The 51,871-nt window shown below is 61.9% G+C and carries 44 protein-coding genes; 23 read left to right on the top strand and 21 right to left on the bottom strand.

Translation table 11 applies throughout. The features are described 5' to 3' along the window. Positions 1-15: 15 nt before the first annotated feature. The 5 genes from T370_RS0122120 to T370_RS0122145 all read left to right on the top strand — a co-directional run bounded on the left by T370_RS0122120 (position 16) and on the right by T370_RS0122145 (position 5,481). Complete coding sequence (locus tag T370_RS0122120; protein WP_029437043.1) at positions 16-1,392, top strand: efflux transporter outer membrane subunit; 1,377 nt, start codon at positions 16-18, stop codon at positions 1,390-1,392. A gap of 571 nt (positions 1,393-1,963) precedes the next feature. Beyond that, a complete protein-coding gene (locus tag T370_RS0122130; RefSeq protein WP_005025168.1) occupies positions 1,964-2,275 on the top strand; it encodes an FmdB family zinc ribbon protein in 312 nt (103 codons plus the stop codon). Positions 2,276-2,335: 60 nt separating this feature from the next. Beyond that, on the top strand, positions 2,336-3,646 hold the full coding sequence (gene purB / locus T370_RS0122135; RefSeq protein ID WP_005025170.1) for an adenylosuccinate lyase: 1,311 nt from the start codon (positions 2,336-2,338) through the stop codon (positions 3,644-3,646). A 285-nt stretch (positions 3,647-3,931) separates the two neighbouring features. Then, complete coding sequence (gene pyrE / locus T370_RS0122140; RefSeq protein WP_005025172.1) at positions 3,932-4,495, top strand: orotate phosphoribosyltransferase; 564 nt, start codon at positions 3,932-3,934, stop codon at positions 4,493-4,495. 149 nt (positions 4,496-4,644) lie between these two features. Further along, complete coding sequence (locus T370_RS0122145; protein ID WP_029437044.1) at positions 4,645-5,481, top strand: L,D-transpeptidase family protein; 837 nt, start codon at positions 4,645-4,647, stop codon at positions 5,479-5,481. A gap of 56 nt (positions 5,482-5,537) precedes the next feature. Here the strand turns inward: T370_RS0122145 and T370_RS0122150 are convergent, their stop codons facing one another. Beyond that, entirely contained in the window at positions 5,538-6,983 is a 1,446-nt protein-coding gene (locus T370_RS0122150; protein ID WP_029437045.1) for a sigma-54-dependent transcriptional regulator, read from the bottom strand. Positions 6,984-6,985: 2 nt separating this feature from the next. Beyond that, positions 6,986-9,295 (bottom strand): ATP-binding protein, encoded by a 2,310-nt coding sequence (locus tag T370_RS0122155; RefSeq protein WP_029437046.1) that lies wholly within the window; start codon positions 9,293-9,295, stop codon positions 6,986-6,988. Positions 9,296-9,726: 431 nt separating this feature from the next. Here T370_RS0122155 and T370_RS0122160 point away from each other — a divergent pair, with 431 nt between their 5' ends. Both T370_RS0122160 and T370_RS0122165 read left to right on the top strand, forming a co-directional pair. Beyond that, positions 9,727-10,203, top strand: coding sequence for a cytochrome c3 family protein (locus T370_RS0122160; RefSeq protein WP_005025182.1), 477 nt, complete (start codon positions 9,727-9,729; stop codon positions 10,201-10,203). Next, entirely contained in the window at positions 10,196-11,755 is a 1,560-nt protein-coding gene (locus T370_RS0122165; protein WP_005025185.1) for an ammonia-forming cytochrome c nitrite reductase subunit c552, read from the top strand. The genes T370_RS0122160 and T370_RS0122165 overlap by 8 nt, the downstream gene beginning before the upstream one ends. A 355-nt stretch (positions 11,756-12,110) precedes the next feature. Here the strand turns inward: T370_RS0122165 and T370_RS0122170 are convergent, their stop codons facing one another. Continuing rightward, positions 12,111-12,971 (bottom strand): hypothetical protein, encoded by an 861-nt coding sequence (locus T370_RS0122170; protein WP_005025187.1) that lies wholly within the window; start codon positions 12,969-12,971, stop codon positions 12,111-12,113. Between the two features lie 235 nt (positions 12,972-13,206). Here T370_RS0122170 and T370_RS0122175 point away from each other — a divergent pair, with 235 nt between their 5' ends. Next, complete coding sequence (locus T370_RS0122175; RefSeq protein ID WP_005025189.1) at positions 13,207-14,379, top strand: homocysteine biosynthesis protein; 1,173 nt, start codon at positions 13,207-13,209, stop codon at positions 14,377-14,379. Between the two features lie 300 nt (positions 14,380-14,679). After that, the gene (locus tag T370_RS0122180) at positions 14,680-15,597 is read left to right on the top strand and encodes a DUF2333 family protein (protein WP_005025191.1); all 918 of its coding nucleotides are present in this window, start codon (positions 14,680-14,682) and stop codon (positions 15,595-15,597) included. Positions 15,598-15,674: 77 nt separating this feature from the next. Here T370_RS0122180 and T370_RS0122185 read toward each other — a convergent pair whose 3' ends face one another. The 6 genes from T370_RS0122185 to T370_RS0122210 form a co-directional block, all read right to left on the bottom strand. Then, on the bottom strand, positions 15,675-16,682 hold the full coding sequence (locus T370_RS0122185; protein ID WP_029437047.1) for an NAD-dependent epimerase: 1,008 nt from the start codon (positions 16,680-16,682) through the stop codon (positions 15,675-15,677). A 175-nt stretch (positions 16,683-16,857) separates the two neighbouring features. Next, positions 16,858-17,601 carry a hypothetical protein gene (locus tag T370_RS0122190; RefSeq protein ID WP_029437048.1) on the bottom strand — a complete coding sequence of 248 codons (744 nt, stop codon included), beginning with the start codon at positions 17,599-17,601 and terminating at the stop codon, positions 16,858-16,860. Continuing rightward, positions 17,583-18,803 (bottom strand): bifunctional phosphopantothenoylcysteine decarboxylase/phosphopantothenate--cysteine ligase CoaBC, encoded by a 1,221-nt coding sequence (gene coaBC / locus T370_RS0122195; RefSeq protein WP_029437049.1) that lies wholly within the window; start codon positions 18,801-18,803, stop codon positions 17,583-17,585. The genes T370_RS0122190 and coaBC overlap by 19 nt, the downstream gene beginning before the upstream one ends. Next, positions 18,803-19,375, bottom strand: a complete 573-nt coding sequence (locus tag T370_RS0122200; protein ID WP_029437050.1) for a hypothetical protein — start codon at positions 19,373-19,375, stop codon at positions 18,803-18,805. Before T370_RS0122200 ends, coaBC begins: the two co-directional genes overlap by 1 nt. A 278-nt stretch (positions 19,376-19,653) precedes the next feature. Next, positions 19,654-19,980, bottom strand: a complete 327-nt coding sequence (locus tag T370_RS0122205) for an AzlD domain-containing protein (RefSeq protein WP_005025204.1) — start codon at positions 19,978-19,980, stop codon at positions 19,654-19,656. Then, positions 19,977-20,735, bottom strand: a complete 759-nt coding sequence (locus T370_RS0122210) for an AzlC family ABC transporter permease (protein ID WP_029437051.1) — start codon at positions 20,733-20,735, stop codon at positions 19,977-19,979. Before T370_RS0122210 ends, T370_RS0122205 begins: the two co-directional genes overlap by 4 nt. A 251-nt stretch (positions 20,736-20,986) precedes the next feature. Here T370_RS0122210 and T370_RS0122215 point away from each other — a divergent pair, with 251 nt between their 5' ends. Both T370_RS0122215 and T370_RS26160 read left to right on the top strand, forming a co-directional pair. Beyond that, positions 20,987-22,264 (top strand): metallophosphoesterase family protein, encoded by a 1,278-nt coding sequence (locus tag T370_RS0122215; RefSeq protein WP_029437052.1) that lies wholly within the window; start codon positions 20,987-20,989, stop codon positions 22,262-22,264. Continuing rightward, on the top strand, positions 22,264-26,241 hold the full coding sequence (locus tag T370_RS26160) for an AAA family ATPase (protein WP_029437053.1): 3,978 nt from the start codon (positions 22,264-22,266) through the stop codon (positions 26,239-26,241). The genes T370_RS0122215 and T370_RS26160 overlap by 1 nt, the downstream gene beginning before the upstream one ends. A gap of 335 nt (positions 26,242-26,576) precedes the next feature. On the opposite strand, the gene T370_RS0122225 is transcribed toward T370_RS26160, so the two are convergent. The 3 genes from T370_RS0122225 to T370_RS25585 all read right to left on the bottom strand — a co-directional run bounded on the left by T370_RS0122225 (position 26,577) and on the right by T370_RS25585 (position 28,037). Beyond that, complete coding sequence (locus T370_RS0122225; RefSeq protein ID WP_005025212.1) at positions 26,577-26,972, bottom strand: (deoxy)nucleoside triphosphate pyrophosphohydrolase; 396 nt, start codon at positions 26,970-26,972, stop codon at positions 26,577-26,579. Positions 26,973-27,242: 270 nt separating this feature from the next. Further along, positions 27,243-27,836, bottom strand: a complete 594-nt coding sequence (locus T370_RS0122230; RefSeq protein ID WP_005025214.1) for an IMP cyclohydrolase — start codon at positions 27,834-27,836, stop codon at positions 27,243-27,245. A gap of 60 nt (positions 27,837-27,896) precedes the next feature. Then, complete coding sequence (locus T370_RS25585; RefSeq protein ID WP_005025216.1) at positions 27,897-28,037, bottom strand: hypothetical protein; 141 nt, start codon at positions 28,035-28,037, stop codon at positions 27,897-27,899. Positions 28,038-28,162: 125 nt separating this feature from the next. Here T370_RS25585 and rlmD point away from each other — a divergent pair, with 125 nt between their 5' ends. The 3 genes from rlmD to T370_RS0122255 all read left to right on the top strand — a co-directional run bounded on the left by rlmD (position 28,163) and on the right by T370_RS0122255 (position 30,985). Further along, positions 28,163-29,512: a 23S rRNA (uracil(1939)-C(5))-methyltransferase RlmD gene (gene rlmD / locus T370_RS0122240; RefSeq protein WP_029437054.1), complete on the top strand. Its 1,350-nt coding sequence runs from the start codon at positions 28,163-28,165 to the stop codon at positions 29,510-29,512. 21 nt (positions 29,513-29,533) lie between these two features. Beyond that, positions 29,534-30,100: a flavodoxin family protein gene (locus T370_RS0122245; RefSeq protein WP_029437055.1), complete on the top strand. Its 567-nt coding sequence runs from the start codon at positions 29,534-29,536 to the stop codon at positions 30,098-30,100. Between the two features lie 264 nt (positions 30,101-30,364). Further along, complete coding sequence (locus T370_RS0122255; RefSeq protein WP_029437056.1) at positions 30,365-30,985, top strand: LysE/ArgO family amino acid transporter; 621 nt, start codon at positions 30,365-30,367, stop codon at positions 30,983-30,985. A 217-nt stretch (positions 30,986-31,202) separates the two neighbouring features. On the opposite strand, the gene T370_RS0122260 is transcribed toward T370_RS0122255, so the two are convergent. Next, the gene (locus T370_RS0122260) at positions 31,203-33,029 is read right to left on the bottom strand and encodes a triose-phosphate isomerase (protein WP_029437057.1); all 1,827 of its coding nucleotides are present in this window, start codon (positions 33,027-33,029) and stop codon (positions 31,203-31,205) included. A gap of 173 nt (positions 33,030-33,202) precedes the next feature. On the opposite strand from T370_RS0122260, the gene T370_RS0122265 reads away from it, so the two are divergent. Then, positions 33,203-33,718: a DnaJ family domain-containing protein gene (locus tag T370_RS0122265; RefSeq protein ID WP_412124807.1), complete on the top strand. Its 516-nt coding sequence runs from the start codon at positions 33,203-33,205 to the stop codon at positions 33,716-33,718. Between the two features lie 272 nt (positions 33,719-33,990). Here T370_RS0122265 and T370_RS0122270 read toward each other — a convergent pair whose 3' ends face one another. Further along, on the bottom strand, positions 33,991-34,680 hold the full coding sequence (locus tag T370_RS0122270; protein WP_029437059.1) for a TetR/AcrR family transcriptional regulator: 690 nt from the start codon (positions 34,678-34,680) through the stop codon (positions 33,991-33,993). A gap of 168 nt (positions 34,681-34,848) precedes the next feature. Here T370_RS0122270 and T370_RS0122275 point away from each other — a divergent pair, with 168 nt between their 5' ends. From T370_RS0122275 to T370_RS0122285, 3 genes are read left to right on the top strand one after another with little or no spacing between them, the layout of a single operon-like run. Beyond that, positions 34,849-36,045 (top strand): efflux RND transporter periplasmic adaptor subunit, encoded by a 1,197-nt coding sequence (locus tag T370_RS0122275; protein WP_029437060.1) that lies wholly within the window; start codon positions 34,849-34,851, stop codon positions 36,043-36,045. 11 nt (positions 36,046-36,056) lie between these two features. Then, positions 36,057-39,230: an efflux RND transporter permease subunit gene (locus tag T370_RS0122280; RefSeq protein WP_005025233.1), complete on the top strand. Its 3,174-nt coding sequence runs from the start codon at positions 36,057-36,059 to the stop codon at positions 39,228-39,230. Then, positions 39,227-40,645, top strand: coding sequence for an efflux transporter outer membrane subunit (locus T370_RS0122285; protein WP_005025236.1), 1,419 nt, complete (start codon positions 39,227-39,229; stop codon positions 40,643-40,645). Before T370_RS0122280 ends, T370_RS0122285 begins: the two co-directional genes overlap by 4 nt. Before the next feature lie 431 nt (positions 40,646-41,076). Here the strand turns inward: T370_RS0122285 and T370_RS0122290 are convergent, their stop codons facing one another. After that, complete coding sequence (locus T370_RS0122290; RefSeq protein ID WP_005025237.1) at positions 41,077-41,679, bottom strand: PqiC family protein; 603 nt, start codon at positions 41,677-41,679, stop codon at positions 41,077-41,079. A 17-nt stretch (positions 41,680-41,696) separates the two neighbouring features. Then, positions 41,697-42,251 carry a helix-turn-helix domain-containing protein gene (locus T370_RS0122295; protein WP_005025239.1) on the bottom strand — a complete coding sequence of 185 codons (555 nt, stop codon included), beginning with the start codon at positions 42,249-42,251 and terminating at the stop codon, positions 41,697-41,699. 79 nt (positions 42,252-42,330) lie between these two features. Between T370_RS0122295 and T370_RS0122300 the strand changes: the two genes are divergently transcribed. Beyond that, positions 42,331-42,915 carry a LysE family transporter gene (locus T370_RS0122300; protein ID WP_009733498.1) on the top strand — a complete coding sequence of 195 codons (585 nt, stop codon included), beginning with the start codon at positions 42,331-42,333 and terminating at the stop codon, positions 42,913-42,915. 222 nt (positions 42,916-43,137) lie between these two features. Here the strand turns inward: T370_RS0122300 and T370_RS0122305 are convergent, their stop codons facing one another. From T370_RS0122305 to T370_RS0122325, 5 genes are all read right to left on the bottom strand, one after another. Beyond that, on the bottom strand, positions 43,138-44,112 hold the full coding sequence (locus T370_RS0122305; protein WP_029437061.1) for an MlaD family protein: 975 nt from the start codon (positions 44,110-44,112) through the stop codon (positions 43,138-43,140). Then, complete coding sequence (locus T370_RS0122310; RefSeq protein ID WP_029437062.1) at positions 44,109-44,900, bottom strand: ABC transporter ATP-binding protein; 792 nt, start codon at positions 44,898-44,900, stop codon at positions 44,109-44,111. The genes T370_RS0122305 and T370_RS0122310 overlap by 4 nt, the downstream gene beginning before the upstream one ends. Beyond that, a complete protein-coding gene (locus T370_RS0122315) occupies positions 44,897-46,063 on the bottom strand; it encodes an MlaE family ABC transporter permease (protein ID WP_248604306.1) in 1,167 nt (388 codons plus the stop codon). Before T370_RS0122315 ends, T370_RS0122310 begins: the two co-directional genes overlap by 4 nt. Before the next feature lie 17 nt (positions 46,064-46,080). Continuing rightward, positions 46,081-46,647, bottom strand: coding sequence for a nucleotide exchange factor GrpE (gene grpE, locus T370_RS0122320; RefSeq protein ID WP_005025249.1), 567 nt, complete (start codon positions 46,645-46,647; stop codon positions 46,081-46,083). A 93-nt stretch (positions 46,648-46,740) separates the two neighbouring features. Continuing rightward, positions 46,741-47,760 (bottom strand): ABC transporter ATP-binding protein, encoded by a 1,020-nt coding sequence (locus T370_RS0122325; protein ID WP_029437064.1) that lies wholly within the window; start codon positions 47,758-47,760, stop codon positions 46,741-46,743. 165 nt (positions 47,761-47,925) lie between these two features. Here T370_RS0122325 and T370_RS0122330 point away from each other — a divergent pair, with 165 nt between their 5' ends. The 4 genes from T370_RS0122330 to T370_RS0122345 all read left to right on the top strand — a co-directional run bounded on the left by T370_RS0122330 (position 47,926) and on the right by T370_RS0122345 (position 51,697). Then, positions 47,926-48,132, top strand: coding sequence for a hypothetical protein (locus T370_RS0122330; protein ID WP_029437065.1), 207 nt, complete (start codon positions 47,926-47,928; stop codon positions 48,130-48,132). 116 nt (positions 48,133-48,248) lie between these two features. Next, complete coding sequence (locus T370_RS25825) at positions 48,249-48,503, top strand: FeoA family protein (RefSeq protein ID WP_029437066.1); 255 nt, start codon at positions 48,249-48,251, stop codon at positions 48,501-48,503. Between the two features lie 6 nt (positions 48,504-48,509). Then, positions 48,510-50,714, top strand: coding sequence for a ferrous iron transport protein B (gene feoB / locus T370_RS0122340; protein ID WP_029437067.1), 2,205 nt, complete (start codon positions 48,510-48,512; stop codon positions 50,712-50,714). 581 nt (positions 50,715-51,295) lie between these two features. Beyond that, complete coding sequence (locus T370_RS0122345) at positions 51,296-51,697, top strand: type IV pilin protein (protein ID WP_029437068.1); 402 nt, start codon at positions 51,296-51,298, stop codon at positions 51,695-51,697. Positions 51,698-51,871: the final 174 nt, after the last annotated feature.

Below are 51,871 nucleotides of genomic sequence, written 5' to 3' on the forward strand. Positions count from 1 at the left end.
CCGAGGAGAGAACACATGCGTATTTTTGTCGTAGGACTGATGATGCTTGGCTTGGCTGGGTGCTCGTTCGCGCCGGACTACCAGCGTCCCCAAATGGAATTGCCGCAGGCGTGGAAAGATCCCGGAAAGGGCGAACAGCTTGACGAACAGTGGTGGAAGCGCTTCGACGATTCCATGCTGAACGCGCTGGTTCAGGAGGCGCTGATCGCCAACCGCGACATCGCGGCCGCCGTGGCGCGGGTCGACTACGCGCGGGCGCAGCTTGGCGTGGCGCGTGCGGAACTGCTCCCGCTTTTGAGCGGGCAGGCGCAGGGGACGCAGACCTGGGTGGACAACACCAAGATCACGAACGGCTCGCAGTCGCCGTTCTCGGCGGGCTTCGGGGCGACATGGGAACTTGACCTCTGGGGCAAGCTCCGCAACGCCAAGGAAGCCGCCATGTATCAGGTGCTCGGAACCGAAGCGGCGCAGCGCGGCATGAGGCTCTCCATCGCGGCGCAGACCAGCAACGCCTACTTCCTGCTGCGGAGCCTTGATCTCCAGCTCTCGACCGCCGAGCGGACGGTCAAGACGCGTACGGATGCGCTCAGGATTTATACGGCCCGTTATGAACAGGGCCTCATCAGCGAACTGGACTTGAGCCGCGCCAAGACGGAAGTGGAAACCGCCAAGACGGCCCTTTACCAGACGCGCATTTCCCGCGATGCGGCGGAAAGCGCCCTGGAAGCCCTGCTCGGACGCTCGCCCAAGGACATCATGGATGGCACCGTGCAGCGCGGCATGACGCTGGAATCCATCCCAACGCCTCCGGTCATCCCGGCGGGCGTGCCTTCCGATCTGTTGGAACGCCGCCCGGATATCCAGCAGGCCGAGATGTCCGTCAAGAGCGCCAACGCCAACATCGGCGTCGCCAAGGCCGCATGGTTCCCGGCCATTTCGCTGACCGGCCTCTTCGGCGTGGTCAGCCCCGAACTGCATACCCTGATGAGCAATCCGCTCCAGACGTGGAGCTACGGCGGAGCTGCTTCCGTGCCGCTGCTTGATTTCGGGCGTGTGAAGTACGGCGTCGAAGCCGCCGAGGCGAAGCAGCGCGAATCGCTGGCGACCTATGAAAAGACCGTTCAGGGTGCCTTCAAGGAAATGCGCGACGCCCTGACCCGCCAGCAGGAGATGAGCAATGTCGTCGCCTCGCTGGAACGCATGGTCAAGGAGTTGCGGCTTTCCGTGGAGCTGGCGAATACGCGTTACGACAACGGCTATTCCTCGTATCTGGAAGTGCTGGACGCGGAACGCTCGTTGTTCGACAGCGAAATGCAGCTCGCCGCCGCGCGCAGCGAACGCCTGTCGTCCATCGTGAATGTCTGCCTCGCGCTTGGAGGCGGCTGGAAGTAGCCTGAAGAAACGCTGTCGTGGAAGGGCCTCTCTCCGGAGAGGCCCTTTTCGTTCCTGAGGCGCGGCGCCGAAGACAGTAGGCTGTACGCGGGGGGAGGCCCTTTTTTCCGAAGGCCTTTTTTCTTCAAAGGCGGTTCACTGTACGGCTGAGGGCGCGTTTCTTCATGGCGTCCTTCTCCCTCCCGGAGGCGCGCCGTTTTCCCTTCCGCATGTTTGTACTGGACAAACGGGGGGATTGGCTGTAGTTATCCACAGATTACGTTTTTCACTTTGAGGAGTACTATCATGGCCCATAAGAAAATCGAGCGTAAGAAGGAACTTGATCGTCGTCGCAAGCGTCGCGCCGAGCGCATCAAGGCCCGCATTCACGAAGCTCAGGCTGCTGCCAAGAACAGCAAGTAAGTCTGGCGATCTTTCTTGTGCCGGAGCCCCGGCACGAAGCAGCGGATGCGCCCCGGCGCTTCCGCTGTTTCTCCTTTGTCCGAATTCCGGGAAATCGTCAGGTTTTCCGGTTGTTTTGTCAGTAAAGGCCGCTTGGAGCGGTCCTGAATGCCCTTGGTGGAGCGAGTCGATGCCGATTTACGAATATCGTTGCCGGAAGTGCGGCAACGTGTTTGAAGAATGGGTAAAAACGTTTGATTCTCCGGAGCTTGAGCCCTGCCCCAAGTGCGGCGGCGATGCCGAACGGATCATGTCCAATACGTCTTTTAAGCTTGAAGGCGGCGGCTGGTTCGCGTCCTGCTACGGCGGGAAAGCGTCCGGTTCCGCCAGTGATGCCGCCCCGGCTGCGGACGCGGCCCCGGCAAAGGCTGACGCGGCCCCCGCGAAGGCGGAGGCGGCTGCCTCCGGTTCGGGTGGAGGTTCCAAGGCGGCTACGGCCTGATTTCTTGCGGCGTGGGCGTTTGCCCGCGCCGTTTTCTTACTCTTTTTGTGAGGAGATCCCATGATTGAACGCTATACCCGCCCGGAAATGGGCAAAATCTGGACGCCCGAGAACCGCTATCAGGCTTGGCTGCGTGTTGAGCTGGCCGTGTGCGAGGCGTGGAACCGCGTCGGCGAAATTTCCGATGCCGATATGGAAACGCTCCGCAAGGAAGCCGATTTTACCGTCGATCGCGCCTTCGTCGACCGCGCCAACGAAATTGAGGAAACCACCCGTCACGACGTTATCGCCTTCCTGACCGCCATTGAAGAGAAGGTCGGCCCCGTTTCCCGGTTCATCCATCTGGGCTGTACGTCTTCCGACATCGTGGATACCGCCGGTTCGTTGCTCATGGTGGAAGCCGGCGAACTGATCCTCAAGGCGTTCGACCGCGTCCTCGCCGTGCTCAAGAAGATGACGCTGGAGCATCAGGGGCTGCTTTGCATGGGCCGCACCCACGGCATCCACGCCGAGCCCACCAGCTTCTCGCTCAAGATGGCGGGCTTCTACGCCGAATTCAAGCGCGACCGTGCCCGTTTCGCCGCCGCCCTCGACGACATGCGCGTGGGCAAACTCTCCGGGGCCGTGGGGACGTACACCGTGCTTTCGCCGGAAGTGGAAGCCATCGTGTGCGGCCTGCTCGGCCTCAAGGTGGATGAAGTGTCCACGCAGGTCATCCAGCGCGACCGCCACGCCGCCTATTTCACGGCGCTGGCCGTGACCGCCGGGACCATCGAGCGCCTCTGCGTCGAGCTGCGCCATCTCCAGCGTACCGAAGTCCGCGAAGTGGAAGAAGGTTTCGGCAAGGGACAGAAAGGTTCCTCCGCCATGCCGCACAAGAAGAACCCCATCTCCGCCGAGAACATGACCGGCCTGTCCCGCCTCATCCGCACCAACGCGCTGGCGGCGCTGGAAAACCAGGCGCTCTGGCATGAACGCGACATCAGCCATTCCTCTGTGGAGCGCGTGATCATGCCCGACTCCACGATCCTCACGGATTACGTGCTGCACCGCCTTTGCCGCCTGCTCGAAGGGCTGCGCATCATGCCCGAGAACATGGCCCGCAATATGGAGTGCTCGTTTGGCCTCTATTTCTCGCAGCGTGTGCTCACCGCGCTCATCGAGACGGGCATTCCGCGTCAGGAAGCCTACGTCATGGTGCAGCGCAACGCCATGAAGAGCTGGGAGACCCGTCAGCCGTTCCCGGAACTCATCAAGGCCGATCCCGAAATCAACAGCCGCCTCAGTGAGGAGACCTTCGCCGGGCTGTTTGATCCCCAGTTCTATCTCCGCCACGAAGGCGACATCCTCAAGCGCGTGTTTGAGGAATAGGAGACTTGGAGGGGGAAAACCTTCTGGAGAAGGGCTTCCCTTTCCCCCCTCCAAACCACCCCCCTTTCCCTCCTAAGGCTTTTGTAATGGGGGAGGGGAGTGGCCGCGATTTGACGGAAGGGCTTTTTTTCGTTTTTCTGAACTTCTTCCGCGCCGCCTCCCCACCAGTCGAAAGTCTTGGGAAAATGAGGGGAGGAGGTCCGGGGGAGGGGAGAAGGAAGCCTTTCTCCATAAAGGTTCCTTCTCCCCTCCCCCGGTTCCACACTTACCACCACAGGAGCCACCATGCGCGAACTCAAAAAGCGCCTCGCCAAGATTCTGATCGAACGTTCCTACCGCGAAGGGGATTTCACCCTCGCTTCGGGCCGCAAGAGCGACTACTATTTCGACTGCCGCCAGACCGCGCTGCACCCCGAAGGGTCGTGGCTCATCGGTACGCTGTTCAACGAGCTGCTGGCCGATCTGGACATCAAGGGCATCGGCGGCATGACGCTCGGCGCCGACCCGCTGATCTCCGCCACCACCGTCATTTCGCATGAAAAGGGCCGTCCGCTCGCCGGGCTCATCGTGCGTAAGGAATCCAAGGGCCACGGCACCAACCAGTATGTGGAGGGCCTGTCCAACTTCAAGCCCGGCGATCCCGTGGCGATGGTCGAAGACGTGGTCACGACCGGCGGTTCGCTGCTGAAGGCGTGCGAGCGCGTGAAAGACGCGGGCCTGAACGTGGTTGCCGTATGTACCGTGCTTGACCGTGGCGAAGGCGGCCGTGAAGCCATCGAAGCCGCGGGATACCAGCTCCGCGCGCTGTTTACCCGTCCCGAACTGGTCGAGCTTGCCAAAGAAGACTAGCCTGACGCATTGACGCTTGTGATGAGGCCCCTCGGAGGAATCTCCGGGGGGCTTTTTGTTTGGCGGGCAGGGAAAAGAATAAGGGGGTCGACAAAAAAGTGGGAGGGACGCAGGATAACGGCTTGGGTTTTTGCGAAAAGGAGATTTTCATGCCGTTTGAATGTGTTTCCATGAGGGTGTGGGGCTGTACCGCGCTGTTGCTCGCTGGCTTGATGTGCGAGCCGGAGGCAAGGGCATGGGAGGCCGTGACGGATGGGCTGCCTGATCAGGCGGTGGTGGCCGTGGACAAGTCGCGTCAGCGTTTTTTCCTCATGGAGAAGGGGAAAGCCCGTGATTATCTGTGTACAACCGGGCAGGCGCAGGGCGACAAACAGGTACGCGGCGACTTGAAGACGCCGGAGGGCGTTTATTTTGTTGTGCGGAAGCGGACGGAGCAGCTGGATTTTGAGGAGTACGGCGGGGAAGCTTATATCCTTGACTACCCGAATCCCGTGGATCGGCTGCGCGGCAAGACGGGATCGGGGATTTGGGTGCACAGCCGGGGCAGGGCGATCACGCCGTTCGAAAGCCGGGGATGCGTCGTCCTGAACCTCAAGGATATCGCCGAAGTCGGGCCGGAACTGAAGCGGGGGACCCCCGTGCTTATCGGCGAACGGGTGGAAATCGCGCCCCGGAAGGACGCCGTACGCGAAGTGGAGGAACGCACCCGTGGCTGGCGCGCGGCTTGGCGCCGTGGGGAGGCCGGGGACGGGTTCATTGCGCCGGAACGTGCCGCATCCATAAGGAAGGTAGAGCGCCAAGAAAAGCGTGTACGGGTCACATTCGGGCCTGTCCGGGTTCTGGAAGGGCCGGGGTATGTGGTCTCGTGGTTTGCCCAGCGCACGGCTTCGCCCGACGGAGGCGCGGAGACGGGGGTACGCCGCCTCTATTGGGAGAAACAAGGCGACGGCGAATACCGCATCGTCGGAATGGCATGGGCCGACTAGCGTTTTTGGGCTTTGAAACAGTGGGGTTTCAACTCAATGTTCCTCCGTTCCCGGCGTCAAATGGCCGGGAATTCCGGAATGGAAGACGTCCTGTCCAGCCCGTATTTTTTCAGCAGTTCATAGAAATGCCCGCGTGAAACGCCGGCAATCCCGGCGGCGCGGCGGACGTCTCCCTGACAGGCGGCGAACAGCCCGGCGATGTAATCGCGTTCGGCTTTGGCCTTCATGTCGCGCAGGGTGGGGAAGGTTTCGGGCTTCCGGGGCTGCGTGGAGGGTTCTTGTTCCGGGAGAGGGGCGGTCGGCGCGGATTCCTCTGGCTCGGAGAGGTGCACAAGCCGTTTGCGGGCCAGTTCGATGCGGATTTCCGTGGGCAGGTGCCGGGTAAACAGCTGGGTGCCGTCCCCCGCTGCTGCGCAGGCCCGTTCGATGGTGTGGCGCAGTTCGCGCACGTTGCCGGGCCACGAATAGTCCGCCAGCATCGCGTAACAGTCGGGAGTCAGCTCCTTGTTCGGGAGTTCGTGGCGCTGGCAGTAGCGTGCGGTGAAGTGCTCGGCGAGCAGGGGGATATCTTCGGCGCGGCGGCGGAGCGGCGGCACATGGATGGTCATGCCCCGCAGCCGGAAGCGGAGATCGCTCCGGTAGAGGTCCATGCCCACCATGTCGTCGAGATCCCGGTTGGTTGCGGCGACGAGGCGGAAATCGCTTTCCACTTCGCGCACTTCGCCGACGGGACGGAAGCGGCGCAGCTCCAGCGCCCGCAGGAACGCGCCCTGCACGGGGAGGGGCAGTTCGCCCACTTCGTCAAGGAACAGCGTGCCGTGGTCGGCGGCGGCGAGAAGACCCTCGCGCGCCCTGTCGGCTCCGGTGAACGCGCCCCGGGCGTGTCCGAACAGATGCGCCTCCACCAGCGTTTCTGGCAAGGTGGTACAGTCCACGGTGACGAACGGGCCGGACGCCCGCAGGCTGTTGGCGTGCAGGGCGCTGGCGAACAGTTCCTTGCCGGTCCCGGTTTCCCCGGTGATGAGTACGTTGACGTTGCTCGCGGCGGCTTCCCGCAATGCTTCCAGCGCTTCGGCCAGCGCGGGGCTTTCCCCGATGATGTCGGGATGCCGCAGCAGGCTGCGGGACTGGCTGTCCCGGCTGTTTCGCCATTGCACGGCCTGCGTGAGCGCCTTCGAGAGATCGCGGACGCGGAGCGGTTTGACCAGATACTCCCACGCCCCGGAGCGCAGGGCCGCCTCGGCGGCGTCGGCGTTGCCATGCCCCGTAATGATGATCACATCCGGACGGCCCGGAAGCTGTGAAAAGGTCTCCACATGGGCGAGCCCGTCCCCGTCCGGGAGCAGTACATCCAGCAGTACGATGTCCACGCCGCGCTGCGCGAGGTCTTGCCCTTCTTTGATGGAGGCGGCGGTGAGCACTTCGTGCCCGAGGGACTCCCCCACATCGGCCACGAGTACCCGGATCAGGCTTTCGTCATCGACAACAAGGATACGGGCCATATTTACGCCCCGCAGTATTTACGAAGAGCGGCGGAAGCTCGTTCCAGCGCTTCGATGGTGGTGCGCAGCAGGGCGGCAAAGTCCTGTCCGGCCGGGGACGCGGCGGCCTGCTCCAGATCGGAGCTGGCCTTGCGCAGGCTCTCAAGGTGCAACATGCCCGCGCCGTTTTTGAGGCTGTGCGCCTGACGCCGCAGCTCGGGGCAAAGTTCGGGAAGCGTTTCCGGTGACAGGGCGAAGCGTTGCAGATTGGCCCGGATGTTGGGTTCCTCGCCGAGGAAGATCCCCGCCAGCCGCTTGAGGAGGGCTTCACCGCCCAGAGCATCCAGCGCGGCGGCGGGATCGAAGACGTCGGCGGGCTGTTCAGCGGGTTCGGATGCGGGCATGGGCGTTTCCTCTTGTTCCTTGCGGGTGAATGGGAGCAGGTCGGCCACGACGGAGGCCAGCTTTCCGGCCTGTACGGGCTTGAGCAGCCAGCGGTTGATCCCCATGCGGCGGAACGCCTGTTCGTCGCCGGGGTCCAGCGTGGCGGTCAGCACGAGGATCGGGGTCTCCGGCGCGACGCCGAGTTCCCCGGAACGGATTTGCCCCGCGATGTCGAGCCCGGTCATGTCCGGGAGGCGCATGTCCAGCAGTACGGCGTCGGGTTGCAGTTTGCGGATGAGGTACAAGGCGTCCTCTCCGCTGCTCGCCATGTGCGCGGCATATCCGGCCTGCGTCAGCGCTTCGCTGAGGAACAGGGCCGTAACCGCCGTATCTTCAGCGACCACCAGCCGTCCGCTCGTCCCCGTTTCTGCGGGGCGGTCAGGCTGGGCGAGGGGGGAGGGAGAAGCGGGGCAAGGGGAGGCGGGCGTTTCCGGCAGGCCGTCCGAGTCGGCCGCCAGACGGAACAGGGCTGTGAAGGTGAACACGCTGCCCATGCCGGGCGTGCTGGAGAGCGTCAGGTCGCCGCCGAAGCGCCGCGCGATGTTGCGGGCGATGGCAAGCCCGAGGCCCACGCCGGTTTCGTGCTGATCGCCCGAATCCCGGACGCCGGAGCCCTGTTCGAAGCTCTCGAAGATGCGTTCCTGTTCGTCCGTGGGGATGCCCCTGCCGGTGTCGATGACTTGGAAGGACAGCGCGCATCGGCCCTCGGGGGCCTGCGATTCCGCCCGGGTGACGCGCAGGGTCACGGAACCCTTTTCCGTGAATTTCACCGCGTTGCCGAGCAGGTTGCCGAGCGCCTGACGCAGCCGGAAACCGTCGCCTACGAGCCTGTCGGGGACGGTGTCGTCCGTCACGAGCGAAAGCCGGATGTCCCGGCTGGCGCAGGCCGGGCGCAGCACGGCGATGCAGGCGCCGAGCTCGGCGCGCAGGGAGAACGGCGCGCAGCAGGTGGGCTGCCTGTCGGCCTCAAGCAGTGAATAGCGCATGATGCCGTCGACGACCGTAAGCAGGCTGTCGGTGGCCTTCCGGAGGTTGGCGAGCAGATAGCGGTGATGCGAATCCTGCGTTTCGCGTTCCAGCAGTTCGGTCATGCCGAGGATGCCGGTCAGCGGGGTACGCATATCGTGGGTCATGTTGGCGAGGAAGGCGCTCTTGGTGCGGTTGGCGGCTTCGGCAAGCTCCTTCTTGCGGTTGATCTGGAACGTGGCCCCGCCGATCCCCACCATGCCGATGATCCCGATGATCCCGAATGCGAGCCCGGTGGTGCGCTTGCGTTCGGTCGCCGCTGCAAAAAGGGGCTCGGCGGAGATGGATACGCTGATGCCGCCGAGCACGTCGCCGACCTTCTTGTCCTGATGGCACTGGATGCAGCTTTCCTTGGCGGGCAGGGCGGCCATATAGCGGTAACGCATACCCTCCTTGTCGGAAACGAGATCGAAAAGCTCGTGCCTGTCCTTTTCGAAAGAGAGCAGGGCCCCGGTTTCCCACTGATCGGCCCGGTTTTCCGGACGCTTCGGGGACAGGCTGGAAATGCGGAAGCTCGCCAGCGTGGAGGTGAAGCTTTCCGCGATCTGCCGGGTCATATAGGCGGGGTTGACCTTCACGAGGGTAGCGCCTCCCTCGGCGCGGAGGGTGCGCTCCTCCTCCGGCAGCCACGGGTTGGCGGGGCAGCCGGGGTGTTCGCGGACCCAGACGCCGCCGTTGTTGGCGTTCCAGTCGCGGGTATCCACGATGCTGGAAAAGAGCGTCGCGGTCTGGATGCGGGCCAGTCCCGTGGTATACTCGTCCTCGCGCTGGGCGGTCCAGCGGAACAGCGTGAACAGCAGCAGCCCCCAGAGCAGGGTGATCAGCAAGGGAAGGCGCAACACGCGCCATGAGAACGTGGACATGAAAGGCTCCTCTGTGGAACGGAGGCAGGGGAATCCGTGAGGCCGGTTGCCCGTATCCCGGAACTTCCGGACGGCTTGCCCGGTTCCTGCCGCTCCCGCGCCGTGTCTTCTCTTGATCCGGTGGATCGGCTCCAGGCTTGTGATAAAATAGGAACCATTCTGAACAGGTTGTCTGAATCGGACAAACTGTCAGCTTTTTCTGACTAGCTGTCATAAAAATCATACTGTAGCAAGGGAAAAGGAAGAATGAGAATGCTCCTCATCTTCACCTCTCCCGTATCATTTGTTATTTCAAGAGGATTGCGCTTTGTACGAAAAGGCGCAATCCCGGCACGTTTTTTGATAGAAGGCATAAGAGGATTGCCGTTCGCGGCGCGCCGGGAGACGGCCCGCCAAAGCGGTTTTGGTATCTGTTGCAAGAGGAGGCAAGAATGTCTGAGGTGTCACCCCGCAAGTGCCCGTGGTTGAAGATACTGCTGGGCGGCGTTGCGCTGGGCGTGCTCGTGCTGGCAGGGCTGGCGTGGGGTATGCGGGTGACGGATGCGCGTCCCTTCTGTTCCAGTTGTCATATCATGGAACAGGCCGCACGGACGCACAAGCTGTCCCCCCATGCCAAGCTGGCTTGCAACGAATGTCACGCTCCGACGGCGTTGCTGTCGAAGTTGCCCTTTAAGGCGAAGGAAGGCGCCAGGGATTTCTACATGAATACCCTGGGCGATGTGGACCTTCCCATCGTGGCGGGCATGGCGACGAAGGACGTCGTCAACGCGAACTGCAAGGCCTGTCATTTTGCAACCAACGAGAATGTCGCCAGCATGGACGCCAAGCCCTACTGCGTCGACTGTCACCGTAGTGCGCAGCACATGCGCATGAAGCCCATCAGCACAAGGATGGTGGCCGATGAATAGCCGAGTATTTTACACTCTGATCAGGTTGGCGGTGGTGTGCGCCGCCCTGGGACTTGCCGCGGGCTGCGACGACGTGTCCACAGCCGAATTGAAGACCCCGGTCTACAAGACGGGCTTGAAGGACTCCGACGACAACAAGACCTCGGCGTTTCGCAAGGACTTTCCCCTTCAGGCCGCCAGCTACGACCGCAACAACGAATCCACGTTCATGAGCAAGTATAAGGGCTCCGTCAACTTCATGAAGAACGACGACGTGGATCCCCTGCCCGAAGGCTACAAGCAGGCGGCCCAGCCCTACCTCAAGAACCTGTGGCTCGGCTATCCCTTCATGTACGAATACCGTGAAGCGCGCGGCCACACGTATGCGATCCACGACATCCTCGAAATCGACCGCATCAACCGGTACGGTGAAAAGGGCGGGATGCCCGCCACCTGCTGGAACTGCAAGACCCCCAAGATGGTGCAGTGGATCAAGCAGTACGGCGACGATTTCTGGGCCAAGGACTTCAACCAGTTCCGTACGGAAGTCACGGACGACGATTCCATCGGCTGCGCGACCTGCCACAACGCCGAAACCATGCAGCTCCAGCTCTACAGCGAGCCGCTCAAGGATTATCTGAAGTCCGTGGGCAAGGACCCCGCAAAGCTCCCCCGCAGCGAGATGCGTTCGCTCGTGTGCGCCCAGTGCCATGTGGAATACTACTTCAACGATCCCGGCCACGGCCCCACCAAGCGCCCTGTCTTCCCGTGGAAGAACGGCTTCACGCCCGAAGCCATCTACAGCGTGTATGAAGACAACGGCAATGTGGACATGCCCGGCTTCAAGGGCAAGTTCGCCGACTGGGTGCACCCCGTTTCCCAGACGCCCATGCTGAAGATGCAGCATCCCGACTATGAAACGTGGATCGACGGTCCGCACGGCGCCGCCGGTGTGGCCTGTGCCGACTGCCACATGCCGTACCAGCGCGAGGAAGGCAAGAAGATGTCCAGCCACTGGTGGACCTCGCCCCTGCGTGACCCCGAACTGCGCGCCTGCCGCCAGTGCCATGCCGACAAGACCGCGGCCTACCTGCGCGGACGCATCGAATACACGCAGGACAAGACCTATAAGCAGCTTCTCGTGGCGCAGGAATACTCCGTGCGCGCCCACGAAGCCGTGCGCCTTGCTCTCGAGTACACCGGAGAAAAGCCCGCCGATTATGATCAGCTGATCATCCGGGCCAAGGAAGCCGTCCGCAAGGGCCAGATGTTCTGGGATTTCGTGTCCGCCGAAAACAGCGTCGGGTTCCATAACCCCGCCAAGGCCCTCGACACCCTGACCAGTTCCATCACCCTGAGCCAGGACGCCATCAACGCGGCGCTCAAGGCCACCAACTACGGCATCGCGCCGAAGCTGGAGGGCGACATCAAGCAGATCGTGCCGCCCATCCTCAAGATGAGCCGCAAGCTCCAGCAGGACCCCGAATACCTCAAGACCCATCCGTGGTTCGCGTACCTGAAGCCCCTGCCGAAGGCCGACCAGATGTGGGAAGGCAACAAGAAGATCCAGTAGGCATATGATGAAGGGGGAATCCTCACCCAAAGGCGGAAGCCGGGGATTCCCCCTTTCCTCTCAACGCCATGAACGCATCATGCGGGTGAGAGGATACCCTCAAGACGGGGCGGCTGATCAGCCGTGCCCCCTTTGGCGACAGGCTCCTCCCCCTTTTTCTTCGGGAGAATCCCCTCCCGTTCACGTCATCCTCACTCCATAAACGGCAAGCCCTTCCGATGCATGACCGGAAGGGCTTGCCGTTTTGTTGACACGCCGCGTGCCGCGATGGGTGTTTCGTGGGGCAACAGCCCTACTTTGTTGGGGCGATGCGGCCTGTTCGCGGGGAACATTTTCCGGACGCGGGAGGGAAGCGCTATTTTTTCTCGCTGCCTACATCCACGGTCGTTTGGGAGGAATCCTCCTGACCCTCTTCGGCGGACGGAAGCGCGGCTGAGGCGTCCACATCCACGGCGGGAGGCAGGGCTCCTGGCTGGCCGCCGGGGACCGGGGGCAACATGCGCAGTTCCGTGGTCGGCGCGTGCTTGGTATCGAGGATGACCATGCCGGTACGTTCCAGCACTTCGTGGCGGAACGCGTATTCGGCTTCCATCTGCTTGGTTTTGTAGTGCATCCACGCCCGGACCACATAGCTGACCATCCAGGCCACGGCGAAGCCGCCCACGACCCAGATGGCGACCAGATGGAAATTTTCCCCGAGTTTCAGGAGCAGGCTCATCACCCCGTCGAGATAGTAGATCGCGGCGCACATGAGCACGAAGCCCGCGAACAGGATCACCGTGGGCGCTCCCCGGACCAGCGCGTAAAACGTCTGCATCCGCTGCGGGACGCCTTCGAGGTTCACGTCTTCGCCGCCGCGCGCCCCCCGGGAGAAGCCGAGGCTCACGAGGTTGACCAGCAGCATGGCGAGCACAGGGACCATAACCACGGCGACCAGATAGCCGATCCACGGGAATTGGAAGTGCGGCACGCCGCTGGACGAGGGCTGGGCGTTGGTGATGCTGATGATGATGGCGCCCACCGTTACCGCGAGCTCCATGAGGACGATGCCGATGACGAGGTAGAGGAATAAGGTTTTCTGCTCTTTTTCAGTGAATTGCTTGCCGAACAGCGTGTGGTGCTTCTGTTCCGCGCCGCTGTCCTGCGGGGTTTCGGGGGCATCTTTGGAGGCTTCGGCCTCCTTGCGCTCCGCATGTTCGTATTTGGAAAGGTTCATGTATGCTCCATTGCTTGGTGATGGATCTCATTGGTATGTTTTCGAAATGGGGTAGTATCATAAAGCCGTGCCGTCCGCCAAGGTATGGCCCGCCTCTTCACCGCTGGAGCGGCGGGTTCTTTGGGCCGCGTCGGCACGGTCATGGACTGCCGGAAGGGCTTATGATAACAGTAAGAGGCAGCAGAACCGAACGGCGTCCGCCGAGGGAACCAACCAGCTGTCGAGGAAAAATATTGTGTCTTCTCATAAGGTTATCAAGACAATTGCGGAAATCAACGAGCGCATCAAAAAAGGCCGGGCCGTTGTCCTCAACGCTGAGGAAATGACCGAGGCCGTCCGGCGCATGGGCCCGGAAAAAGCCGCCCGTGAAGTCGACGTGGTGACCACGGGCACGTTCTCGCCCATGTGCTCGTCCGGTTTGCTGTTCAACATCGGCCAGCCCGAACCGCCGAAAATCCGTACCACCCGGGTCTGGATGAACGACGTCCCCGCCTACGCCGGGCTTGCCGCCGTGGACGCCTATCTTGGCGCCACCGAGCTGCCCGAGGACGATCCCCAGAACAAAGTCTATCCGGGCCAGTTCAAATACGGCGGCGCACACGTCATCGAAGATCTCGTAGCCGGGCGCAGCGTCCATCTGCGGGCGACCTCATACGGGACGGACTGCTACCCCCGCCGGTCCCTCGACCGTACCGTCACGCTGGCGGATCTGACCTGCGCACAGCTTTTGAACCCGCGCAATTGCTACCAGAATTACAACGCGGCGGTGAACTGTACCAGCCGCACGATTTATACCTACATGGGGCCGCTCAAGCCGGACATGCGGAATGTGAACTTCGCTACGGCGGGCTGCCTTTCGCCGCTGTTCAATGATCCGTGGTTCCGTACCATCGGCACCGGGACGCGCATTTTCCTCGGCGGCGGGCAAGGCTACGTCATCGGCGCGGGCACACAGCACGATCCCTCACCTCAGCGCACCGAGAAAGGGCTCCCCCTCAGCGGCTCGGGCACGCTCATGGTGCGCGGCGATCTCAAGGGCATGAAACCGCGCTATCTGCGCGGCCTGTCCCTCACCGGGTATGGCGTGTCGCTGTCGGTGGGCGTGGGGATTCCGATCCCGATCCTCAACGAGGAAATGGCGGCCTTTACCGGGGTTTCCAACGAGGACATCCTGATGCCCGTGAAGGATTACGGGTATGACTACCCCAATGGCCTGCCTCGGGTCATTCAGCATGTGCGCTTCTCCGACCTGCTTTCCGGCGAAGTGGAAATCCAGGGCCGCAAAATCCCGACCGTGCCTCTGACCAGCCATGTGATTTCTCTTGAAATCGCCGACACGCTCAAGGCGTGGATCGAAAAGGGCGAGTTCCTTCTGACCGAAGCGGTTGACCGCATTCCGGCGTATTGATGAACGCTTGGGGAGGAGAAATTTCCTGGAGAAGCCCCCTCCTCCCCAAAACTGCCGGATCGGATTGTGCCTATCCCTTTCTTTTCAAAGTTTTTCGCCTTATCCTGAATCTCTGTTCGTGGAAGCGGGAAATGAGCCTGCCCTGCTGGTGGAGAGGGAAAGGCGGCCTTGGGGGCGGGCAGGGTTCTTGTCTTTTGCGGAAACAGTATTACTTTTATAAAGTAATTCTCTTTGGGAGCCGGGCGCTCTGGCTTTCTCTCCTTTTCTTTCCGTACAAACGTAGCGAGACGAGGTGTTTTGGTGAAACTCCCCGAATTTGGTTTTTTGGAAAAATGCAAGATTGTCGGCAAAACGCTGCTGGTGCAGGTTTGTTTGTTCATTACGTTGCTGCTGCTCGCGTGGGGCAGCCAGGCTCTGTATGCGAAGCTCGATCGCACGGAATTCCCCACCCCCGTACAGATCACCGACGCCGACAAGCTTGACGAGAACGCCAAAGGGAAGGCGCTGGTGGACGCCATCACGCACCAGATGCGTTATGAGCTGGACTCCACGTTCGGATGGAGCATCAACGATATTTTGTTTAACCGGTTCGTGTTGGACAACCGGGCGTACCGCCAGTACGGGGTGTACCACGCCACCAAGGTGCTGATGGACCTGTATTCCATGACCATCGCCAAGCTCGGCACCAACGACCGCGAGAGCGAAATGCTCTACAAGGCCCGCCTGAACAGCTTTGCCATCGATCCGCGCAGCTTCATGTTCCCGTCCGCCGAGTCGTCCTACAAGAAGGGGCTCAAGCTCATTGAACAGTATAAGGAGAGCCTCGACAAGGGTACCGGCGTGTACAACTGCCGGACCGACGACCTGTACGCCTCCTTCGACCTTGTGATCGGCGAAAACCTGCTCGGGTATGCGCTCGGCCTGCTTGAAAACTCGCAGGAACTGCCGTTCTACACGCTGGACAACCGTATTTACGAAGTACAGGGCATTGTGCTGGTCGTGCGGGACTTCATCAGCGCGCTGTATGAACTGTACCCCGAAATCAGCAGCAAGGGGAACGCGGGCAATATGGCCGCCGCGATCGAATACATGAACCGGATCTGCACCTATGATCCGCTGTACATCACGTCCAAGGTAAACTCCGGCGAACTGATCATTTCGTATGTGCTGTTCGCCAAGAACCGCCTCGAAGACATCCGCAACAGCATCCGTATCTAAGTTTTTTATCAGGTTCAAAGCAAAAGGGAGAACGGCACGCCGTCCTCCCTTTTTTGTCGTCTTCCGAAAACTGGAGGCTACGCGCCGTAGTACTCCTTATACCACTTCACGAACTGCCCGACGCCGTATTCTACGGAAGTCTGCGGGCGGAATCCGGTGTCCGCGATAAGGTCGGACACGTCGGCCCATGTGGCTTCCACGTCGCCGGGCTGCATGGGCATGAGGTTGCGGATGGCTTTCTTGCCGAGGGCGTCTTCGAGCGTGCTGATGAAAGTCCCGAGTTCGACCGTATTGTTATTGCCGATATTGTAGATACGCCACGGCGCGGTGCTGGTCGAAGGGTTGGGCTTGGCGCTGTCCCAAGCCGGATCGGGCTGGGGGATGCGGGCCATGACGCGCATCACGCCTTCGATGATGTCGTCGATGTAGGTAAAGTCGCGGCGCATTTTGCCTTCGTTGAAGACCTTGATGGGGTCCCCGGCGAGGATGGCCTTGGTGAACAGGTAGAGGGCCATATCCGGGCGGCCCCACGGCCCGTAGACGGTGAAGAAGCGCAGCCCCGTAGCCGGAAGGCGGTACAGGTGGCTGTAGGTGTGGGCCATGAGCTCGTTGGCTTTTTTGGAAGCCGCGTACAGGCTGACCGGGTGATCCACGTTGTCATGTACGGAGAAGGGCATGGAGGTGTTCATGCCGTACACGGAACTGGACGAGGCGAACACCAGATGCTCCACCTTCCCGTGGCGGCAGCATTCGAGCAGGTTGCCGAAGCCCACGAGGTTGGACTGGACGTAGCTTTTGGGATTGATGAGGCTGTAACGCACGCCCGCCTGTGCCGCGAGGTTCACGACATGCGAGAACGCGTTGCGGACGAATACGGCTTCCAGCGCGGCGTCGTCGGCGAGGTCCGTATGTTCGAAGGTGAAGCCGGGCAGGGCCTGCAACTGCGCGAGGCGATCTTTTTTGAGCTGCACCGAGTAGTAATCGTTGAGATTGTCGATGCCGACGACCGTATGCCCCTCGGCGATCAGGCGTTTGGAAAGGTGGAATCCGATGAACCCGGCCGCGCCGGTGACGAGAACGTGCATGTGGACCTCTTTGGATGATTGATACGTGGGAAAAGATGCCGGATGCGCTTTCCGCGCGAAGGGAGCGCCTCCGATACTTTGCCCGCAAAAAGACAGTTCCATTGTGATAATACGCTGAATTTTTCAAAAAAGGAGACAGATTCGGAAATGTTGCCCCGTCTCCCCCGAAACGCTTCTATCTTCCTGCAATGATGGACTTCAAGAAGGTGATAAGCTGGGCATAGCGTTGCGGCTTCCCGATGAGGTCGTCGACGTGCGGCGTGACCACATAACGGTGCCCGTGCACGATGCTCGGCGAAAGCGGGCGCAGCTCGGCAAGCCCAAGCTCGGGCGGGACCTGCCCGCACATGAGGATGACGCTTTCGGGTTTGAGCGCGGCGATGCCGCTCAAAAACATCCGGGCGTCGACCGTCTGTTCCGATTCGCCGTCCCCATAGGGGTAACGGTTCAAAGGCCAGAACGCATGGCTCCCCTTGGGGAGCGCCATATCCCCGAGCAACCGGCGCAGGAAGTCGCGGTGCGCGGCGTCGGCGTCGCCGCCCAGATCCCGGCTGAGGGACGGATAGGACCAGACCAGCGAGGGGCGGGGCGGCGTTTTTTTGAGCAGCGTCTGCCAATAGGCGGGCCAGACATCCGGGGCCAGAATGTCCGTGTCCGCGATCCGTACAGGTTTTTGCGGGGCGCTGGAAACGGGCTGCGGCTGTGGGGGAGGGGTATAGGAAGGCGGCTGAGGCTGGCGGCGTTCCCCGCGCTGTGGCGGCGCGCTGTGCTGCCGGACGGGAGGCGCGGCTTCGGACGGCTCGGGTTCCGGGCGCGCCAGAAGACGCTCCCTGACCTCGTCGTCGAGGAGCAGGTGCGTGATCCCGGCCTGACGCCACGGGCGGAAGGCCGGGGAAATATTCAGCGGGACAGGAGCCACGAGAGCAATCTCCACGCAACGTCTGTTTTGGAAAGGTGCGCCCAGCGTTCTTCGCGCCCGGAAGCGTCGGCGACGAAAACCGTGTTGTCCGGCGTACCGAAACCGTCTTGGAGCAGGTTGCCCACGACCATGTCGGCCTTTTTGGAAACAAGCTTGCCGCGCACGGAGTCTTCGATGTTCTGCGATTCGGCGGCAAAGCCTACGACTTTCTGCTCAGGCCGACGGTCGGCGGCGAGCGTTTTCAGGATGTCCGGATTGGGCGCGAAATGGACATCGAACCCGTCCGGAGCGTCGCTTTTCTTGAATTTCTTGTCGCCGCCCTGCGCAGGAGGCACGGGGGAGAAGTCGGCCACGGCGGCGGTAAACACACCCGCATCGCACTGCGGCCACACCGAAGCGGCGGCCTCAAGCATGTGCCGGGCTGAGCCGACGTTGTGCCGGGCGATTCCGGCGGGGAGCCACGGCGTACCCGGACCGCAGACGGCCTCGACCCGCGCGCCGCGCAGCCATGCGGCCACGGCGACCGCCGCGCCCATCGTCCCGGTAGACGGGTTGGTCCAGAAACGCAGCCCGTCCCAGTGCTCGCGGGTGGGGCCAAGTGTGACCATAACCCGTATGCCTTCCATATCCTGCGGGGCCAGCGCGCGCAATCCGGCGAGATAAATCTCGCGCAGGTCGGCAAGGCGCCCTTGTCCCTCTTCACCGCACGCCGTGCGCCCGCAACCGGGCTCGACCACGGCGCACCCCCGTTCACGGAGGGTGGCGATGTTGGCTTGCGTGGCCGGATGGCTCCACATGGCCGGATTCATGGCGGGGGCGATGACGGCCTTGCCCCGGAAGGCAAGGGCCTGGCAAGCCAGCAGCTCGTCCGCCTGGCCCTGCGCCAGCCGCGCGATGGTAGCGGCGGAGGCGGGGGCGATGACGAGGGCTTGCGCCACCTGCCCCGGTTCGAGATGGGCGAAGGGCGAGGGAGCCTGCGGATCATCGAAGGGGGCCGTGTATACCGGGGCCGCGCCGAGTGCGGCGAACGTCAGCGGCGTGACGAATTTCTGGGCGGAGGGGGTCAGGGTCGCGCTGACGGAAACGCCCGCGTCCTGCCACTGGCGCACGAGATCGAGCGCGCGGTATGCGGCGACGGACCCGCACACTCCGAGATGGAGGCGGGGCCCGCCGACGCCGCGAAAGGCGAGATGGGCGTCCATTACTGGCTCAGGCCCTGCTGGTGCACGCCGCCAGCGGCGCCCGTGCCCGTGGAGGTGTCGGGCGTCAGATAGAAGGACGGGGAAGAGCTGCCGCCCGCGTCCATTCCGGCGGCGGCCCCGCCGTTGCCCATGGTCGGCAGGACGCCGTCGGCGAGCCGTGTCATGACCCAGATTTCCATGGCTGCGGTGGTGGTCTGCTCGTAATAGTAGATCACCGCGTACCGCTCGCCCTTTTCGTACAGGTGCATGGTCTTGGAGCCGATGGCCGCGCCGCGCAGGTTCCAGCCCTGACGGTTCATGTTCAAGATCATGGCGTTGGCGAGGGAAGGCTTGTCCACGCGGCCTTCGACGGTGATGAGGCCGGTTTTGGTCCCGTCCTGGGCCACGGAAATAAGGCTGCGCTTGGCGTCGACGGACATGTCGCGGGGAATCGGGACATCGGGGAACTGATCAAAGTAGACTTCGCTGCCGTCTGAGGATTTCGTCTCGAACGGATTGGAAATATTGAGGTCCGCGCACCCGGAAAGGGGAAGCAGGGAACAGATGAGCAGCAGGCAGTAAAGAGCACGCATGGGAAACTCCTTCGTCATGGCGGTGTCCGGGAACCCCCGGCTTTTTGTTCATAGCCAATCTTCGCGTGATGCGCAAATGGGGAGCGGGGGGAGGGGGCGGCTTTGTATCGGAATATCAGATAAATGAAACCTCAGCGCGAAGCACTGTGCCGGAACAGGCTCCTGCCATGCAGCCTCTCCACCAGTCGAAAATCTTTGAAGAGGATGGGGGAGGCTTGGAAGGGTAAACTTTCTAAAGAAAGTTTACCCTTCCAAGCCTCCAAATGGTTACACGGCTCCTACGTCATCCAATACCGGATCAGCGCCACCGTGCCCATGCCGACGGCAAGCGCGCCGAATAAGCTGCCTTTTTTGTACCAGCAGATGAGCAGGGTGGGGAAGGTGGCGATAAGGAACAGGTTATCCCCGGAGATGTTGAGCTTGCCGTCCGCGAGCAGCAGATCGGGCGCGACCAGCGCGGCGAGCACGGAAACGGGCACGAAGGAGAGCCAGCGCGTCAGGAGCGGCGGCAGTTCGCGCCCCGCCAGCAGCGTGACCGGCATCACGCGGGGGATGAGGGTCACGAGAGCCATGCCGAGGATACAGAGCAGGAGATCGATGTTCATGCTTTCCTCCTGAGTGCGTCGATGTTGCGGTCGCGGTGGGTGACGAGCAGGGCCCCGATGGTGGAGGTGATGACGCTGGCGATGATGACGTTCCAGCGGCCCGTGTCGTACATGGCGAGGATGACCGAAAGCAGCGCCGAGAGGACGGCCGCCAGCGTGTACAGCCGTTCCTTGCACTGGGGGACGAGCAGGGCGAGGAACATGGCGGGCAGGGCGTAGTCAAGGCCGAACAGCTTGGGATCGGGCAGGAAGTCGCCGGCCACCGCGCCTATGAACGTACCGAGCACCCAGCCGCTGTGGGAGGTGAAGTTGGCGGCGTACACCAGCGGAAGCCGCGCCTTCTCACCTGTGGCCATGGCCATGCTGTGCATGGCGAAAACCTCGTCCGTGAGCCCCCAGCCGATGATGAATTGCTGGAAGCGGGTGAACGGCGCGAACCACGGGGCCACGGCGGCGGACATGAGCACATGCCGCAGGTTGATCACGAACGTCGTGAAAACGATGGAAAAGACGGACGCGCCCATCCCCCATAGGCCGACGGCGATGAACTGCCCGGCTCCGGCATAGACGAGCAGGGAAAAGAGCACGGCGTACACGGCGGGGATGTTGTTCTGGACGGCAAGCACGCCGTACGCGAAACCGAGCGGCACGTACCCCAAAAAGATGGGGAACCCGCGCTTCATGCCTGTAAGGATGGCGGAGGAGGAAGAGGCTTTCGGCTCGGCCATGACGGTTGATTCAATGGTGTCGGACATGATGCTGCTGCGAAGGTTAATGGGGGCTGAAGGCTGACAGGAACGACGCAGGCCTCTTGCCGCAAGGACGAAAAGGTCACTGTGGAGGGAGACGGAAGATATATCGAAACGCACAGGGCGTCTAGTTGTAAAAAAATCCTTTGAAAAAGCCGGGCTGCGCTTTATCAGCACAAGGCCGGGATACCTCGTGCGCTTGCCTCGCGCCGGGGAATGCGGCAAGACGGAACATATTCTTTTTTCAGGAACGCCACATGCCTCCCATACGTTTCATCCATGCCGCGGATCTCCATCTGGACGCCGCGTTTTCCGGCCTGTCCCGGGACATCCCCGCCGATTTCGCGGAACGCCTGCGCACAGCCACGTTCACCGCGTTTCGCCGCCTCCTCGATCTGTGCGAGCGCGAGAGCCCGGATTTCCTGCTCCTCGCCGGGGACGTGTACAATCAGGAGGACGCCAGCGTCTCCGCCCAGCTCGCCCTGCGCGACGGGTTCCGGCGTCTGGAATCCTTGAGTATTCCCGTTTTTCTCGTGCACGGCAACCATGATCCTCTTGCCTCCCGGCTGCGTTCCGTACGCTGGCCCGGCAACGTGACCGTGTTCGGGGAGCTGCCGGACGCGGTGCCCGTGTTCCGGAAGGGTGAGGGAACGCCTCTCGCCATCATCCACGGCGCGAGCCACGCCTCAGGCCGGGAAACCCGGAACCTCGCCGCGCTCTTCCGGCGCACGGAGGCGTGCGGCCTTCACGTGGGGCTGCTGCACGCCACGCCCGGCGATGCCGATGGAGTGGCCCGGTACGCGCCGTTCTCGCAAGAGGATTTGAAGGCGTCCGGCATGGATTACTGGGCGCTCGGGCACATCCACGACCGCCGCGAGGTCTGCCGGGAACCGCTGGCGGCCTACCCCGGCTGTACGCAGGGGCTGCACATCAACGAGCCCGGCGAAAAGGGGTGCTTGCTGGTGACGGCGGAAGCCCGGCCCGATGGCGGGTATGCGGTGCGCACGTCCTTCCGTCCCCTCGGCCCTGCGGTCTGGAAGACGCTGGATATGGATCTGGGCGGCGCTGCTTCGCTGGATGAACTGGAAAACCGGCTCCGAACCGGACTGGATCGCGCGGCTGCCGAGGTCTGGTCCGGCTGTGAAATGTTGCTTGTACGGCTGCGGCTGCAAGGACGCACGGAACTGGACGGGCTGCTGCGCAAGGGGACAACCTGCGCGGAACTGGCGGATCGGCTGCGTGAGGGCGGCAACGGCGTACCCCGGATCTGGATCAAGGATATCGACGTCGCCACCCGGCCCTGTGTGGAGCGGGGGGCTTTGCTGGAGCGCGAGGATCTGCTCGGGGAGGTGTTCCGCCTGTCCGAAGCGGCACGCACGGCTTCGGGATTGCAAGCTTTGCGGGAAGGCCCGCTGGCTCCTCTGTTCGCGCACGCCCGGGCGGGGAAGGCGCTGGAGCCGCTCACGGATGAGGAGCTGGCCCGGTTGCTGGACGACGCGGAAAGCCTGTGCCTTGATCTCTTGGAGAACGACTGATGCGTATCCGTTCCTTTCATATCGACGCGTTCGGGACGCTCCGGGATGTGACTGCCGAAGGCCTGCCCGAGGCCGGGGCCGTGTTCCTCGGCCATAATGAGGCGGGCAAATCCACGCTGCTGGATTTTTTCCGTTCCACGCTGGTCGGCTATCCCCGCACCCGTGACGCCCGCGAACGCGGGTATCTTGCGGGGCAGTCCGGGTTGCTCGGCGGCAGCCTGACGTTGTTTTCGGATGCGCGCGGCGGTGACATCCGGCTGATCCGCCGTCCCAATGTCGCCAAGGGCGAGCCTCTGCTCACGGACGCGCAAGGCCGCCCGCTGGATCCGGCGCTGTGGGAGCGTCTGCTCGGCGGCGTCACCCGCGAGGTGTATGCCAGCGTGTACGGGTTCAGCCTGTCGGAATTGCAGTCTTTCGCCTCCTTAACATCGGAAGGCGTGCGCAATGCCTTGTACGGTGCGAGTTTCGGCATGGCGGGGCTGAAGTCGCCGGGCGCGGCGCTCAAGAAGCTGACCGGAAGCATGGAGGACTTGTTCCGGGCGCGGGGCTCCAATCCTCGTTTGTCCGCCGCGCTGAAAGAATGGGAGGACGTGCGCCGGGATATGCGCCGTGCCGAAGAGGACGCCGCCCGTTACGACAGCCTCGCCGCCGAACGGGATGCGGCGCAAGGGCGGCTTGCGGCGTTGCGCGAGGAACGCGCCGAGCGGGAGCGGGAACGCCGGGTGCTGGAACGCCGCCTTGGGGTCTGGGAGCGCTGGGAGGAATGGCGCCTCGCCGGGGTGCGCCTTGAGCGGCTGGAGCCCGTGCCCGCGACCTTCCCGCAGGATGGCCCCGCGCGGCTGGAGCGGGCGTTGGAACGCCGTTCGGATGCGGAGAGGGCGCTGGAGCAGGCCCGGCAGCGGTTGGAACAGGCCCGAGAAGACTTGGGTTCCCGTGTGGCGGATCGGGCTCTGCTGGATTGCGGCGAGCGGCTGCGCGAATTGGCCGGTCGGGCGGCTAGCTGCCGCAACGCGCTGGCGGCGATTCCCGGGCTGTGCGCCGATCGGGAGCGGACGCTTGCCGCCTTGCAGCGCGAACTGGCCGGGCTCGGGCCGGATTGGACGGCTGAGCGCGTCCAGAGGATCGGGCGGCCTTTGTCGTTGCGTGAGGCATTGGAACGTCAGGCCGAGCAGCGGCGCAGCGCCGTTTCGGATATGGAAAACGCGCAGGCCGCCGTACGCCGCATTGCGGAGGATACAAAGGCGCTTGAGTCTGAGCTTGAGGAGCAGATGAGGCAGGCGGCAGACGTCCCCGAGCCACCGATGGCTTTGTCCGAGGCGGAGCGGGAACGTCTGCGTGAGGCCATGGCGCGGGCTGAGGAGGCGCGGCGTCGGTTGCCCGAGGCGCAAACCTCGTCCGCCGAGGCGGAGCGGGAACTGGATCAGGCTTTGAGCCGATTGGCTTTGGAGCCGGGGACGAGCGGCCGGGCGCTCGAAGCGCTGTCCGCAGGGCAGGACGCGATTGCCGCGCTGGCTTCGGAGATTCTCCATAAGGAAGCAGAACGGAAAGACCGCGAGCGCCGGGTTGCGGCGGCTGGTTCCGATGCGGAACGTGCGGGGGAAACGCTGGCGCGTTTGCGTGAGCGTCGGGCGGCATGTCCCGCCCGTTCCGCCGTGGACGCACAGTGGGCGGCATTGCGGCGTTTACGTTCCGCCTTGTCCCGGCTGGCTGTGGAACATGTGCGCTTTACGGATGCCGAATCCCGCTGCGCCGAGCATGGGGCCGCTTCCGGGACGGAATCCAGCCCGGCTCTTGTCGTGCTCGGTTCCGTACTGGCGGTGCTCGGGGTTGCCGGGGCCGTCCTTCGCGGCGTGTTGGAAGTAGCTTTCCTGCGGCTCGGGTCGGTCGCCTTGCCTCTTGAAGGCTGGCTGCTCGGCGCGTTCCTTCTGGTCGGCGGGGCGTTCGTATGGGCCGGTTTTCCACGCCGGAAAGAACGCCGCCCGGAATTTGCCGCCACGGCGGAACGGCTCCAGCAGCGGCGGACTGCCTGTTTGCAGCGGGTGCAGGCCGTGCAGCGGGAGATCGGGGAATTGTGCCGGACGGTCGGCCTTTCCGATGCGGAAGAGGCAACCGTGGACGCTTTCGAGCGCGCGGTGGAGCTGGCGCGGGAACGGTGCGCCGCCGGGGAACGTCTGGCGGAGGAGATACAGCGCCAAGAGGCGTTTTGCGCCGAAGCCGAACGCCATGCGCAAACGGAGCGGGCCGCTTTGGAGCAGGCATCGGCGGACGAGCGGGCGGCAATGGCCCGGTGGCTGGCATGGTTCCAGACGCATGGCGTAGATGCGCCTTTGCCCGGCGAGGCGGCGGTTTTCTGCGCCCGCGTGGACAGCGCCCGGATGCGGCTTGCCTCGGCTCTAGCCAAGCGCCGGGAATTGGCGGCGCTGGAGGCGGATCGCGCCGCCTTGCCGGAGTGCGTGCGCTCTTTGCTTTCCGAGGCCTTTTACTCCGGGGATGATGATATACGGGCCGCCGAGGCGGCGCGGAACGCGCTGGAACTGTGTCGTGAGGCCGATCGGCTGCGCGACGAGCGGCGACGCTTGGAAGAGTCGGTTCAGGCCATGACCCTCCAGCTGACGCGCTTGGAACAGTCCCGTCTGGGAGCGGAAGACGCTCTTGAGGCGGCTCGTGCCCGGCAGGTTGCAGCGGATGCGGCATGGGAAGGTTTTCTGGGTGGGCTTGGTCTGGCAGCCGGATTGTCTCCGGCGACGGCCCGGGAAGCGCTGGAGCGGATGGATCGCGTACAGGCGCTGGAAGCGGAGCGCCTGCGGCTTGACGAGGAGCTGGAACGGCAGGAGCGCGAACGCGATGCCCTCCGTATGCCGCTTCGGGGGATCCTGCGGCAGCTTGGCCGTCTGCCGGATGCCAGCGCGAACAACGCAGCGGAAGAGCCGGATTGGCCCGGATGCCTGGAAGCGCTGTTGCGCGAATGGGAGTCCGCCCGTGCCGAAAACGCCGAGGTTGTGCGTCTCCGCGCCCGATCCGAAGAACAGGCCGTGGAAGTCCGGGAGGCTGAGGCCGTCCATCATGACGCCGTGCGGGAAGTGGAACGTCTCCTCAATATGGCGCAGGTGCCCGATGCCGAGGCGTTTTATCGGAGGCACGGGGCAAAGCTGGAACGGGAAGCGCTCGAGCGCCGCCGCGAAGATCTGGAGGATGCCCTGCGTCTGGCGGCTCGGGATCTGTATGGGGCGGATGCCGATATTCCGGCGTTTTTCGCCTCGTTCGGCGAGGCGGACAAAGAGGTCTTGGAAGCGGAGCTCGCAGGCCTCGCGGGCCGCCTGTCCATGCTTGCGGACGAAGAGGAGCGGCTTGCCGATTCCCTGCGTACGCAGGAAGTCCGTCTGGAGCAGGCCGAGGGCTCGGAAACGCTTTCCCGTCTGCGCCTTCGGGCTGCGTCGCTTTCCGGGACCATACGGGGCTTGGGTTTGGAATGGAGCCGGTACGCGCTGGCCCGGCATCTGCTGCTTGAAGCGCGCGGGCGGTTCGAAAAAGAACGACAGCCCGGCGTCATCCGTGCGGCCTCCGCGTTGTTTTCCGCCATTACGGGCGGCGCGTGGGTCGGCATTGCTGCCTCGCTGGAAGACAGTTCTTTGCGCGTCCTCCCTCCGCACGGCGAACCGGTCAGCCCCGAAGTGTTGAGCCGGGGCACGCAGGAACAGCTCTATCTGGCCCTACGGCTCGCGCATATCCGCAACCACGCGGCGCAGGCCGCCGCATTGCCGGTCATCATGGACGACGTGTTGGTCAACTTTGATCCCGATCGCGCCCTGCGTACGGCTCAAACCTTCGGCGATCTGGCTTCTTCGCAAGAAGGTTCGCCGGGGCATCAGCTTTTGTACTTCACTTGCCACCCGCATATGGCGGACATGCTCCGCAAGGCCGTCCCCGGCGTCGGGCTGTATGTCATGGAGAGGGGAACGATCCGGGAAGAGGAATGACGGGCAATGGGAGATTCGAAGTGGCGGTGGTTTTACGAGATCTGTCGGGCATTTTTTCTTTTTGTGGGCTGTTCCTTGAATCCCTTCGGCTCGTGGAGGAGATTGCCGGCGGGCATTCCGTACCTGGACAATGTCCGGTTGGTAGGCAGAGATTGTGAGGCCCTGTGGTGGAAGCGGGGAACGATGGGTTCGAAGCGCAGCGTATGGTGCGGAGCCGCATTTAAAGAATGGCAAGAGGCACTGTGCTCCATCCGCAGTGATACGATCCTCCGGGAAACGGCCATCAGAAAAAAAGCCCCTGCCGGAACAGGGGCCTTTTCTATCACGGAACAAGGCTACGGACGGCTCAGGTCAAACAACAGCGGCCGGTCGGCCTCAAGAAAGGGCAGTGTTAGGGCCTCTTCGGGCGTCACCCAGCGGAAAGCCTGTCCGTCGTTGGCGACAGGCTCCCCGGAAAATTCGGTGATATGGAAGAAATGGAGCCGCACCGAGCGGAAATCGTAATCGTGCTCAACCGTGCGCCAGAGCCTCGGGTTGCGGACGGATAAGGACAATTCCTCAGCGAGTTCGCGGGCGAGGGCCGCTTCCAGAGATTCTCCGGGTTCGACCTTTCCGCCGGGAAATTCCCAAAAACCGGCCTGCGGATGGCCTTCCGGACGTTGCGCCGCGAGAAACGAGCCGCCGCGCCACAAGATACCGCCCACTACTTCAATCCGTGCCTTCTCTTCCATCTTTCCCCCTCAAAAAACAAAACAGGCGATTCGCCGCCTGCCGTCCTTTTTGCCCATAGGCTTTTCTGCCAAAGCTCGCCGTCGGCTGAAAGCGAGCACGCTTATGCCGATGGACTTTATCTTTTCCCCTGCATCCAACGGGATTTCCGTCGTGCGGCCTTCCCGCCGGTCAAAAATCTCGGGAGGGAGAAGGGGCGCAAACCACGCTGGCAAGTTTGGGGAAGAGAGGGGCCGTTCTCCAGAAACGCTCTCTCCCTTCCCCAATCCATTCTAGTTCTTCGTGAGATATTCGGCGATCATCGCGTCGTAGCGCGAGGTCTTGGCAAACGTACGGGCGGCCATGCGCTGCCGGAAAGGCAGGGAAACGCTCATATCGTTGGCCTTGAGTTCCGCCGTGGCTTCCGCGTAGGTATCGGGATCGGACAGTACGAGGATGCTGTGGAAGTTCTTGGACGCCGCGCGGAGCATACAGGGCCCTCCGATATCGATTTCCTCAATGGCTTCGCGGGGCTTCAACCCCTTGGCCAGAGCGCTCTCGAAATCGTAAAGGTTCACGCAGATGAGATCAAATGCCTTGATTCCCTTTTCTTTCAGAACGGCGAGGTGCTCGGGGTTGTCCTTGTCGGCGAGGATGCCGCCGTGGATGTGGGGATGCAGCGTCTTCACCCGGCCGCCGAGGATTTCGGGGAAGCCGGTCACGTCGCTGACCGCGGTGACGGGCAGGCCCGCGTTTTCAAGGAATTTCAGCGTGCCGCCGGTGGAGACGAGCTCCACGCCGTTGGCGTGCAAAAAGGTTGCGAATTCCGCCAGTCCGTCCTTATGGGTGACGCTGAGCAGAGCCCGCCTGATGGGAAGGAAATCCATTCGATTCGCTCCTGATCCGGGTTAGGCGAGAAAGGGGAGAGGCCGGGAAGGCGTCTCCTCTTAGTGGTGCATGTGATCGCCTTTTTTGATACGATAAAAAGCCGTCGCCACAATGACGCAGAAATACACGAAAATAAGCGATACGCCCACAAATCCCTGCGGCGTGGAGTGCATGGCGTTGCTGACCAGCTCGTTGAACATGGCGGACTCCTTGGCTCTTCCGGCCCCGAACGCCGAAGGGATTTTTCCGGCGGACGTGGTCGAGACGTTAAAGTATTACATTGCCCGGCTTGCGATAAAAGTCAAGCGGGAGCTTCGGAGGAAGCATGGCCAAACCATTTGTAAATCCCTTTGTTTCCGGCCAGTTCCTCGAACTGCGCGTGGATGCGCTGGTGTCCGACGGGCGCGGCCTCGGGCGTCATGACGGCGTGGTCGTACTTGTCGAGGATGCCTTGCCGGGGCAGCTCGTGCGTGCGCGGGTCGCCGCCGTGCGGAAGAGCCTTGCGGAAGCCGCACTTGTTGAAGTGCTCGAGCGTTCTCCGGACGAGCAGGAGCCGCCGTGCCCCCATGCCGGACGGTGCGGTGGATGTTCGTGGCAATCGCTGGCCTATGGCCGCCAGCTCGCATGGAAAGAGCGCATCGTGCACGACGCGCTGGAGCGGGTGGGCAAGGTGGCGTGTCCGCCCATGCTGCCTATCCTGCCCTCCCCCTCCGAGTGGGGATACCGCAACAAGATGGAATTCGCCTTTGGGGTGTCCGGAGACGGCGGCAAGGCGCTCGGGCTGCGGGAACGCGGTTCGCGCAACATCGTCGAGGTGACGGGATGCCTGTTGCAGACGCCGTTGACCATGCGGGTTCTTGAAGCTGTGCGGATGTTGTCCAATGGGGCGTTTCACGATCTGGACGGGCGGTTCCTCGTCGTCAGGGAGCCCAATGCGGGCGGTTGCTTTGTGGAATTGATTGTGGGGGCCGGTGGGAGCCTTGAGGCAGGGGAGCGGTTCGCGGAGGCGCTGCGGGCTGAAATTCCCGAAGTGACGGGTTTCGCGCTGTCGGAACGTCTGGCTCCCAGCGATGTGGCCTACGGCGAGCGGGCTCTGTACGCGGACGGTCGGCTTGAGGAGCGGATCGGAGATGTCCGGTTGCAGATGGGGCACAACGCCTTTTTTCAGGTGAATACGCCCGCCGCCGAGTTGCTGTATGCGGAGGCCGCCCGGTTTGCCGCGCTTGGGGAACTGCCGGATCCTGTCCTGTGGGACGTGTATGGCGGCGTGGGTTCCATCGGGCTGTACATGGGGCGCAATGCGCGGGTCGTAGGCATTGAGGAAATGCCCGGCGCGGTGCGTTATGCCCGCGGCAATGCGAAGGCGTTGGGCAGGAAGGCGTACAAGGTGGAGCAGGGCGACGCCAAGTCCGTGCTCGGGCGTCTGGTGAAGCTCGGCCCCAAGCCGGATGTGGTGGTGGTCGATCCGCCGCGTGCCGGGATTGATGCCAAGGTCGCGCAGCAGCTTGCCGAGGCGGCCCCGCTGCGGCTTATATACGTTTCGTGCAACCCCGCGACGCTGGCCCGCGACGTGGCCCGTCTGGCTCCGGCTTTCCGCCTGAAAGCCGCCAGGCCTGTGGACTTGTTCCCCCAGACGCCGCATGTGGAGACGGTGGCCCTGCTGGAACGCGTATGATTTCAGACTGCGAGGCGAACGATGAAAGTCATCGGCATCAACGGAAGCGCCCGCAAGGATGGGAATACTTCTCTTCTCATCAAGGCGGTTTTTGCGGAGCTGGAGGCGGAAGGCATTGAAACGGATCTCGTGCAGTTGCATGGCAAGGCTCTTGAGCCCTGCAAGGCCTGCTTCGGGTGCGGGGGGAAGCGTCAATGCGTTGTAAAAACAGATTATTTCAATGAATGTTTCGCCAAAATGGTGGAGGCGGACGGCATGGTGCTCGGCTCCCCTGTTTATTCCGCCGATGTTACGGCAGGGATGAAGGCTTTCCTTGAGCGCGCGGGCGTCGTCGTGGCGACGAATCCGGGTATGCTCCGGCACAAGGTTGGGGCCTCCGTAGCGGCGGTGCGGCGCGGGGGCGGCCTGGCCGCCGTGGACACGATGAACCATTTCCTTCTGAATAAAGAGGTCATCGTGGTCGGTTCGACCTATTGGAATATGGCCTACGGGAGGGATGCCGGAGATGTCCTGAACGATGCGGAAGGGATGGCCAATATGCGCAATCTTGGGCAGAACATGGCGTTTGTGCTGAAAAAAATCAGATAGGCGCGGTGACGGGGAAGGAGCCGAGGGAGGGTGTCCTCCTCCGTGTTTTTCCTCCGTTTCCATCCTCTTTTCAGCATGGCGGGCGCAATCGCGGTTTCAGCTCTCGGCATTTTCTGCGTAATCATTGCCGCGGCATGGGAATGGCGTACGGGGAGCGTTCGGAAGGGAAAAACGGGTTGACGCACGATGTCCGATTCCCTATAGACTCATTCCTTTCCGTCACGGCATTGTGCCGGGCGCGGGAGCGAAAGGAGAAAGGGAACCATGCTTGCGTATCTTCAGGGCCTGTCGCTTGGGCTGGCATATGTCGCGCCCATCGGCGTGCAGAATCTTTTCGTCATCAATGCCGGCCTGTCCCAGCCGCGGGCGGCGGCCTACCGGACGGCGCTCATCGTCATTTTTTTTGATGTGACCCTTGCGCTTGCCGGTTTTTTCGGCATCGGCGCGCTGATCGAACATTCCGAGCTTATCCGAAAGGGCGTTTTGCTGGCTGGCAGCCTTGTAGTGATGTATATGGGGCTCCGGCTCATGCTGTCCCGCGAGGCCGCCGGTCCGGCGATCAACGTGAACATCCCGCTCATGAAGACCATCGGCATGGCCTGTGTCGTGACGTGGTTCAATCCGCAGGCGATCATCGACGTGTCGCTGCTGCTCGGGTCCTTCCGGGCGGCCTTGCCGCCCGAGGAGTCCGGCCTGTTCCTCTGGGGCGTGGTCTGCGCGTCCTGCCTCTGGTTCCTGTCCCTGACCACCATTTCCTCACTCTTCAAGAACCGGTTCACGCCGCGCCTGTTGCGCATCATCAACCTTGTCTGCGGCCTGGTCATCTTTTTCTATGGCGTGAAGCTCGGCTGGTCGTTCGTGGAGTTATGGCAGAGTACATTTTGAGTGTATTGGGGAAGGGAGAACCACGTTACTGCCTTCAACCCCAACGGCCTTGCGAGAATACTCTTTCTTGTGATGGCGGCCGCATTCTTGAGTGAAAAAACAAAGCCCTTTCCCGCACACCGGAAAAGGGCTTTGTTTTATGGGGAACGTAGCCGTTCCAAAACGGAAAAGCCTTTGTAAAGGGAAGGAAACGTTTTCCCCCCTTTACAGAATAGGGCTATTCTTCCTCGCTGTTCGGTACCTCGGCTTCGAGGGATTCGGCGCGCCGGATGATCTCTTCAAGCTGGATGTCGGCGCCGAGGACGCCGATGATCTCGTCGTTGGCGTCGGTGATCACCGTGGAGACGGTGATGATGAGCTGGCCCGTGACCTGAGACTGATGGACGTTCGTGATGTGCAGCTTTCCGGTGTGCATGGGCTGGAGGAACCACTCGCGGTTCGAGTAGTCGAACCCGATCGGGAAGGCCTTGTAGCCCTTCTGATCGCCGGGATCGCTGATGGCGATGGCGGTGGAGTGCCCCTTCACGTCGGTGACGTAGGCATACTGGATGAACGAGTAGTCGCGCACGAAGTGCTGGAGCTGCGCGGTGAGCGCTTCCGAATCGGCGGTCGACTGGCAGTCGCGGGCCAGACGCTCCACGAGGTTGGAGGCCAGTTCCCCGGCGATGCGCTTCATCTGGTCGAACTCGCTGTCGAAGAGTTCCGGCATGAAACGGCGGACGAGGTTCTTGATTTCCTTGTTGGAGAAGGAGGTGTTGCGCCCTTCCTCGTAGGCGGCCATGATCCTGGTGTGGATCTGGCCCACGGCGGGGTGCTTCTTGGAGACTTGGCGTTCCGGCGGCAGGTTGAACTGCTGGTTGATCCAGTAGGCCACGCCCGCGCGGCCCGCCTTGTCGTTGATGATGATCGGCACGGAGCGGTTGAGGATCTTGGTGGTGTCGAAGATGTTGTAGATCTCTTCGTTCTTGGCCAGCCCGTCGACGTGGATGCCCGCGCTGGTGGCGTTGAAGTCCTTGCCCGCGAAGGGGTAGTTGTCCGGGATGCGGTAGTCGAGTTCCTTCTCGAAATACTGGGCGATTTCCGTGATGACGGTGGGATCGGCGGCCTCGTCGTTGCCGGTGAGGGAAATGTAGTCGATGACCAGCGCTTCGAGGGGCGCGTTGCCGGTGCGTTCGCCAAAGCCCATGAGCGTGCCGTTGACGCCGCCGCAGCCGTACAGCCATGCGGTCACGCCGTTGACGAGCACCTTATGGAAGTCGTTGTGCCCGTGCCATTCGAGCCATGCGCCGGGGACGCCCGCTTCGTCGGTGAAGGCGCGGACGATACGCTGCACGGAGCGGGGAAGCGCCGCGCCGGGGAAGGGCACGCCGTAGCCCATGGTGTCGCAGAGGCGGATCTTGATGGGCATGGACGCTTCGTGGGAGAGCTCCATGAGCTTGCGCGCGAAGGGCAGGCAGAAGCCGTAGATGTCGGCGCGGGTCACGTCTTCGAAGTGGCAGCGGGGCACGATGCCCCATTCGAGGGCCTTGGTAACGACCTTGAGGTAGTCGTTCATGGCCTGCTCGCGGGTTTTGCCGAGCTTCAGGAAGATGTGGTAGTCGGACATGCTGGTGAGCAGGCCCACTTCATCGAATTCCATATCATGGGCGATCTTGAGGTCGTCCATGTTGGCGCGGATCCAGCCGGTGACGCGGGGGAAGCGGTAGCCTCTGGAGCGGCAGACTTCAATAGCCTTGCGATCCTTGGGGGAATACATGAAAAATTCGGAGGCCTGGATGAGTCCGCTCTTGCCGCCGAGCTTGTGGAGCAGGTCGTAGATGCGGGCGATCTGCTTGACGGTATAAGGGGGTCGGGCCTGCTGGCCGTCACGGAAGGTTGTGTCGGTGATGAACATGGGATCGGCCGGGCGGGGGACGAGGAATGTATCGTCGAATTCGATGCGGCTGACATGCGTATATGGGAAAACGTCGCGGTACAGTTCGGGTTCGACGCGGTTGTCCAGCGTCAGGGGGCGGGAAGCATGTTTTTGATACAGTAAGCTCATTGTGCGGTTCCTCCTGAGGTAAGGTAATCTCCGTATGAGATACGGAAGCGCTTTAGTACGTGTGGACAACAAGACGAAAAAGGTCTTTGGGGATCTTTTCCTCAAGCTAACGACTATAGCGCATTTTCATGTGAACCGAAAGGAAATTTTCTTGCGTAAAAACGGTCCGGAATATGGAAGAAAGAGTACAATTCCGCCCTGATGCCGGAACCGATCCGCAGAGTATCCCCTTCGGGGAAGCCAACCCCTTGCGGACCGGGCCCGCGAGGGATAATTTATCTGAAAAGACGATGTTTCAGGGGGTTACGATGGACGCCATAAGCATTATCGCAGAGCAGCGCATTCGGGAAGCCTGCGAGCGGGGAGCCTTTGATTCCCTTCCCGGAGCGGGCAAGCCGCTGGAGTTGGAAGACGACTCGCACATCCCCGAAGACCTTCGCATGGCCTACAAACTGCTGAAGAACGCGGGCTACGTCCCTGAAGAGGTTCTTGACCGGAAAGAGGCCCAATCCATTGTCGACGCATTGGAAAAGTGCGGGGACGAACAGGAAAAGGTCCGGCAGATGAAAAAGCTCGAAGTGGTCATTGCCCGCATCAAGGCCCGCCATCCCAACGCGCCCCTTCTCGGCGACGGCAGCCCGTACTATGAGCGGGTGGTCAGCCGGATTACCGTGAACAAGAAGGACTGAACCGCTTTTTTTCGGGTAGCGGCGCGGTATACAACCGTTTCCAGTACCCCGTTTTGCCGCGGCGTCAGGGAAATAAAAAATGCCGGATGGCCTTGCCGCGTTGAGGCTATACGGCGGGTGCGCCTCCGCCTGTCGGAAACAGTACCTTGCCCCAATCCTTACTCGGAAAGGGAGGGAGCCCTTGCCCTCCGCCTGAGGGCGCATCTCCCAACCTTTCGGGAGACGGGGGCAGCCGATGGAGGCGCCGCTTTCGTCGTCCGGCCTTCTCTTCCCTACCGCTGCGCGGATAGATGTTCTTCCGTCCGCATTTCCCACCCCTCGCCCGGGTGTTCCTCGCTCACATGGAGAAGCGAATTGGCGAGCATCTCGTACAGCCAGTTGGCGTACGTCTCGCCGGACCACCCGCGCTCCTGCACCAGCATACGGTAGAGGTCGCGGCTGGTGAGGCACCAGAAGACATCCAGCGCCATCCCCATATCAATGCCTTCCTTGAGCCGCCGCCCGCGGAGCAGGAACCGCACATGGTTTTCCTGCCTGTCCCTGTTGACGCATCGGAGATCATTCTGGACGCGGGCCAATTGTGGATCGAGCATCCCCGCGCCACGCAACAGGTCGAAGACGGGGCTTTGGGATTCGTGCACCTGCAGGACAAGCTGCGCCGTGAGCTTCAGCGCTTCGTGGATGTTCGCCGTTTCAAGTGAGCGATCGTGCAGCTCAAACACCCGCTCCGTGAAGACGGCCCGGTCCAGCAATTCGGCTACGATGCCGTTTTTGGAGCGGAAGACGGCATAGACGGTCTGCTTGGCGACCCCCGCTTCTTGAGCGATGGCTTCCACCGTTGTTTTGGCGTACCCGCGCTCAAGGAAAAGGCGCTGCGTGGCGTCGAGGATGTTGGTGCGGGTCTGGTTTGCCTGGCGCTCCCGGATGGGCGAGGAATACTTGCGGGCCGTGTGTTTTTCCATCTTGACAGTCATCCTTTCGGGAAGTATAGCACTTGAACGGATAGAGTTTACTCTATTCAATTTGTTTTTGTCAAACTATGCAAGCAACCTGCGGGGAACGCAAGTCGCTTGTATTTTCTATGGGCGCGTGATGATTGAACCGCGCCGACAACCTGAGAGTGAGGTTATATGTTGGTGAAGCATGAACGGCGGCCCTTCCGATTCGGTGTGACTTTGTTGGCCGGGCTTCTCGGCTGCTTGTCCCTCATGGGCTGCAAGGACGAAAAGACGGGGGCCCAGGCCCCGACGGTTCCCGCCGTGGAAGTGGCCGTGGAGATCGTGACCCCGCAGAAGGTGCTGTATACGACGGAACTTGCTGGCCGCACGTCGGGTTTCCAGATCGCTGAAGTGCGTCCGCAGGTGAGCGGCATCATCCAGAAGCGTTTCTTTGAGGAAGGCGCGGACGTCAAGGCCGGGGATGTCCTCTATCAGATCGATCCCGCCACCTATCAGGCCAATCTCGACAGCGCGAAGGCCAATCTCGCCCGCGCCGAAGCCAACGTGGCTCCCGCGCGCCTGAAGATGCAGCGCTTTAAGGATCTGGTGAACATCAGCGCGGTCAGCAAGCAGGAATTCGAAGACGCCGAGGCCGCCTACAAGCAGGCGCTCGCCGACGTGGGCGTCAACAAGGCCGCCGTGGAAAACGCGCGCATCCGTCTGGCCTATACCAAAGTGACCTCCCCCATCTCCGGGCGGAGCGGCCGCTCTCTGGTGACGCCGGGCGCGCTGGTGACGGAAAACCAGTCCAGCCCGCTGACCACCGTGCAGCAGCTCGATCCCGTCTATGTGGACGTGACCCAGTCCAGCACGGAAGTCCTGCGCCTCAAGCGTTCCCTTGAGGACGGCACGCTCCAGCGCGCCGATCAGGATCACGCGGCGGTGCGCCTGCTGCTTGAAGACGGCAGCGAGTACGGGCTTACCGGCACGCTCCAGTTCGCCGACGTGAGCGTGGACGAGAGCACCGGCATGGTGACCTTGCGGGCCATCTTCCCGAACCCCAAGCAGGAACTGCTTCCGGGCATGTACGTGCGCGCCATCCTGAACGAAGGCGTGGACGATCAGGCCATTTTGTTGCCGCAGCGCGCCCTTTTGCGCGACGCCAAGGGCAACCCCACCACGTATGTGGTCAACGCCGAAAACAAGGTTGAAATCCGTCCGCTCAAAGTGGGCCGCACGCAGGGCAACAGCTGGGTTGTGCTCGACGGGCTCAAGGCCGGTGACAAGGTCATCGTCGAGGGCCTCCAGAAAATCCGTCCCGGCTCGCCCGTTCGCATTGCCGAACCCACCCCGGTCAAGCAGGGCGCGCCTGCTTCCGAGAAGCGGTAGGGGGCTTTTTCATGGCACGTTTCTTTATCGATCGTCCCGTTTTTGCATGGGTGATCGCCATTATTATCATGCTGGCGGGCGGGATTTCCATCCTCAACCTGCCGATCTCGCAGTACCCGTCCATCGCCCCGCCGACCATCGGCATCACGGCGCAGTATCCCGGCGCTTCCGCGCAGACCGTGCAGGACACCGTCACGCAGGTTATCGAACAGAACATGAACGGCCTTGACTATCTGCTGTACATGTCTTCGACCAGCGACTCTTCGGGGCAGGCGCAAATCACCCTGACCTTCAGCGCGGACGCCAACCCGGACATCGCGCAGGTGCAGGTTCAGAACAAACTCCAGCTCGCGACGCCCCTGCTCCCGCAGGAAGTGCAGCGGCAGGGCATTTCCGTGGCCAAGCGCGGCGCGAACTTCCTGAAGGTGTACGCCTTCGTGTCCGAAGACGGCAGCATGGACAACGCCGACATCGCGGACTATGTGGCGACCAACCTCAAGGATGCGATCAGCCGTATCTCCGGCGTCGGCGAAGTGTCGCTGTTCGGCAGCCAGTACGGCATGCGCATCTGGCTCGATCCGCACAAGCTGCAAAGCTACAAGCTGATGCCGAGCGACGTGATCAACGCGATCAACGCACAGAACGCGCAGGTTTCCGCCGGTCAGCTCGGCGGCACCCCGTCCGTGCCGGGCCAGCAGATGAACCTCGCCATTTCGGTGCAGGAGCGCTTGCAGACCCCGGAGCAGTTCGGCAACGTCATCCTGCGCACCAACCCCGACGGCTCGCTCATCCGCGTGAAGGACGTGGCCCGTGTGGAGCTTGGCAGCGAAAGCTACTCCACGCTCAGCCGCTATAACGGCAAGCCCGCCACGGGTATCGCCGTGAAGCTCGCCACCGGCGCGAACGCGCTGGAAACGGCGAGCAATATCGACGACTATCTGAAGGGCGCCGAAGCCTTCTTCCCGCAGGGGCTGAAGGCCGTGTATCCCTTTGATACCACGCCGGTCGTGAAGATTTCCATCCACGAAGTGGTGAAGACCCTCGGCGAAGCCGTGCTTCTGGTGTTTCTGGTCATGTACCTGTTCCTCCAGAACTTCCGCGCAACCCTCATCCCGACCATCGCGGTGCCCGTCGTGCTTCTCGGCACGTTCGGCGTGCTGTCGGCGTTCGGTTATTCCATCAACACGCTGACCATGTTCGCTGTGGTGCTCGCCATCGGCCTCCTCGTGGACGACGCCATCGTCGTCGTTGAAAACGTGGAGCGCGTGATGAGCGAGGACAAGCTCTCGCCCAAAGAGGCCGCCCGGAAATCCATGGATCAGATCACCGGCGCTCTGGTCGGCATCGCCATGGTGCTGTCCGCCGTGTTCATCCCCATGGCCTTCTTCGGCGGGTCCGTGGGCGTCATCTACCGGCAGTTCTCGGTGACCATCGTTTCGGCCATGGTGCTGTCGGTGGTGGTCGCCATCGTGCTGACCCCGGCCCTCTGCGCCACGATGCTGAAACCCATCGGCGGGGATCACGTGCATTCGCAGCACGGCTTCTTCGGCTGGTTCAACCGCTGGTTCGACAGCGCCACGCTGCGCTACCAGTCCGGCGTGTCCTACGTCATCCGGCGCGCGGGCCGCTTCATGCTCATCTATCTGGTGCTTATCGGCGGCCTGGTCTTCATGTTCAAGACCCTGCCCACGGGCTTCCTGCCCGACGAAGACCAGGGTATGCTGTTCGCCCAGATCCAGCTGCCTACCGGCGCGACGCAGGAAGAAACCACCAAGGTGCTGGAGCGGGTCGAACGCTACTTCCTCGAAGAGGAAAAGGAATCCATCGACAGTCTGATGGGCGTTCTCGGGTTCAGCTTCGCGGGCAACGGCCAGAACATGGCTATGGCCTTCGTGCGCCTCAAGGACTGGAGCGAGCGTCAGGACCCGTCCCTCAAGGTGGACGCCGTGTCCAAGCGCGCCATGGCGGCGTTCTCGAAAATCCGCAATGCGCAGGTGTTCGCATTCGCGCCGCCCGCCATTATGGAACTCGGCAACGCGACCGGTTTCGACTTCCAGTTGCAGGACAAGTCCGGCCTCGGGCATGAGGCGCTTTTGCAGGCCCGTAACCAGCTTCTCGGCATGGCCGCCCAGAACAAGAATCTGGTGGCCGTGCGTCCCAACGGGCAGGAAGACCAGCCGCAGCTGCGCGTCGACATCGACCGAGAGAAGGCGGGCGCGCTCAGCCTGAGCCTGGCCGACATCAACGCGGCGCTCTCGACCGTCTGGGGTAGCTCCTACGCGGACGACTTCCTCGACAAGGGCCGCGTCAAAAAGGTGTACGTGCAGGGCGACGCGCCGTTCCGTATGGTTCCGGAAGACATGGAAAAATGGTTCTTCCGCAACAGCAAGGGCGAAATGGTTCCCTTCTCCTCGTTCGCTTCGGCGCACTGGGAGTACGCCCCAGCGCGTCTGGAACGCTACAACGGCGTCCCGTCCGTGGAAATCCTTGGGCAGCCCGCGCCGGGCGTGAGCTCCGGTACGGCCATGCTGGAAATGGAGAAGCTCGCCAGCCAGCTGCCTCAGGGCATCGGCTACGAATGGACCGGGCTGTCCTATCAGGAACGCCTTTCCGGATCACAGGCTCCGGCTCTGTTCGCCCTGTCCATCCTTGTGGTGTTCCTGTGCCTCGCGGCCTTGTATGAAAGCTGGTCCGTGCCGTTTGCGGTTATCCTCGTGGTTCCCCTCGGTGTGCTCGGCGCGCTCGGCGCGGCGAACATGCGGATGCTTTCCAACGACGTGTACTTCCAGGTGGGCCTGCTCGCCACCATTGGCCTGTCGGCGAAGAACGCCATTCTGATCGTTGAATTCGCCAAGGAGCTGCATGACAAGGGAGGCGATCTCATCGAGGCGACCATTGAGGCGTCGCGTATGCGCTTGCGTCCCATTTTGATGACCTCGTTGGCCTTCCTGCTCGGCATCCTGCCCCTCGCCATCAGCACGGGCGCCGGTGCCGGCGGCCAGAACGCCATCGGCACGGGCGTCATGGGCGGCACGTTCGCGGCGACGGCCCTCGGGATTTTCTACATCCCGGTGTTCTTCGTCGTGGTGACCTCCGTGTTCTCGTTCCGCTGGAAGTGGAAGAAGCCGAAGCGTCGCCGCACGGCCAACATCGTTGAAACCATACCGGGAGATTCCCACAAATGATGTCAGCAAAGTATATGGCGCTCGCGCTGGCGGTGCTGTTGCCCGGCTGCACGATGGCCCCGAACTACGTCCGCCCGGAGGCCCCGGTGGCGGAGGCCTGGCCCGACGACCTCATGCCCAAGGGCACGGTCCTCGCCCAGGCCACCGATCAGCTGGCTTCGGAAATCGGATGGAAGACGTTCTTCACCGATCAGCACCTGCAGCGGCTCATTCAGCTTGCTCTGGACAACAACCGGGATCTGCGCGTCTCCGCGCTGAACATCGAGCGTGCCCGCGGCTTGTACCAGATACAGCGCGCGGATCTGATGCCCGGGGTTTCCGCCTCCGGCGAGTCCTCCAACAAGGGCGTTTCCGCCGATTTGTCCACCACGGGCGAACAGACGGTTTCCCGCCAGCACTCGCTCGGCGTCGGCGTGACCAGTTATGAGCTTGATTTCTTCGGGCGTATCCAAAGCCTCAAGGACAAAGCTCTGGAAACCTATCTCGGCACCGAGGAGGCGTATCGGAGCGCCCGCCTGAGCCTCGTTTCGGAAGTGGCGCAGGCGTATCTGGCGCTGGTGGCGGACCGCGAGCGTCTGAACATCGCTACGGAAACGCTCAAGAGCCAACAGGCTTCATACGAAATGATCGCGCGGCGCCATTCCGTGGGCGTTTCGTCCGAGCTGGATCTGCGCCAGGCGCAGACCAGCGTGGATACGGCGCGGGTGGACATTGCCCGTTACAGTGGGCAGGTGGCCAAGGACATCACGGCGCTCAGCCTGCTCGCGGGTACGAAAGTGACCCCGGACATGCTGCCCGCCAAGGCGCTCTCCGAGCTTCCGGTCTGGCCGGATATTCCGGTGAGCCTGCCCTCCACGGTGCTCCTCCAGCGCCCGGACATCCTTCAGGCCGAGCATACGCTCAAGGCCGCCAACGCGGACATCGGCGCGGCGCGGGCGAATTTCTTCCCCCGCATTTCGCTGACCGCGAACATCGGCACGGCCTCGAACGAGCTGTCCCACCTCTTTGACGGCGGCACGGGCATCTGGACCTTCCTGCCGCAGGTCAGCCTGCCGATCTTCGAGGGCGGGCGGAACGTCGCCAACCTGCGTGTTTCCGAAGCCGACAAGAAGATAGCTGTAGCGAATTATGAGAAGGCCATTCAGTCCGCGTTCCGGGAAGTGTCCGACGCGCTGATCGACCGCGTATCCCTTGCCGGACAGCTTGAGGCGCAGAAATCGCTTGTTCATGCGACTTCCGAGACGTACCGCCTGTCCGGGGAGCGCTACAACCAGGGCATCGACAGCTATCTGGCCGTGCTCGATTCCCAGCGTGCGATGTACAGTTCGCAGCTTAACCTCATCTCCGTTCGCGTCGCCCGCGAGCAGAACCTTATCATGCTCTACAAGGCCCTTGGAGGCGGCGTGAAGGAATAGGGATAAAGCTTGGAGGGGGCGGGAGGGCCTTTCTGAAGAATCCCCATGAAGGGGGCAAGCGCCCCTCCCGCCCCCCTCCAAGCCTCCCCCTCTCCAAAGACTTTTGACTTTATCGAATCCCTGTTGCAGGGGAGTGCGTATGAAAAGGGACCTTCTCCGTTTCCGGGGAAGGTTCCTTTTTTTGTTTTAAGAAAAGGGAGAAGGCAGAGGAGTAGGGTAAATTATACTATAAATTGAAGAGGGGGCAGGCGGGTGTGTCTGCCCCTGCAACAAGAATAGCTTTTCCAGAAAAAGGCGGCATTCCCGATAAAAAGGGAACGCCGTCATGGGGGATTCGATAAGGTCAAAAGTCTTTGGAGGGAGAGAGGAGGGGGTGTGGGGGAGGGGACCTCTCTCCAGAAAGGTCCCCTCCCCCCTCCCCCACATTTTCCCTACGGGATCATCTGCCCAAGAACCGCGCCGAACTGGGCGAGAAGGGCGCTCTGGGCCTGTACCATCGAGGGGATGTCGGGACCGGCGGGGGCGTGCTGCACAAAACGTCCCGACTTGAGCTCTTCGCCGCTCTCGTTCACGAGGCTCCAGCCTGCGTCGAGGATGACGCTGCCGTTGGGCGCACCGTCAAAACGGGCGATATCCACGGCAATGCGCCACTGGAAAGGCTGCTGCGAACGCATGGGAGAGGCCAGCCCTTTGCGGGGGGTCAGGGATGCGGACACGGCGTCGCAGAGCACCCGGGTCACGCCCTCGCCGAACGGCTCGCTCCAATGGTTGAACTCGGCCAACTCGACTTTGACGTCATTGCCGTCGCGCAGGAAGAGCTGGGGCCTGTCCAGATAGCCCGGAATGGACACGGGTCCGATGGCGACGCGTGGCCCGGAGATTTTTTCTTTGCCGGACTGGACCACATTTTCCACGGGGGAGGACAGCATGTAGAAATCGGGGCGTGGGCTGCGGCCGAGGGAACAGCCGCCAGCGGTGAGCAGTCCGGCCAGCGCCAGCAGGGCCAGCAGCAGGGAAGGGGCGCGCTTTTTCATATGGCTTCCTTTTTCCTTTAAGATGGGTAGCAAATGACCATGCTCAAGCGGCACAGCGTGTTTCCTTCATTGGCATAGGCGTGTTTCCGATCCGCCTTGAAACGGATGGAGTCGCCATCGGCGATCCCCCAGCGTTCGCCGTCGAGCAGTACGGTCAGCGCGCCGGAAAAAACAGTGATGAACTCCTGCGTCCCTTCGGGGTGCGGTTCGGCGTCAAGCCGGACGCCGGGGTCCAGCTCAATGGCATACATCTCGAACCCCCGGGAACTGTCGAACGGAAAGACGGGATAATTCCTGTATTTTCCGTCTGTTTCAACAAAAGGCGTTATGGCGGAACGCGGGACGACTTCGACGTCCGTTTCCGGGCGCATCATGAGCGAAGTAAATGAAATCTTGAGCCCGTTCGCGATCTTCCAGAGCGTCGAGATGGTCGGGTTGGTCACGCCGCGTTCGATCTGGCCGAGCATGCTTTTGCTCACTCCGGAACATTTCGCTACGGCGTCAAGGCTGAGCTTCCTTTCTTCCCGCAGGCGTTTGAGGTTCTCCGCTACGATGTGGCCGATATTTTCCAAGGGCGTTATCCTGTCCATGTTTGACATTATAGTGCACAGATCGTATGCTCTATCGCACAAACTCAAAGGAGCTTCCACCATGCCGTCGATTGCCGCTTTCCTGTCCTTCGCGTGCATCATGTCCTTTACGCCAGGCCCCAACAATATTATGGCGCTTTCCAGCGCGAGTGCGTACGGGCTCCGGAAGGGGCTCCGTTTCTGCTTCGGCGTCCTGCTGGGCGTTCTGGGGCTCATGACGGCATGTGCGCTGTTTGGCGCGGCGCTGTTCCGGTTTTTGCCCGACGTGGAACCCACAATGCGTGCCGTCGGCGCGGCGTATATCCTCTGGATGGCCTTTGGCGTCTGGCGGTCGGGATCAGGAAACGAAGATTCCCGCCTTGTACCGGTCAACGGCGTCGTTTCAGGGATGCTGCTGCAATTCGTCAACCCCAAAGGCATCCTCTATGGGATAACCGCCTTCTCGTCCTTTGTGCTTCCTTACTACGATTCCTTTATGGCTTTGGCTGTTTCCATCGGCGTGCTCTCGGCTGTCGCCTATGCCGGGACATGTTTTTGGGCGCTTTTTGGAGCCGTATTCCGCCGTTTCCTCCAGAACCACCATACCGCCGCCAACGCGAGCATGGCGCTCCTGCTGGTGTGGTGTGCCGCTTCCCTGTATACCTAATTATCTCACACGGATGTAATCCGCTTCCGCATCCTTGGGACCATCGCGTCATTTTTAAGGATACAGTACTGTGCCCAATCAAGCGCACAGGACTCCGCTTTCAACCCGGTCCCGCTACGATTTGAACTTCCCGACACCCTACCAGTCGAAAGTCTTTGGTAGAGGAGGGGAGGAGCCCCCTTTCTGGAGAAAGGGGGCTCCTCCCCTCCCCAATACGTTCCTTTACCGTACCTTCCCGCGCAGCACTGCTTCGGGATTGCGTTCAAGCGTGTTGGCGAACACGCGAACGGCCCGGGCCGCTTCGGTGATTTCGCGGATGGCCTGATTCAGTTCGATGACGGTCGTACTGTTTTTGCTGACCACGCCACGGGCGGAAACGACAGTCATCTCCGTCTCTTTGGCTACGTTGTCGATGCGGCTCAGGACATGCGACGCCTGTTCCAGCGCCGCGGACAGCCGCTTGTCCGTATCCTGCGCCAGCTTTGTATACGGTTCTGCAAGCCCGCGGATGCTCGTCAGCGTCTTGTCGAGGTTGGTCCCGATATCCTGAAGCTGGACCACCAGCTTGTCGATGTGGCCGATCAGCTGTTCCGTCCCAGAATTGCTCAGGATTTTTTTGACGCCTTCCGTAATGTCGAGGACATTCGAGGCGATGTCGTCATACGGCAGCGTCGTGAGCGTTTGCAGGATGTTGTCGAATTGCGACGGGATGGTGGGAATCTCGGGCACGTCGTCGTATTCTTTGACTTCCCTGATGGGATAAGGGATCTGGCTTCTGGGGTAGAAATCCATCTCGATCATGAGCTGGCCGGTGAGCAGGCTCTGGGTCGCCAGCGTTGCCCGCAGGCCGTGGCTGACCAGGCGATCGAGATATTCTTTTTTGGATATGTCGCCGTCGGAGACGGAAAACCGCCCTTCGTCCTTTTTGTTCAGTTCGATGAACACCGGCGTCTGGAACACTAAATTATCAAGGTCGCCCGTGAGCCGGATTTCGACGACGCGCCCCACCGGGACGCCGCGGAACAGGACCGGAGAGCCTACGGAAAGCCCGCTGATGGAACCGTCGAAAAAGAGCACGTAACGGCTTGTCGTCTGGAACAGCTTGCCTGAGCCGAAAACGGCGATAGCGAGCAGCAGGAGGGCTGTGGCCCCGACGACGAAGGCTCCGATGAGGGTTTTGTTGGCTGACTTGCTCATGAGCGGTATCCTTTGGAGGAGGTGGGGCAGGAGTCGGTTTTGCCGCGGTTCAGGAAACGGACGATGTCGGGGTGCGCCTGATCGCAGCGAAGGACATGGGGATCGCCGCCCGTGATCATGGTGTGGGTCACCGCATCAAGGAATACGCTGTTGTTGCCGATGGTAAAGATGCTGTCGAGATCGTGGGTGACGACCACGACGGTCATGCCCATGTTCTCCTTGAGTTCGAGGATGAGCTCGTCCAGCAGGGCGGCGCTGACCGGGTCGAGCCCGGCCGAAGGCTCGTCAAAGAAAACGATTTCGGGGTCCATCGCCAGCGCGCGGGCGAGCCCGGCGCGTTTGCGCATACCGCCGCTGATTTCGGACGGGTAATAATCCTCGAATCCGGCAAGGCCGACGAGCGCGAGTTTGAGGGAGGTCTGTTCCCTGATCTCGGCGGAGGAAAGCTTCGTATAGCGCTGCAAGGGCAGGGCCACATTCTCGGCGAGGGTCATGGAGCTCCACAGCGCGCCGCTCTGGAAGAGCAGGCCCACGCCGCTGAGAAGTTTTTGGCGCTCGCTTTCGGTCCCGGCCCAAAAGTCCTGTCCCCTGTAGAGCACTTGCCCCTTTGTAGGCTGGAGCAGGCCCACGAGGACGCGCAGGAGCGTGCTTTTGCCGCATCCGCTCGGCCCCATGATGATGAATACGTCCTGACGGTTTATCGTGAAGTTGAGATCCTTCTGCACGACGTAGCTGCCGTAGCCGACCGTAAGGTCCCGCGCTTCGATGATGGGTGTGGAGGTATTCATATATTCAAAATATTGCAGAGGATGGTGAGGACAGCCGTGGACAGCACGATGCCCACGATGGAATAGACCACGGCCGAGGTGGTCGCCTTGCCGACTGCTTCGGCATTGCGGCCGCAGCGCAGGCCCTGGTAACAGCCGGTTATGGCGATGAGCATACCGTAGACCGCGCCGTGCACCATGCCCACCCAGAGGTTGTTGATGTTGAACCCTTTCTGGGTAAATGTATAGTATTCCATGGGATCAAGGCCGAGTATCCCGACGCCGACGATGAAGCCGCCCATGATGCCCATGAAGTCGGAATAGAGCACGAGCAGCGGGGTCATGGCGGTAAGGGCGAGGACGCGGGGCATGATGAGGTAGTCGGAAGGGGCCACGCCGAGCGTGGTGAGAGCGTCGATTTCCTCATTGACCTGCATGGTCCCGATGACGGCGGCATAGGAGGCGCCGGTGCGGCCCGCGAGGATGATGCCGGTCATGATCGCGCCCATGATGCGGGTCATGCTCACGGCCACGAGGCTGGAAACGTAGATTTCCGCGCCGAACATCTTGAGCTGGATCACGCCGACGAAGGCGAGGATCAGGCCCACGAGCAGGCTGATCAAAGAGACGATGGGCAGGGCGTCCACGCCGCTTTCCTGAACGGCGAGCCAGACGTTTCCCGACGTGCAGGAAGAGCGGCCCCTGAACAGCCTGCCGGCGCTGAGGACAAGTTCGCCGATAAAATCGAAAATGTCGCGTGCCATGCGGGGCACCGCCAATGTAAAGCCGCCGACCCGTTCGAGGAAGGTCGTCTTTTGGGCCTTACGCTGCGCGGCGGTGTTCGGGGGGACCGCAAGGGCCAGCTTGGTCAGGTTGCGGATGCCCTCGGGGAGGCGGGCGTCATCGAGCGGGATGTTGTGTTCCTTGGCGAGGGTGACGAGCCGGGTGGTGACGACGAGCACGCCGCTGTCCCATTCGCCGAGAGCCTCGCCGAGGAGTTCGACGCTGCGGGCCTCTTTGAGGAGCCTCTCCGTTTCACGCAGCGCTTCGTCACGTTCCGTAAAAAAGTTCGGCCCAAGCAGGTCCCGTTTCCACTCGCCGCTGAAAACGACGCGCAGGACGCCCTCCGAGCTCTCGGCGCGTAACGCGCCTCCGAGCGAGGCGGACGCCCTGCTTTTTGTCATCGGTTCGGCTGCCATCGTCAGGCGGGCTTGCGGCTGACGGATACTTTGGCGGGGCGCAACAGGCGGTCTTTCAGGCGGTAGCCGCGCTGGTGCAGGGTGCTGACCAGGCCGGGTTCCATGTCATCCCGCTCTTCATAGGAAACGGCATCATGGACATCGGGGTTGAAGGGCTCGCCCACTTCCCCGGCAACGTCGAAGCCGTGGTTCTTGAGCGCGTCGAGGAGCAGCTTCCGGGTCATGATCACGCCGGTGAGCAGGCTTTTACAGGTTTCGTCGCTGCCGCCGTATTGAATGGCGAGATCAAGGCTGTCCAGCGCGGGCAGGAGATCCTTGAGCACCGGCTCGCTGGCGTAGCGCATGTATTCGTCATGGTCACGCTGGATGCGTTTCTTGAAATTTTCCATCTCCGCGAGGGCGCGCAGCCGGGTCTCGTCCGCTTCGGCCTTGACCGTGCAAGTGGGGCAAATCTCTTCGCGGAACTGCTCCTCAAGCGTTTTTTCAGGGGCCTGCGCGGTTTCCGCGAGGTTCTCTTCGGTGGCGCCGTTCTGTCCCTTTTCGGTCTGGGGATCACGTGTATCGGTCATGCTAGCTCCTTAATGATCATATTCGGCGACGCGCCGTCTCCGTGACGCATCTGCCAACACTCTATATAGGACTGAACCCGTATTCGGCAACACTTACCTTGCTTCGGCAAGCCAGCAGCAGACCTCCCGGGCGCCGTCGGCCCCGGCGGATTCGATGACGGGCGGAGTCTTGAAGCAGCGTTCATGCGCTTCCGGGCAGCGCGGCCGGAAGGGGCACCCCTGCGGGAGATCGCCGGGCGAGGGGACTGTGCCGGGGATGGCGTCCAGCTTCGCCGAAGGGGGCGTGTCAAGCGTGGGCGCGGAGCGGATAAGGCCCCAAGTATAGGGATGGCGCGGTTCGGCGAACAGAGCCCGCACGGGCGCGCGCTCCACGATGCGCCCGGCATACATGACGCCCACTTCGTCGGCCATTTCCGCCACCACGCCGAGATCGTGGGTGATGAGCAGAAGCCCCATGCCGCGCTCGCGGGAAAGATCGCCGAGCAGGGCGAGTATCTGGCCCTGTATGGTCACGTCGAGGGCCGTGGTCGGCTCGTCGGCGAGCAGGAGGCGGGGTTTGCAGGCCAGCGCCATGGCGATCATGACGCGCTGGCGCATACCGCCGGAAAGCTGGTGCGGGTAGTCGCGGACGCGCATGTCCGGCGCGGGTATGCCGACCAGCCGGAACAGTTCCACGGCTTCGGCGAGCGCGGCCTTCTTTGACAGGCGCAGGTGACGCATCAGCGGCTCCGCGACCTGCTCTCCCACCCGGATGACCGGATTGAGCGAGGTCATGGGTTCCTGAAAGATCATGCCGATGTCGCGCCCCCGCACGCGTTCCATCGCGGATTCGGACAATTCGGCAAGATCGCGGCCTTCGAAGAGGATGCGCCCGGCGGCGAGGCGCCCCGGTTCGGGGATGAGGCGGAGCAGGGACAGCGCCGTCATGCTCTTGCCGCAGCCGGATTCCCCCACAAGGCAGAGCGTGCGCCCCGGATGCAGCGTGAACGACACGTCGCGCACCACGTCGAACGGGCGTTCGCAGGCGTCGAACCGCACGGTGACGCCTTCCGCCTGCAACAGCGGGGCGGAGGAGGCCGGGATTGGGGAAGATGCGTTTGCGGAAAGGGACATGGGGGCGCTCCGAAGAAAGTTGCGAATAAAAAAAGTATAGACGAGATGCGGGTTAAGGGCAAGAAACCGGGGATGCCGGGCAAAATGTTCTCATGCCGCAATTGACATTTATTTTCAAAAATCTATAGAAAGGGCAGATCCAATTGGTATCATAAGGGAGTGGGTATGGACGCGGAACCTGTTTTCATCACTGGAAGCGTTTTTTCGTGGGAATCCCTGCTCGCCGTGTCGATCATCGTTGCGGCGTGGTTTGTATGCCGCAGGATCAATGTCATGAAACGTCCGGTATGCAACGGCGGCTGCGCCGGTTGCCACGGGGCCCGTCAGGGCCGGGGATGTGCTTTCCCAGAGGGGCGGCGACGCCGGATGTGACGATAAAGTTGAAGTTGGGGGACAATATGTTTGGATTTTGCCATAGAAAGCGCGGAGGGCATGATTGCGCCGAAGCCCGTTCGTGCGGCGGCGAAGGCTGTCCCATCTCCAAGGAGATGCTGGAAGCCGGGCTTATTTCCCTGCGCAGGATGAAGGAGGGGCAGAAAGCCCGCATCGCCCATGTGCAGGCCAGCGGCGAGCTGGGGCGGCGCATCCGGGACATGGGGCTCATCCCCGGCGCGGAAGTGGAAGTGGTGGGGCGCGCCCCGCTGCGCGATCCGGTGGCCCTGCGCCTGCCGGGGTTCACGCTCAGCCTCAGGAACAACGAAGCCGACTACATCGTCGTCGAACCGCTGGAACAGGCGGGCTGAGGCGTCATGGATCCGCAGCTTACCATAGCCCTCGCGGGCAATCCGAATTCTGGCAAGACGACGGCCTTCAACGCGCTGACCGGTTCGCACCAGCATGTGGGCAACTATCCCGGCATTACCGTGGAGAAGAAGGAAGGTTTCATCAAGATGCCTTCCGGCCGGTGTGTGCGCTTCATCGACCTGCCGGGGACGTATTCCCTGACCGCCTACACGCAGGAGGAGACGGTCGCCCGGCATGTGCTGGCGCAGGAACGGCCCGACGTGGTCATCGACGTGCTCAATGCGGGCGCGCTGGAGCGCAACCTCTACCTGACCATCCAGCTTCTGGAACTCGGCGTTCCCGTGGTGCTGGCCCTGAACATGATGGATGAGGCCGCCAAGCAGGGCATGACCATCGATATCGAGCGCCTGTCGCAGCGTCTGGGCTTCCCGGTCATGGCGACCGTGGCCCGCACGGGCGAAGGGCTGCCCGAACTCTTGAAGGCGACGGAAGCCTATATCGAAACCAAGCGCGGCGAGCCGTGGGAGCCGCTGCATATCTCGTATGGGCCCGATCTTGATCCCGTGCTGCGGGATATGGAAGCCGCCATTGCCGAGGCCGGGCTGCTGGCTTCGGAATATCCGGCGCGGTGGGTGGCGCTCAAGCTGCTGGAGCAGGATGAGGAAATCCTCACCCGCAGCCGCGCCGAAGCCCCGGAGCTTGCCGCCGATCTGGAGCGGCAGGTGGATGAGGTGGCGCGGCATTTGCGGGATACGTTGAATACGTGGCCCGAGGCCGTCATCGCGGATTACCGCTATGGGTTCATTTCTTCGCTGCTGCGGGACGGCGTGCTGGTCCGGCTTCAGGATATGCACGCGCGCATCCAGTTCTCGGACCGCATGGACAAGGTGCTGACGCATCCGTTCATGGGCCCGGCGATCATGCTCGGCGTGCTCTATCTGCTTTATACCGTTACCTTCACCATTGGGGAGATCCCGATGGGCTGGGTGGAACAAGGGTTTGCCCTGCTGCGCGAAGGCGCGGACACCGTGCTCCCCGACGGCCAGCTCAAGTCGCTGGTGCTTTCGGGCATCATCGACGGCGTGGGCGGCGTCATGAGCTTTGTCCCGCTCATCATGCTGATATTCCTTCAAATCGCCTTTCTTGAAGATACCGGGTACATGGCGCGCATGGCCTACATGCTCGACCGTATTTTCCGTATTTTCGGGCTGCACGGCTGTTCGGTGATGCCGTTCATCGTGGGCGGAGGCATTGCTGGCGGCTGTGCCGTGCCCGGCGTGCTGGCGGCCCGCACCCTGCGGAGCCCCCGCGAAAAGATAGCGACGCTGTTGACCGTGCCCTTTATGGCCTGTGGGGCCAAACTTCCGGTTTTCATCCTTTTTTCCGGCGTCTTCTTCCCCGGCCATGAGGCGGCGGTCATGTTCGGCCTGACGCTCACCGGCTGGGTGGTGGCCCTGCTCACGGCGCGGCTGCTGCGCTCGACGATTATCCGTGGGCCGTCCACGCCGTTCGTCATGGAGCTTCCGCCCTATCGCCTGCCCACAATGCTCGGGCTGGCGATTCATACGGGGGAGCGCACGTTCGAGTATCTGAAGAAGGCCGGTACGGTCATCCTCGCCATTTCCATCATCCTGTGGGCGGCTATGGCGTATCCGCAGCTGCCGCTGGACACGCGGGCGCATTTCGCGGGCGAGCAGCAGACCATCGAAGCGAACCTTGAGGCGGCGAAGGCTTCGGGCGGCGATGTGGCCGCTCTTGAAGAGCAGCTTACGGCCTTGCACGGCGAGCGCGCGGAGCGGGCACTTCAACACTCGTTTGCAGGCCGCCTCGGCATGGCGCTGGAACCGTTGACCCGTCCCGCCGGGTTTGACTGGCGTACGGACATCGCGTTGGTGGGCGGTTTCGCGGCGAAGGAAGTCATCGTCGCCACGCTCGGCACGGCCTATTCCCTCGGCGACATCGATCCCGAAGATCCCACGCCGCTGGCGCAGCAGATCCGCAACGACGGGCGCTGGACGCCCGCCACCGCCTTGGCTCTGCTGGTGTTTGTGCTGCTGTACGCGCCCTGTCTGGTGACTGTCGCCGCTATCCGGCAGGAGACGGGTTCGTGGGGTTGGCCTGTGTTCAGTATGGTATTCAACACGCTGATCGCGTTCGGGGCCGCCGTTGCCGTGCGGCATGTGACGATGTTGTTTCTATGGGTGAAATAAAGAGAGAGGGGAGATTTTTTCGAAAAAGAGAGGTACACCCGAAACTCTTTCCCTTTTTTCACGATACATCTCCGTGTGTTGATATAAGAGCCTCTTTATTGGTTGTTTTTGTTTTGCTGATTCAAAAATGAAAATCCCCAGAGTGGGGAAGCTGATCTCTCAAGAAAACGGATAAGGGAGCATTCGTAGAAATGCTCCCTTATTTTGTAAAAAGAGCGTATTGGGTTTACATCATTGTTGCGAGGGTATAGACCTTCGCCGAAGGTATGTTCTTCTTTTTTTCGGGAAGGTACTCTTTTTACGTCACCGGACAGTTTGCTTTATGCAACTATATATTGTTGAATAAAGTGGTATTGTTTTTTGTATGCCGTTTTATTCAGCGCAGCGCCGCTTCTTTGTGAAACCTTCATTAAGAAACAGCTAGGATATTTTGCGAATAGCGCTGTACGCGGATATCGAAGGCCTTTACTTGAATCACGAGGTACTCTATAGATGAAAAAGATTCTATCACGAGCCTCATACATGTGATTTTTCCGTTCAGGCTTAAGACGTTTTTCAACATTTGTGGATGGAGGTATACGATGCGAAAGGACAGGGGACAGCAGGGCTTCACGCTCATTGAAATCATTTCCGTCTTGGTCATCCTCGGCATTCTCGCCGCTGTGGCCGTACCGAAGTACTATGATTTGCAGCAGGATGCGCAGGAAAAAGCCGCGATGGCCGTTGTTGCTGAAGTGCAGGCCCGTGTAAATCTGAAATTTGGGCAGGAGCTTCTGGCTGGTAAGTCTTGTACTGTAGCACAAGGCCTCGCAGAGGCATTGGTAACAAGCACTACTGATTTGGGAGGCTGGACACTGACTCTAGGGGCCAAAGCAAATAGTGTTTATCCGATTTCCAGCGCTACTCCTCCCGGAAATAATGCAACTGCGGTTACCCTTACCAATGCAAATATCAGTATCCCTGATTGCACACAGGTGAACTGATCCCATATTTAAGTTTCAACTATAAATCAGAAAGAAGAGGCGACTCCTTAGGAAATCGCCTCTTCTTTTATCCAACGGAACTCCCTCCGCGCATCCTCCCCACCAGCCGAAAGTCTTGGGAGGGGAAAGGGGGAGGTTTGGAGGGGGGAAGGGGGACCTTTCTTTAGAAAGGTC

Source organism: Bilophila wadsworthia ATCC 49260 (genome assembly GCF_000701705.1).
GTDB classification, from domain to species: domain Bacteria; phylum Desulfobacterota; class Desulfovibrionia; order Desulfovibrionales; family Desulfovibrionaceae; genus Bilophila; species Bilophila wadsworthia.

Bases quoted from the DNA above. Each gene is read 5' to 3' on its own strand.
- T370_RS0122160 (WP_005025182.1), top strand. From the start codon at position 9,727: ATGTCTGAGGTGTCACCCCGCAAGTGCCCGTGGTTGAAGATACTGCTG.
- T370_RS0122270 (WP_029437059.1), bottom strand. From the start codon at position 34,680: ATGGAAAAACACACGGCCCGCAAGTATTCCTCGCCCATCCGGGAGCGC.
- T370_RS0122280 (WP_005025233.1), top strand. From the start codon at position 36,057: ATGGCACGTTTCTTTATCGATCGTCCCGTTTTTGCATGGGTGATCGCC.
- T370_RS0122170 (WP_005025187.1), bottom strand. From the start codon at position 12,971: ATGAACCTTTCCAAATACGAACATGCGGAGCGCAAGGAGGCCGAAGCC.
- pyrE (WP_005025172.1), top strand. From the start codon at position 3,932: ATGCGCGAACTCAAAAAGCGCCTCGCCAAGATTCTGATCGAACGTTCC.
- feoB (WP_029437067.1), top strand. From the start codon at position 48,510: ATGGATCCGCAGCTTACCATAGCCCTCGCGGGCAATCCGAATTCTGGC.
- T370_RS0122150 (WP_029437045.1), bottom strand. From the start codon at position 6,983: ATGGCCCGTATCCTTGTTGTCGATGACGAAAGCCTGATCCGGGTACTC.
- T370_RS0122345 (WP_029437068.1), top strand. From the start codon at position 51,296: ATGCGAAAGGACAGGGGACAGCAGGGCTTCACGCTCATTGAAATCATT.
- T370_RS0122285 (WP_005025236.1), top strand. From the start codon at position 39,227: ATGATGTCAGCAAAGTATATGGCGCTCGCGCTGGCGGTGCTGTTGCCC.
- T370_RS0122145 (WP_029437044.1), top strand. From the start codon at position 4,645: ATGCCGTTTGAATGTGTTTCCATGAGGGTGTGGGGCTGTACCGCGCTG.
- T370_RS0122210 (WP_029437051.1), bottom strand. From the start codon at position 20,735: ATGTCCGACACCATTGAATCAACCGTCATGGCCGAGCCGAAAGCCTCT.
- T370_RS0122155 (WP_029437046.1), bottom strand. From the start codon at position 9,295: ATGTCCACGTTCTCATGGCGCGTGTTGCGCCTTCCCTTGCTGATCACC.
- coaBC (WP_029437049.1), bottom strand. From the start codon at position 18,803: ATGGACGCCCATCTCGCCTTTCGCGGCGTCGGCGGGCCCCGCCTCCAT.
- T370_RS25585 (WP_005025216.1), bottom strand. From the start codon at position 28,037: ATGTTCAACGAGCTGGTCAGCAACGCCATGCACTCCACGCCGCAGGGA.
- T370_RS0122130 (WP_005025168.1), top strand. From the start codon at position 1,964: ATGCCGATTTACGAATATCGTTGCCGGAAGTGCGGCAACGTGTTTGAA.
- T370_RS0122120 (WP_029437043.1), top strand. From the start codon at position 16: ATGCGTATTTTTGTCGTAGGACTGATGATGCTTGGCTTGGCTGGGTGC.
- T370_RS0122205 (WP_005025204.1), bottom strand. From the start codon at position 19,980: ATGAACATCGATCTCCTGCTCTGTATCCTCGGCATGGCTCTCGTGACC.
- T370_RS0122315 (WP_248604306.1), bottom strand. From the start codon at position 46,063: ATGACAAAAAGCAGGGCGTCCGCCTCGCTCGGAGGCGCGTTACGCGCC.
- T370_RS0122200 (WP_029437050.1), bottom strand. From the start codon at position 19,375: ATGCGTGCTCTTTACTGCCTGCTGCTCATCTGTTCCCTGCTTCCCCTT.
- T370_RS0122330 (WP_029437065.1), top strand. From the start codon at position 47,926: ATGGACGCGGAACCTGTTTTCATCACTGGAAGCGTTTTTTCGTGGGAA.
- T370_RS0122275 (WP_029437060.1), top strand. From the start codon at position 34,849: ATGTTGGTGAAGCATGAACGGCGGCCCTTCCGATTCGGTGTGACTTTG.
- T370_RS0122325 (WP_029437064.1), bottom strand. From the start codon at position 47,760: ATGTCCCTTTCCGCAAACGCATCTTCCCCAATCCCGGCCTCCTCCGCC.
- T370_RS0122300 (WP_009733498.1), top strand. From the start codon at position 42,331: ATGCCGTCGATTGCCGCTTTCCTGTCCTTCGCGTGCATCATGTCCTTT.
- grpE (WP_005025249.1), bottom strand. From the start codon at position 46,647: ATGACCGATACACGTGATCCCCAGACCGAAAAGGGACAGAACGGCGCC.
- T370_RS0122230 (WP_005025214.1), bottom strand. From the start codon at position 27,836: ATGGATTTCCTTCCCATCAGGCGGGCTCTGCTCAGCGTCACCCATAAG.
- T370_RS0122225 (WP_005025212.1), bottom strand. From the start codon at position 26,972: ATGGAAGAGAAGGCACGGATTGAAGTAGTGGGCGGTATCTTGTGGCGC.
- T370_RS0122165 (WP_005025185.1), top strand. From the start codon at position 10,196: ATGAATAGCCGAGTATTTTACACTCTGATCAGGTTGGCGGTGGTGTGC.
- purB (WP_005025170.1), top strand. From the start codon at position 2,336: ATGATTGAACGCTATACCCGCCCGGAAATGGGCAAAATCTGGACGCCC.
- T370_RS26160 (WP_029437053.1), top strand. From the start codon at position 22,264: ATGCGTATCCGTTCCTTTCATATCGACGCGTTCGGGACGCTCCGGGAT.
- T370_RS0122245 (WP_029437055.1), top strand. From the start codon at position 29,534: ATGAAAGTCATCGGCATCAACGGAAGCGCCCGCAAGGATGGGAATACT.
- T370_RS0122215 (WP_029437052.1), top strand. From the start codon at position 20,987: ATGCCTCCCATACGTTTCATCCATGCCGCGGATCTCCATCTGGACGCC.
- rlmD (WP_029437054.1), top strand. From the start codon at position 28,163: ATGGCCAAACCATTTGTAAATCCCTTTGTTTCCGGCCAGTTCCTCGAA.
- T370_RS0122305 (WP_029437061.1), bottom strand. From the start codon at position 44,112: ATGAGCAAGTCAGCCAACAAAACCCTCATCGGAGCCTTCGTCGTCGGG.
- T370_RS0122310 (WP_029437062.1), bottom strand. From the start codon at position 44,900: ATGAATACCTCCACACCCATCATCGAAGCGCGGGACCTTACGGTCGGC.
- T370_RS0122260 (WP_029437057.1), bottom strand. From the start codon at position 33,029: ATGAGCTTACTGTATCAAAAACATGCTTCCCGCCCCCTGACGCTGGAC.
- T370_RS0122185 (WP_029437047.1), bottom strand. From the start codon at position 16,682: ATGCACGTTCTCGTCACCGGCGCGGCCGGGTTCATCGGATTCCACCTT.
- T370_RS0122265 (WP_412124807.1), top strand. From the start codon at position 33,203: ATGGAAGAAAGAGTACAATTCCGCCCTGATGCCGGAACCGATCCGCAG.
- T370_RS0122290 (WP_005025237.1), bottom strand. From the start codon at position 41,679: ATGAAAAAGCGCGCCCCTTCCCTGCTGCTGGCCCTGCTGGCGCTGGCC.
- T370_RS0122255 (WP_029437056.1), top strand. From the start codon at position 30,365: ATGCTTGCGTATCTTCAGGGCCTGTCGCTTGGGCTGGCATATGTCGCG.
- T370_RS25825 (WP_029437066.1), top strand. From the start codon at position 48,249: ATGCTGGAAGCCGGGCTTATTTCCCTGCGCAGGATGAAGGAGGGGCAG.